We start from the raw sequence: 56,628 nt of genomic DNA, 5'->3' as shown, positions 1-56,628 counted from the left end.
CGCCTTGGCGCCGATGACCGGCACCTCTTCGGTCGGTGCGGCGATGTTGTCGTCAGGGTCGATGTAGCCGCTTAGCACATCCGACAGGCGGCCGCCTTCGGTGGTGACGCGGTCGTACTCGCCGAGAATGTGATCGACGGTGCCCGGGAAGTGGGCAATGGCGCCCATGACTTCACGGATGCCTTCCTCGATGCGCTTGGCGATTTCGATCTCGCCTTCGCGGGTCAGCAGCTCGACGGTGCCCATTTCACGCATGTACATGCGCACCGGGTCGGTCGTGCGGCCGATATCGGTTTCGACTGCTGCCAACGCAGCGGCGGCTTCCTCGGCCGCGGCTTCGTCGGTGTCGGCTTCCGCCAACAGCAGGGCATCCGCATCCGGAGCACTCTCGAATACGTTGATCCCCATGTCGTTGATCATGCGGATGATGTCTTCCACCTGTTCCGGATCTGAAATATCCTCAGGCAGGTGGTCGTTGACCTCCGCGTAAGTCAGGTAGCCCTGCTCACGACCGCGGGTGATCAACTCTTTGATACGAGATTGCTGTTGCGCTTTTCCGGACATAACACCCTATCCACTGAAGGTCTTGGCGGGCAAAAAACAAGCCGAGGATTATACCCGAGCATGGACCTCACGCGCCAGATGAGGTCGGGGTTTGTGCGGGAACATTCCTGCTCAAAAGGGCGAGAAGCTGCGATTTTTCCTCGCCGCTCAGCTCACTTTGACGTGCTTTCCTGAGCAGATGTTCCAGGCTTCGCTCGCGCTGGCGAGCAGACAAGCTAGTAATGGTGTCGAAAAACTGTTGTTCAAGGTTATCGGCATCGATGAGCCATTCCTTCTCCGCCAGTGCCCGTAAAAGGCGGCCTTGGTCGGTGCCGTGCCAGCGAGCGATCAACTGCATCGAGCTTAGACCAGGATTTTTCTGCACGGCTTCGATCAAGGCCACCAACAGCTGGCTGTAGAGGTGTTCCTCGGCAGCGAAATGGCTGGCATCTTCCACCTTGCCGGCCAGCAGCGGGTAGTGCAGTAAAGTGCGCAAGGCCGCGAGAGCCGGGGGTTCCACGGGGGCTGGGGTGCGTGGCGGAGCCTCATCGCGCTGCCAGCCTCTGCCGCCTTTGCGCTGCTTGTCCCAGGGCTTGCCTTTGCCCTCCCAGGGCTTTTTCGAGCCCCCCTTGGGGGGCGTCCAGGGCCGCTGTTCGGGCTGCGCCTGGCCATAGTCGTAGTGCTGTTCGGAAAAGTCCGGGGTATAGCTGGCCATGGCGTCGTAGTCATAGCCTGGATCGTAGTCCGGTACGTTGGGGGCTGCCGGCTGCTGGGCCAGTTGCTCCATTTGCTGCATGTCCAGGCCGGTAATTTCCTTCAGCCTGTTGCGCATCAACTGACGCAAATTGGCGCCCGGAATTTTTTCGATCAACGGTGCAGCCAAGGTCGCCATGTGCGCCTTGCCTTCCAGTGACCGCGGGTCGGCTTCGTTGCTCAGTTGCTCGAAGAAGTAGTCGGCGAGCGGTTGCGCATGCTGGTGGATTCGCGCCTGGAAGGCATCGGTGCCTTCGGCGCGTACCAGGGTGTCCGGGTCTTCGCCCTCGGGCAGGAACAGGAAGCGCGCGCGGCGGCCATCCTGAAGTGTTGGCAGTGCGGCTTCCAAGGCGCGCCAGGCAGCTTTTCGTCCGGCCTGGTCGCCGTCGAAGCAGAACAGTACGTTGGGCACCACGCGAAACAGGCGCTTGAGGTGCTCCTCGCTGGTGGCGGTGCCGAGGGTTGCTACGGCATTGCGCAAGCCTTGCTGGGCCAGGGCGATGACGTCCATATATCCCTCGACCACGATGATTTCGTCGAGATTGCGGTTGTGCTTGCGTGCCTCGTACAGCCCGTAGAGTTCCTGGCCCTTGTGGAACACCGGGGTTTCCGGTGAGTTCAGGTACTTGGGCTTGTCGTCGCCCAGCACCCGACCACCGAAGGCGATCACGCGGCCGCGGCTGTCGCGGATGGGGAACATCACCCGGTCACGGAAGCGGTCGTAGCGCTTGCCACTTTCGGCGTTCTCGATGAGCAAGCCGGCGTCGATCATGACTTTTTGCTGCAGGGTGTCCGCGCCCAGGTGCTTGAACAGGTTGTCCCAGCCCGGCGGCGCGAAGCCCAGGCCGAAATCACGGGCGATTTCCCCGGACAGGCCTCGGCCTTTGAGGTATTCGACTGCCGCCTTGCGCGTCGGATGATTGCGCAAGGCCTGGCGATAGAACTCGGCCGCGGCTTCGAGCAGCGGATACAGAGGCGAGTCGGTGGGCTGGCGCGGCTTTTGTCCGCGTCGGCCCTCCTCGCGGGGTACTTCCATGCCCGCGGCGCGGGCCAGTTCCTCGACCGCCTGGGGAAACTCCAGGTTGTCGTGGTCCATGATGAAGCCCAAGGCGTTGCCCCCGGCGCCGCAGCCGAAGCAGTAGTAGAACTGCTTGTCGGGGCTGACGGTGAAGGACGGGGTCTTTTCCTTGTGGAACGGACAGCAGGCCGAATGATTCTTGCCGGTCTTCTTCAGCTGGATGCGCGAACTCACCACCTCGACGATGTCGGTGCGGTTGAGAAGATCATCGATGAAGCTCTGGGGAATCAGCCCGGCCATGGCAGTCTCGTTATCTGGCTACGGCAAGTCTAATCGCAGAAGTGCAGCAAAGGAGATGCGAGTGCGCGGTTCACCTGCCGCATCGGGCGTTCGAGGGTGAAGCGCTGAATAGATGCCCGCTGACCGGAGTCTGGGCGCCCGAAGCACAGGGCTTGGGATTTGCAGCTACAACTGCCATTAGCCCGGCACGAGGCCGGGCTGGGCAGAAGCCTTGCGTAGAACGTCTGTATTAGTACAGACGAACGGCGCGGCGCTGTTCGCGCTGGACTTTCTTGGCGTGACGCTTCACGGCAGCAGCGGCTTTGCGCTTACGCTCGGCGGTCGGCTTTTCGTAAAACTCGCGGCTACGAACTTCAGCCAATACACCGGCTTTTTCGCAGGAGCGCTTGAAACGACGCAGAGCTACGTCGAAGGGTTCGTTCTCTTTAACTTTGACGGCTGGCATCCAGGGCTACCTTAATTCATTACCGGGGTGGACGTGCTCCTGGCAAAACAAAGGTGTGCTGGAGAACGTCAGTTTTCAAGGGTTGCGGATGTTAACCCTTAGTGTGGCGGAATGCAAAGCCTCTGATCGAAAACCGCTGGTCGGCACTGGGTACGGCGACTAGAATGCGCGGCTTCGCATTCAGCCTCCACAAGGCACGGACCCATGCTAGTACTGGGATTGGAAACATCCTGCGACGAAACTGGCGTCGCATTATACGACAGCGAACGCGGCCTGTTGGCCGATGCGCTGTTCAGCCAGATCGACCTGCACCGCGTCTACGGCGGCGTGGTGCCCGAGCTCGCCTCGCGCGACCACGTCAAGCGCATGCTGCCGCTGATTCGTGAAGTGCTCGATGAGGCCGGCAAGGTTGCCCAGGATATCGACGCCATCGCCTACACCGCCGGCCCCGGCCTGGTCGGTGCGCTGCTGGTGGGCGCGTCCTGTGCGCAGGCGCTGGCGTTCGCCTGGGACATTCCGGCCATCGGTGTCCATCACATGGAAGGTCACCTGCTGGCGCCCATGCTCGAAGAGCAGCCGCCGCAGTTTCCGTTCGTCGCCTTGTTGGTGTCCGGCGGTCACACGCAGTTGGTGCAGGTCGATGGCATTGGCCAATACGCGCTCTTGGGTGAAAGCCTGGATGACGCTGCCGGCGAAGCGTTCGACAAGACCGCCAAGCTGATCGGCCTGAATTATCCGGGTGGTCCCGAAATCGCCCGCCTGGCTGAGCAGGGCACCCCCGGACGTTTCGTGTTCCCTCGGCCCATGACCGATCGTCCGGGCCTGGAATTCAGTTTCAGCGGCCTCAAGACCTTCGCCCTCAATACCTGGCAGCAGTGCCGCAATGCCGGGGACGACAGCGAGCAAACCCGTTGCGACCTGTCGCTGGCGTTCCAGCAGGCGGTGGTGGAGACTCTGACCATCAAGTGCAAGCGTGCGCTCAAGCAGACTGGCCTCAAGCGCCTGGTCATCGCTGGCGGCGTGAGTGCGAACAAGGCGTTGCGCACCTCGCTCGAAGGCATGTTGGCCAGCATGGGCGGCAATGTGTACTACGCACGTGCGAAGTTCTGCACCGATAACGGCGCGATGATTGCCTACGCTGGGTGCCAGCGGCTATTGGCGGGCCAGCAGCAGGATCTGGCGATCAGCGTGCAGGCGCGCTGGCCGATGGAGCAACTGCCGCCGCTTTGACGGCGGGGCTCAGAAGTGGCGCTCGCGTCCGGCGAACAGGTCGCGCAGGTTGTTGCGGTGGCGCCAGACGATCAGCACGGTGAGCACGCTCATCGGCAGCAGCGCCGCAGGCTCGCGCCAGGCCAGCAGGGGCAGGGTCAAGGGTGTGGCGATCAGCGCGGCCAGCGAGCTGGTACGGGTCAGGTAGAAGGTCAGCAGCCAGGCTGCCACCGCCAGTAGCGCCGCGGGAAAATACAAGCCCATGAGCATGCCGGCGGCAGTGGCTACGCCCTTGCCGCCCTTGAAACGGAAGTACAGCGGAAACAGGTGGCCGAGCACCGCGCACAGGCCGATCCAGGCTTGGTCTTGCAGGCTCAGGCCGACGAAGTCGGCCAACAGCACGGGCAGCAAACCCTTGCACAGGTCGCCGAGCAGGGTGAGGATGGCCAGCTTGCGCCCTGCCAGGCGCAGCATGTTGGTCGCACCGGCGTTGCCTGATCCGCTGAAACGCGGGTCCGGGTGGCCGCCGAGGCGGCTCAGGACGATGGCGAAGGACAGCGAGCCGAGCAGGTAGGCGAGCAGCGCCAGTAACCAAAACATGCTAACTATTCCGGGCGGGGACGCCCTGATTCTAACGGCGCCCGTCGCCCTTGTCGTGCTGTGGAGAGAAGTGCTTGGACAGAGTGTTCATCGAAGGGCTGGAGGTCGATACGGTCATCGGCGCCTACGACTGGGAGCGCGACATTCGCCAGTGCCTGCGCCTGGACCTGAGTTTTGCCTGGGACAACCGTCCCGCCGCAGCCGGTGACGACCTCAGCCTGGCGCTCGACTACGCCAGTGTCTCGGCGCGTATCCAGGCGTTCGCCGAGCAGTCGCGCTTCGAGTTGGTGGAAACCTTTGCCGAGCGCCTGGTGGCAACGCTGATGGCCGAGTTCGACATCCCCTGGATGCGACTGAAGCTGACCAAGCCCGGAGCCGTACCGGCGGCGCGAGGTGGCGTAGGTGTGGAGATCGAGCGCGGATGTCTCTGAGCACCGTTTATCTAGGCCTGGGCAGCAACACCGAGCGCGAGCGCCATCTGTGCGCGGGGCTCGACGCGCTGGCCGGCATCCTGAGTGACATGCGCTGCTCGGCAGTGTTCGAAAGCCAAGCCGTGGGCATCAAGAGCGGGCCGTTTTTCAATCTGGTGGTCAGCGGTCAGACCGACATGCCATTGCTGGAACTGGACCGCCGACTCAAGTTCATCGAAGCCGACAACGGCCGCTATGCGCCGGACCGAAAAGGCTTGCCGCTGGATATCGATGTGCTGATGTTCGATGACCTGAACGGCACCTTCGATGGCCTGGTACTGCCACGCGCCGAGATCCTGAAGAATGCGTTCGTGCTCTGGCCGCTGTCGCTGCTGGCGCCTGATCTGGTGCATCCGGGGCAGGGCAAGGTCATGGCGCAACTTTGGCGTGAGGCTGACATTCAGCAGGTGCTGGCGCCGGTGCCGTTCGAGTGGCGCGGGTTGCAGTTGACGCCAAGCGGCGCCTAGCGGCTATGCGCAAGGCGCAGTGGCTTTGTGCTGGGCCAGCACGTGCAGCCGCTCCGCCTTGAGCGCCTCACCCAATGCCTGCCCGGTCAGCCCTCTGGCCACCAGCGGTTTCACATCCACGCCCCGTGCCTTCGATGCCGCGCCGCGCAGATAGTCGGCTTGTGCATAGGTGCGCGCGCCACGGGCGAAGGCTGCCATCTGGCACGCCGCGATGAACTCCTCGAAGCGCTGCGGCCGGCGGTATACATCGAATTTCTGCAGCAACGCCAGCAGCGCTGAAGGTTCGAGTTCGCGCGCGCGGTCGGCCAGCGGCAGGCAGTCACCCACCAACCCCGCCAATTCCTGGCAGTCGCGTGGTGCCTTGAAACGCTGGTTCACGGCATTGATCTGCGTGGTGTCGTGGATGGCCAGCATCAGGCAGGACCAGCGCACCGGCAGCGACTGGTCGTGCTCGGCCGCTTGACGCAACGGAGCGAGCGCCTGGCTGGAGCCATCGAGCTCTGGCATCAACTCATGCAGCGCGCCGCAATCGCGCAGCACCTCGATGAACACCTGAGGTTGGCTTTCCATCAGCGCCCGTTCGATTTCCTTCCACGCCCGCTCGGCTGTCAGTGCCTGTAGTTCCCCGCTGACGCTGAGCTGCCGCATCAGCGCCAGCGTGTCGTCAGCGACGTTGAAGCCCAGCGACGCATAGCGGGCAGCGAACCGGGCGACGCGCAGTACGCGCAGGGGATCTTCGGCGAACGCCGGTGAAACGTGACGAAGAATGCGGTTTTCCAGATCCGCCTTTCCGTTGTAGGGATCCAGCAGATTGCCCTGCGCGTCTTCGGCCATGGCATTGATGGTCAGGTCGCGACGGATGAGGTCTTCTTCGAGTGTCACCTCTGGGCTGGCGTGAAAGGTGAAGCCGCCGTAGCCACGACCGCTCTTGCGCTCGGTGCGCGCCAGGGCGTATTCCTCGCCGGTTTTCGGGTGGATGAACACGGGGAAATCGGCGCCGACCGGGCGGAAGCCCTGGGCGTGCATGTCCTCGACCGTGGCGCCGACCACCAGCCAGTCAACATCGCTGACCGGGCGCCCGAGCAGGCGGTCGCGTACGGCGCCGCCAACTTTGTAGATGTGCATATACAGCCTCCATGACAGCCGACAGCATACCCTGTCGGCAGTCGTCCGAGGCTAGAGGTGGTGAATCACCGACATGTCCGAACGACTGTAGTCGCCCGTCTCGCCATGCTCGCCGCGAGGCGGCATATGGTGGGTTTTGACCACTTTGTCGCCCTGCACGGTCTCCAGGTGGATGTCGAAACCCCACAGACGGTGCAGGTGCTTGAGCACCTCGTCGGTGGATTCACCCAGAGGTTTGCGATTGTGCTGTTGATGGCGCAGGGTCAGCGAGCGATCGCCGCGTCGATCGATGCTCCAGATTTGCACGTTGGGCTCACGGTTGCCGAGGTTGTACTGCGCGGCCAGTTGTTCGCGGATCAGGCGGTATCCGGCCTCGTCGTGGATGGCCGGCACCAGCAAGTCATCGCGTTGATCGTCATCGAGAATACTGAACAGCTTGAGATCGCGGATCACCTTGGGCGAGAGGTACTGCAGGATGAAGCTCTCGTCCTTGAAGCTGGTCATGGCGAATTTGAGGGTCGACAGCCAGTCGCTTCCCGCGATGTCCGGGAACCAGCGGCGGTCTTCTTCGGTGGGGTGCTCGCACATGCGCCGGATGTCGGTGTACATGGCAAAGCCCAGGGCGTAGGGATTGATGCCGTTGTAATAGGGGCTGTCGTAGCCGGGCTGGAACACCACACTGGTATGCGATTGCAGGAATTCCATCATGAAGCCGTCGGTGACCAGGCCTTCGTCGTACAGGTCGTTCATCAAGGTGTAGTGCCAGAAGGTCGCCCAGCCTTCGTTCATCACCTGGGTCTGGCGTTGTGGGTAGAAGTACTGGGCGATCTTGCGCACGATTCGCACCACTTCGCGTTGCCAAGGCTCGAGCAGGGGTGCGTGTTTTTCGATGAAATAGAGGATGTTCTCCTGGGGTTCGGCCGGGAAGCGGGCATCGTCACGATCCCCGGCTTTATCCGCACTTTTGGGAATCGTGCGCCACAGGTCGTTGATCTGCCGCTGCAGGTGCTCTTCACGCTCTTTCTGGCGACGGCGCTCTTCCTCCGCCGAGATGGGGTAGGGGCGCTTGTAGCGGTCCACGCCGTAGTTCATCAGTGCATGACAAGAGTCGATCAAGTCTTCCACGGCATCGATGCCGTGACGCTCCTCGCACTGGGCGATGTACTGCTTGGCGAAGACCAGGTAGTCGATGATCGAACTGGCGTCTGTCCAGGTGCGGAACAGGTAGTTGCCCTTGAAGAAGCTGTTGTGCCCATAGCAGGCGTGGGCGATCACCAGCGCCTGCATGCAGATGGTGTTCTCTTCCATCAGATAGGCGATGCAAGGGTCGGAGTTGATCACGATTTCGTAAGCCAGACCCATCTGACCACGGCTATAGGATTTTTCAGTGCTCAGGAACTGCTTGCCGTAGGACCAATGGTGATAGCCCAGTGGCATGCCGACCGAGGCATAGGCGTCCATCATCTGCTCGGCCGTGATCACTTCGATCTGGTTGGGATAGGTGTCCAGCGCATAGCGCTCGGCCAGCCGACCGATCTCCCGGTCGTAGGTCTGGATCAGCTCGAAGGTCCACTCCGAGCCGGTGGAAATGGGTTGGCGTCGCTGTGCTCTGGCGGTCATGTGGCTAACCTGCGCTGGAAGAGTTCACGGAAGACCGGATAGATGTCACCGGCCGAAACCAACTGTTGCTGGGCGAAGGTGTCCGGGAAGGCGTCGCCGATGCGCTCGTACTCGTACCACAACGCCTGGTGCTCGCGAGGGGTGATCTCGACGTAAGTGTAGTACTGCACATGCGGCATGATCTGGCGGGTGAGAATGTCGCGGCAGATGGGGGAGTCGTCGTTCCAGTTGTCGCCGTCGGACGCCTGGGCCGCGTAGATGTTCCAGTCGCTGGCCGGATAACGCTCGGCCATGATTTCCTGCATCAGTTTCAATGCACTGGACACGATGGTGCCGCCGGTTTCGCGGGAATAGAAGAACTCCTCTTCGTCCACCTCGCGGGCGCTGGTGTGATGGCGGATGAACACCACTTCGATGCGATCGTAGTTGCGCTTGAGGAACAGGTACAAAAGGATGAAGAAGCGCTTGGCGATGTCCTTGGTCGCCTGGGTCATGGAGCCGGAGACGTCCATCAGGCAGAACATCACCGCCTTGGAACTGGGGTTGGGCTGTTTGACCAGCAGGTTGTACTTCAAGTCGAAAGTGTCGAGGAAGGGCAGTCGGTTGATGCGTGCCTTGAGCCGGACGATCTCGGCTTCCACTTCCTGAATGTCGGTGAAGTTGGCGGGCTCTTCGACCCTCAACCGCTCCAGCTCTTTCTGCGCCACCCGCAACAGCGCGCGGCTGCTGCCGGTCAGGGCGATGCGGCGGGCATGGGCCGAACGCAGGGTACGTACGATGTTGATGCGTGACGGATTGCCTTCGCTGGCGATGCCTGCACGCACGGTCTTGAAGGTGTCGGCGCCGGTCAGGTGACGTTTCACCAGATTTGGCAATTCGAGGTCCTCGAACATGAACTCGAGAAACTCTTCCTGGGTGATCTGGAAGACGAACTCGTCCATGCCTTCGCCGGAGTTGCCGGCCTTGGCTTTGCCGCCTCCACCGCCGCCGCCCTGAGGGCGGGCGATGTGTTCACCGGCGGTGAATTCCTTGTTGCCTGGATGGACGACGGTCTGTTTGCCGCCGCGACCGTGATGCAGCACCGGTTCGTCGATGTCGCGACCGGGAATACTGATCTGCTCGCCATGCTCCATGTCCGTGATGGAGCGGCGGCTCACGGCCTCTTCGACCGCCTTCTTGATGTGCTCACGGTAGCGGCGCAGAAAGCGCTGCCGGTTCACCGTGCTCTTGTTCTTGCCGTTCAGGCGTCGGTCGATCACGTAGCTCATGGGGCCTCCGCTAAGCGCAGCTGCAAGCTTCGAGCGTCAAGCTGCTAGACAACGCAGCCACCATCACCGCAAGCCGACGCGCAGCCCCTGAGGGGCTACGCGACCGCTCGCAGCTTACGGCAGACGACTGGTCGCTTTATTGCGATTTCCTGACCCGCAGGTACCATTCCGACAACAGGCGAACCTGCTTGTCGGTGTAGCCACGTTCCACCATCCGGGTGACGAAGTCGTTGTGCTTCTTCTGGTCTTCCTTGCTGGCCTTGGCGTTGAAACTGATGACTGGCAGCAGATCCTCGGTGTTGGAGAACATTTTCTTCTCGATCACCACCCGCAGTTTTTCGTAGCTCAGCCAGCTCGGGTTCTTGCCGTTGTTGTTGGCACGCGCACGCAGCACGAAGTTGACGATCTCGTTGCGGAAATCTTTCGGGTTGCTGATGCCCGCCGGTTTCTCGATCTTCTCCAGTTCTTCGTTGAGCGCGATGCGGTTGAGGATCTCGCCGGTTTCCGGGTCGCGGTACTCTTGGTCCTGAATCCAGAAGTCGGCGTACAGCACATAGCGATCGAAGATGTTCTGGCCGTACTCGCTGTAAGACTCCAGGTAGGCCGTCTGGATTTCCTTGCCGATGAACTCGATGTAGCGCGGCGCCAGGTACTCTTTCAGGTAGCGCAGGTAGCGCTCGCGAACTTCTGCAGGGAACTGCTCCTGCTCGATCTGTTGTTCGAGGACATACAGCAGGTGCACGGGGTTGGCGGCCACTTCATGGGGATCGAAGTTGAACACTTTCGACAGGATCTTGAACGCGAAGCGCGTGGAGAGTCCATTCATGCCTTCGTCGACGCCCGCGCTGTCACGGTACTCCTGAATCGACTTGGCCTTGGGATCGGTGTCCTTGAGATTCTCACCGTCGTAGACACGCATCTTCGAATAGATGTTGGAGTTTTCCGGCTCTTTCAAGCGCGACAGCACGGTGAACTGGGCCAGCATCTTGAGCGTGTCCGGCGCGCAATGGGCCTTGGCCAGCGAGCTGTTGACCAGCAGCTTGTCGTAGATGCGGATCTCGTCGCTGACACGCAGGCAGTAGGGCACCTTGACGATGTAAATCCGGTCAATGAAGGCTTCGTTGTTCTTGTTGTTGCGGAAGGTGTGCCACTCCGATTCGTTGGAGTGGGCCAGCAAGATACCGGAGTAGGGGATCGCGCCCAGACCCTCGGTGCTGTTGTAGTTGCCTTCCTGGGTGGCGGTCAGCAAAGGGTGCAAGACCTTGATCGGCGCCTTGAACATCTCGACGAATTCCATCAGGCCCTGGTTGGCGCGGCACAACGCGCCCGAATAGCTGTAGGCATCGGCGTCGTTCTGCGGGAATTCTTCGAGTTTGCGGATATCCACTTTACCCACCAGGGCCGAGATGTCCTGGTTGTTCTCGTCACCCGGCTCGGTCTTGGCGACGGCGATCTGGTTGAGGATCGAGGGATACAGCTTGACCACCTTGAACTTGCTGATGTCGCCGCCGAACTCCTGCAGACGCTTGGTTGCCCACGGCGACATGATGGTGTTCAGGTAACGCTTTGGAATGCCGAATTCTTCCTGGAGGATGTCGCCATCTTCGTTGGCATTGAACAAGCCCAGCGGTGTTTCGAAGACCGGTGACCCCTTGATGGCATAGAAGGGGACTTTCTCGATCAACTGCTTGAGTTTTTCGGCCAGGGACGATTTACCGCCACCGACCGGGCCCAGCAAGTAGAGGATCTGCTTCTTCTCTTCCAGGCCTTGGGCCGCATGGCGGAAGTAGGAAACGATCTGGTCGATGCACTCTTCCATGCCATGGAAGTCGGCAAAGGCCGGGTAGCGACGGATCACTTTGTTGGAAAAGATCCGCGACAGCCTGGAGTTGGTGGAGGTGTCGATCAGCTCCGGTTCGCCGATGGCCAGCAACAGCCGTTCAGCCGCCGAGGCGTAGGCACTGCGATCCTCTTTGCACAGCTCGAGGTACTCCTGCAGCGAAAGTTCTTCCTGGCGGGTGGACTCGAAACGTTGTTGGAAGTGGCTAAAAATGCTCATGACGTCACCTCGCTCGATACGTGGAGACGACGCCGGATCAGTCAGCTGATGCTGGCATGCAAGCGGCTTTCGCCGAATGCCTTGTACCCCCCAGAACACCCTGAAACGCTACCGATGACCCGCACGCCGGTGTACCGGCTCTCCCCTGATTTGGATGGCCTGGGCTTAAGGATAGTTGGTAATCGGCAAGGTCAAGGTCGTGGTGGCAAGAAGTTGCCTGCGACCGTTCGTCAGGTGGGGCGCAAGCCCGCAGAGCGCGCGGGCTACAGAGCAGATGAAAAAATTATTCGGGTTGGCTTTGCTCGGTTTCACCTGGGAAGGTGGCACGCCACAACTCGAAGCCGCCGTCGACGCTGTAGACGTCGGAAAATCCTTGGCCCACCAGGTAGGCGGCCGCGCTCTGGCTGGAGTTGCCGTGATAGCAGACCACCAGCGTCGGCGCATCCAGGTCCGCTTGGCGGATGAAATCGGCCACCGAATGGTTGTCCAGGTGGCGGGCACCGGTGACATGGCCGGCGGCATAGGCGGCGGCGTCACGAATGTCGACCACCACGGCCCCTTGCTCGCGCAGGGCCAGGGCCTGCTCCGGGGGGATGCGCTTGAATTCGCTCATGGGTACGCTTTCCTTCAGGTTCGATCGTCGATTCTAGTCGGTTCGCAGGTGACGCGGACGTCCCCTTCGTCGGTGCAGGCGCAGCGGTGATACGCCCCGCTGTCGAGGTTGTACAGGGTCATGGCACCGCCCCAGACGCAGCCGGTGTCCAGCGCGATGATGTCGGGTGTGTCCACCCGCCCTTCGAGGGCTGCCCAGTGCCCGAAGATGATCTTCACATGCCGCGAGCGACGGTTCTTGTGTGCATACCAGGCTTTGTAGCCTTTCGGTGCGCTGTCCAGGCCTTCCTTGCTCTTGAGGTCGAGCTTGCCGGTGGCGGTGCAGAAACGCATGCGGGTGAAGTAGTTGGTGATCACCCGCAACCGTTCGATGCCGGTCAGGTCCTTGCTCCACTTGTTCGGCTCGTTGCCGTACATCCCGTCCAGGTAAGGCTGGAGCCGGTTGTCGTCGCGCAGCACCTGCTCGACCTCTGCTGCCAACTCCAGCGCCTTGCCCAAGGTCCATTGGGGCGGGATGCCGGCGTGGGCCATGGCGATACCGCGTGCTTCGTCGTAATGCAGCAGCTTCTGCCGGCGCAGCCAGCCGAGCAGCGCATCGGCATCGGGTGCCTCGACGATTTCGCGCAGCGTGTCGCTCTTCTTCAAGCGCTCGGGGTTGTGCCAGGCGGCGAGCAGGTGCAGGTCGTGATTGCCCAGCACACAGACCAGCGAATCCCGTATCGAATAGAGGTAGCGCAGGGTCTCGAGCGATTCCGGGCCACGGTTGACCAGGTCACCCACCAACCACAGGCGGTCGCTCGCTGGATTGAAACGCACCTGTTCGAGCAGGCACTTGAGCGGTTTCAGGCACCCTTGAAGATCGCCGACGGCATAAGTAGCCATCAGTGCAGCGCCCCGGGCACCGCCAGACGGAAGGGCGCGATGGGTGCGTCGAAGCGTGTGCCATCTTCGGCGAACATCTGGTAGCTGCCCTGCATGGTGCCGACACGCGTGCTGATGACCGCTCCGCTGCTATAAGTGTGGCTCTGCCCAGGCGCGATGACTGGCTGCTGGCCGACCACGCCGTCGCCGCGCACTTCTTCGACTTCGCCGTCACCGTTGGTGATCAACCAATGGCGTGCGGTGAGCTTGGCCTTGAGTGTGCCGTTGTTTGCCACCGTGATGGTATAGGCGAAGGCGAACCGGTTGTTTTCGGGGTCTGACTGGTCTTTGAGGAAGCGGGTGACGACGCTGACGTCGATCTGATAGCGGGGGTCGGACATGCAAGGGCCTTGGCGAACGGAGCATTAACGCGATTGTCGCAGTCTAGGCCATTGCGAGGTCAGAGGGCCAGCGGTGCGGGCTGGCCGTGCCTATCATGGGCGTGTTCGGGACGCGATCAGGCACGCGCCACGAGCAAGGCGATCAGCCTTGCTGCGCCGCCAATTGATCGGCCAGGCGCACGAAGGCCGCCAGGTCGAGCTGTTCAGGGCGCAGGCTGCCGTCGACGCCTGCCGCCTCGATGGCTTGGCTGTCGAGCAGACCTTTGAGGGTATTGCGCAGGGTTTTGCGGCGCTGGTTGAACGCTTCGCGGACTACGCGTTCGAGCAGTGCTGGATCCTTGGCCGGATGCGGCAGCACTTCGTGTGGGACCAGACGCACGATTGCCGAGTCCACTTTCGGCGGTGGGTTGAATGCGCCGGGGCCGACATTGAACAAGTGCTCAACGCGGCAGTGGTACTGGACCATGATCGACAGACGACCCCAATCACCGCCACCGGGACCGGCCGCCATGCGCTCGACCACTTCCTTCTGCAGCATGAAGTGCATGTCGCGGATCAGACCGGCGTGCGCCAGCAGGTGGAAAATCAGTGGGGTGGAGATGTTGTAGGGCAGGTTGCCGACTACCTTGAGGCTGCGCGGTGGAACGCCCAGGGTATTGAAGTCGAATTTCAGCGCGTCGCCCTGGTGCAGGCGGAAGTTGTCACGGCCAGCGAACTTGTGTTGCAGGATGGGCACCAGGTCTTTGTCCAGCTCGACGACGTCGAGTTGCGCGCCGCTGCCCAGCAATCCTTCGGTGAGTGCGCCTTGGCCTGGACCGATTTCCAGCAGGTGCTCGCCCGCCTTGGCGTGAATGGCGCGCAGGATGCGGTCGATGATGCCAGCGTCGTGCAGAAAGTTCTGACCGAAGCGCTTGCGCGCCCGGTGTTGGTAATGCTCGTTCATGGTCGGTTCTCGGCCATCTGGTAGGCGGTGTGCAGGGCGACGCGCAAGCTGCCGGTGTCGACCTTGCCGCTGCCGGCCAGGTCCAGGGCGGTGCCGTGGTCCACCGAGGTGCGGATGATCGGCAGCCCCAGGGTGACGTTGACGGCGGCGCCGAAGCCTTTGTACTTGAGTACGGGCAGGCCCTGGTCGTGGTACATCGCCAGCACTGCGTCGCAATGCTCCAGATATTTGGGGGTAAAGAGGGTGTCGGCCGGCAATGGACCGCGCAGGTCCATGCCCTCGGCGCGCAGGCGCTCGAGTGCGGGCTCGATGATGTCGATTTCTTCGCGGCCGAGGTGGCCGCCTTCGCCGGCATGCGGATTGAGGCCGCAGACCAGAATGCGGGGCGTGGCGATGCCGAACTTGTCCCGCAGATCGGCGTGCAGGATGCGTGTGACACGCTCCAGACGCTCGGCCGTGATGGCCTCGGCGACGTCACGCAGCGGCAAATGAGTGGTCACCAGGGCCACGCGCAGGCCGTGGGTAGCCAGCATCATCACGACCTGGGCGGTGTGGGTGAGTTCGGCAAGGAATTCGGTGTGTCCGGAGAATGCAATGCCGCTTTCATTGATCACGCCCTTATGCACTGGGGCGGTGATCATGCCGGCGAAATCGCCATCCAGGCAGCCTTGGCCCGCGCGGGTCAGGGTATGCAACACGAAGGCGGCGTTGCGCGCATCGAGCTGACCGGGTTGCACGGGCGCCGCCAACGGCGTGTCCCAGACGTACAGGCTACCCGCCGGAGCGGGTTCGTCAGGCCAGGCGTGTGGCGAGACCTCGAGCAAACTGATCGCCAGCCCCAGTTGCGCGGCCCGCGTCAGGAGCAGGTCACGGCTGGTGATGGCGATCATGGGATGGGGTTGCTGCTCTGCGGCGAGCAGCAGGCACAGGTCGGGACCTATGCCTGCGGGCTCGCCAGGCGTGACGGCGAAGCGCAGGGGTTTCACTGCGCGGCCTGTTCGGCGCCAGGCAGCTTGATCTCAACGTAGGCTTCGTCGCGGATCTGACGCAGCCAGCTTTGCAGCTCTTCGTCATACTTGCGGTTGCGCAGCACGCTCAGCGCTTGCTGCTCACGCGCCTGCTCGGTGCTGTCGGTGGCGCGGCGGCCCAGCACTTCCAGCACGTGCCAGCCGTATTGGGTCTTGAACGGCTTGGTGACCACACCTTGCTGGGCATTGGCCATCTGCTCGCGGAATTCCGGCACCAGGCTGTTCGGATCGACCCAGTTGAGGTCGCCGCCGTTGAGCGCGGAGCCCGGATCTTCCGAGAAGCTCTTCGCCAGCTCGGCGAAGTCTTCGCCATTCTGGATGCGATCGTAGATGCGCTGAGCCAGTTGCTCGGTCGCGGCGTCGCTACGGATTTCGCTCGGCTTGATCAGGATATGGCGCACATGGACTTCGTCACGCAGCACGCTTTCGCTGCCGCCACGCTTTTCCTCGAGCTTGAGGATGATGAAGCCATTGGGGATACGAATCGGCTGGGTGATGTCGCCAATCGACATGCTGCTGAGCATCTTGGCGAAGTCAGGTGGCAATTGACCGGCTTTACGCCAGCCCATCTCGCCGCCTTCCAGGGCATTCTCGCTGGCCGAACGGGCGATGGCCAATTGGCCGAAGTCCGCACCCTTGCGCAGTTGCTGGTAGACGTCACCGGCCTGGCGCGCAGCGGCCTGGATCGCGTCGGAGTTGGCGCTTTCCGGGGTTGGGATGAGGATGTTGGCCAGGCGGTACTCTTCCGACATCTGCATCTTGCCCAGGTCGGAGTTGAGGAAGTTCTTCACTTCCTGCTCGGAGACCTGGATGCGCTCGGCCACGCGACGCTGGCGAACGCGGCTGATGATCATCTCGCGTTTGACCTGCTCGCGGGCGTCATCGAACGACAGACCGTCGTGGGCCAGGGCTGCACGGAATTGATCCAGTGACATGCCATTGCGCTGGGCGATGGTGCCGATGGCCTGGTTGAGTTCCTCGTCGGTGATGCGAATGCCGGAGCGTTCGCCGATCTGCAGTTGCAGGTTCTCGACGATCAAGCGCTCGAGCACTTGCTGCTGCAGGGCGCTGGCCGGTGGCACACCACCGCCGCGTTTGGCGATGGTCTGCTGCACTTCGTGGACGCGTTGGTCCAGTTGGCTCTGCATGACCACGTCGTTGTCGACGATGGCCACCACACGGTCCAGGGGCTGTGGCGCGGCATACACCGCACCGCTCAGCATTACGGCGCCCAGCATCAGCGGGCGCAGACGATCAATAAGCTTGCTCTTCACGGGTACGGTAACCTTGAATGCCTTTGTCCAGGAACGATTCGACCTTGTTGCCGACGACGCCGCCGAGGCCTTTGAGGACGATCTGCAGGAATACGCCATGGTCGCCTTTTTCGTTGGTCGGCAGTGCCTGGCTGAAATCATCGATATCGAGCCAGTAGCGGTTGATCAGGCGGACTTTCCAGCAGCAACTGTCGTACTCGAAACCGCCCATGGCTTCCAGGGTACGGTTGCGGTTGTAGTCGTGCTGCCAGCGTGCAATGACGCTCCACTGCGGGACCAGCGGCCAGATGACCGAGAAGTCGTGCTGCTGGATCTTGTAGTAGTCCTTGATGTAGTTCGGCTGGCCTGGAGTGCCGTAGTCACCGCCGCCCACTTTCCATGTGCCGGTGAGCGAGTCGTAGGCAATGGTGTCGTTGCGATAGCGATAGCCGAGGTTGACCACCTTGTTCGGGTTGTCTTCGGGCTGGTAGTGGAACATCGCGCTGCCCGAGCGGGTGCTGCGGCTGTCCGGATCCCAGTTGAAGTCCGAGTTGAAGCGCCAGTCGCGGTTGAATGCGTACTGATAGACCAAGGCGTACGGTGACACATTGGCCTTGGCGTCATCGCGCTCGCGATAGTTGATGCCTGGCAACTGAACCTTGCGGTCTTCGAAGTAGTAGGCCTGGCCGATGCTGAAGCGTTGACGCTCGAAGCCGTTGTCTTCGATCCAGCGGGTGGTCACGCCCAGCGACAGCTTGTTCTCGTCGCCGATGCGGTCTACGCCACTGAAGCGGTTGTCGCGGAACAGCGAATCGTAGCTGAACAGCGTTTCGCTGGTGTCGAACAGCGGGATGTCCTTCTGGTCCTTGTTCGGGACGTAGAGGTAGAACAGTCGCGGCTCGAGGGTCTGGCGGAAGTTGGTACCGAACATCGAGGTGTTGCGGTCGAAGTACAGGCCGCTGTCCACACTGAAGATCGGGATGTCACGGTTGATCGAACTGCTGTAGCTGCCATAGGCAGGGTTTGCCGACTGAGCAAGTGCTTCGGCTTTGCCTTTGCCATCAAGGTCAAGATCGTAGCTGGTATAGGCGTACTTGAGTTTGGGCGTGATGTAGCCGTAGCTGGCTTCCATCGGCAAACTCATGGCTGGCGCGAGATTCAAGCGAGTGCCGTTGGCACGGGCGATACCTGTGACGTTTTCGTCCAGGCGACGGCCTGGGAAGCCGGTGCTGATATCGGCAAAGCCATCTTTATCTCGCACGAAATCGTTCTTCAGATCACGATCGAACCGAACAGCCTCGGTGTCGTAAGTGAAGTCCAGACCTGCCGGATGATACGGCAGCATGCCGTTCACGGTGATCTGTGGCAGACGGTCATACGGCGTGATCTGCGAGATGGTCGCCATCTCGTAGGCCTGCACGTTCAATCGTGCGGTGAAGGTATCGCCGCGATAGTTGACAGCGCCTTGCTGGTTGACGAAATCACGTCGCTCGATGCCGATCTGATCCGATTCCAGATCCTGGAAGTAGAACGGATCGCTGATGTTGGTGTAGTCCACCTCGGTCATGATGCGGTCGTCGAGACCGCCCTTGTGCTGCCAGTTGACCATCCAGCGTTCTTTCTTGTAGTCCGTCTGCTTCTTGCGGTCGTCGCTCTCGTCGTTGAGGTAGGCGCCGCCGAACTGACCTTCGCTGGACTTGGTGAGGTAGCGGAATTCGCCTTCCATCATCATGCCGCGTTTGGCCATGTAGCGCGGATACAAGGTGGCGTCGTAGTTAGGCGCCAGGTTGAAGTAGTACGGCGTGACCAGCATGAAGCCGGTATCGCTGCTGGTGCTGAACGACGGCGGCAGGAAGCCGGACTGGCGACGGTCGTCGATCGGGAAATAGATGTACGGCGTGTAGAAGACCGGAATGTCCTTGATCCGCAGCGTCGCGTTGGTCGCGGTACCAAAGCCGGTGGCCGGGTTGAGCGTGATGTTGTTGCCCTTGAGTTGCCATGCGTTGCTGCCCGGCTCACAGGTGGTATAGGTACCGTCCTTGAGGCGGATGATGGCGTTCTCGGCACGTTTGGCATAGAGCGCATTGCCGCGGATGTGCGACTTGTGCATCACGTATTCGGCGTTGTCGATCTTGGCCGCGCCGGTGTCGAGCTGGACCTCGGCCTGATCGCCGACGACCAGGGTGCCGTTGTCGCGAATGCGCACGTTGCCCTTGAGCTCGCCTCGGTTCTCGGCCTGGTACAGATTGGCCTCGTCGGCCTGGGCCTGCATGCTGCCCTGGCGCATGACCACGTCACCAGCGAGGGTAGCGATCTGCTGCTCCTGCTGGTACTTGGAGACCTTGGCATTGATGTAGGTGGGCGATTCGTCCTTGGGCGTGGAGTCGTTCATGCCAGGACGGGTCGGCTCGACATAGGCGCCGCCGCAATAGGGGCCAGTCTCGGCCAACTGGGCGGCCGTGAGCTTGTCACGCGGCACCCAGTCCAAGTGACTGTAGTCCTCGCTGCGCGACTTCAGGCCACGGCCTTTGCTCTCGGTGACCAGCACCGGCTTGGCTTCGGCACTGCTGCCAGCCGCCTCGGCGGTCTGGGCCTCGGTGCCGCCACTGAGCGCGGCACCGTCGTGCACAGGGCGCGGCGGCAGCGTGTTGGCTGCAGTCTTGGGCTTGCAGTCCCAACCACCGGCGGCGGACACTTGGCAGTCGAACTGCTCGGCAGCCACCACGTACGAGGTGGCCAGAGGTTGCAGGGCCAGCAGACCGCCAGTGACCAGCAACGGAAACTTTCTACGAAACGCGGGGGATTTCAATGCCATCTTATTAGTCCGGGCTTCCTGCGTGCCATCTGCCCGCGTGTGGGGGCCGCACGCCTCTCGATGGTCTGAAAAAGATGCTGGATAATAAAGCATGACCCGCTTGACGGCTAGGGGCCGTCGGAGACCCTTGTAATGCCCGATCATGATGTACGCCTGCAACAGCTGACTGTGTGGCTCGAACGACAGTTACAGAATCTTTTTCGCGACAACGCCTGGGGCGAGGTGCCGACCGGTAGCCTGACCGCCGCCAGCAGCGACGCGAGCTTCCGCCGCTACTTCCGCTGGGAAGGCGGCGGCCGCAGTCTGGTGGTCATGGATGCGCCGCCGCCCCAGGAAAATTGCGCACCGTTCGTCGCTATCGATCACTTGCTGTCCAGCGCCCAGGTCAACGTGCCGGTCATCCATGCCCAGGACCTGGAACGGGGCTTCCTGCTGCTGAGTGACCTGGGACGTCAGACTTATCTGGAGGTGATCGACGGCGACAACGCCGACGCGCTGTTCGACGCGGCCATCGAGGCGCTGCTGGCCTTGCAGCGCCTGCCGATGCAGGCACCGCTGCCCAGCTATGACACGGCGCTGCTGCGTCGCGAGCTGGCATTGTTCCCCGAGTGGTACGTCGGCCACGCGCTGAACACCGCCTTCGATGACGCTCAGCAGGCCCGCTGGCAACGTATCAGCCAACTGCTGATCGACAGTGCCCTGGCGCAGCCCAAGGTGCTGGTGCACCGCGACTACATGCCGCGCAACCTGATGCTCAGCACCCCCAACCCCGGCGTACTGGACTTCCAGGATGCGGTCTACGGTCCGGTGACCTACGACATCACCTGCCTGTTCAAGGACGCTTTCCTCAGTTGGCCCCAGGCCCGCGTCGACGCCTGGTTGCGCCGCTACTGGGACCAGGCGCGTGCGGCCGGCATCCCGGTACAGGCAGACTTCGCCGACTTCCAGCGCGCCAGCGATCTGATGGGCGTTCAGCGTCACCTGAAAGTGATCGGCATCTTCGCCCGCATCTGCCACCGCGATGGCAAGCCGCGCTACCTCGCCGACGTGCCACGGTTCTTCGCCTACCTGCACGAGGTGATCGCTCGCCGTCCGGAGTTGGCGGAGTTGGGTGAACTGCTGGCCGAACTCGACAGCGGAGCGCGCCCATGAAGGCGATGATCCTGGCGGCCGGCAAAGGCGAGCGCATGCGCCCGCTGACCCTACATACCCCCAAGCCCCTGGTGCCGGCAGCCGGCAAACCGCTGATCGAGTATCACCTGCAGGCTCTGGCCAGCGCGGGCATCACCGAGGTGGTGATCAATCACGCCTGGCTGGGCCAGCAGATCGAAGATCACTTGGGTGATGGCAGCCGCTTCGGCCTGCACATCCAGTACTCCCCCGAAGGCGAGCCGCTGGAGACCGGTGGCGGTATCTTCAAGGCGTTGCCGCTGCTGGGCGAGGCGCCGTTCCTGCTGGTCAACGGCGATATCTGGACCGACTACGACTTCGCCCGCCTGCGCCAACCGCTGCAGGGCCTGGCGCACCTGGTGCTGGTGGATAACCCCGGGCATCACGGCCGTGGCGATTTCCACCTCGACGGCGCGCATGTGCTCGACGGTGACGACAGCCCAGGCACCCTGACCTTCAGCGGGCTGTCGCTGCTGCACCCGCACCTGTTCGACGGCTGCCAGCCCGGCGCCTTCAAGCTGGCACCGCTACTGCGTCGGGCGATGGCGGACGGGCAGGTGACCGGTGAGCACTATCGGGGGCAGTGGGTGGATGTCGGTACGCTCGAGCGCCTGGCCGAGGTCGAGCGCTTGATCGGCGAGCGTGCCTGAGATGTGGTGGCCGAGCACAGTGATCGGTGCCGGGGCCGGTTTTGCCGTGGCCAGTATTCCGGGCGCGCTGTTGGGCGCCTTGCTGGGCCAGGCCATGGATCGGCGTCTGCGCATACAGGGGTGGGAGGATGCGCGCGAGCGTCTGGGCGGACGTCCGGCGCTGCGCGACGAGGAATTGCTGTTCCTGCTGCTGGGACGGTTGGCCAAGAGCGATGGGCGCGTCGCCGAGGGGCACATTCATCAGGCGCGGCAGGAAATGACCCGTCTGGACCTTGGCGAACCCGCCCGCCTGCGGGCCATTTCGGCCTTCAATCGTGGCAAGGCGGGCAAGGGGCGTCTGGACCGTTACCTGCGCCGCATCGGTCATCAGCCGCACGGTGCGGAAGGCGCATTGCGCGCCTGTTGGCGCATGGTCTGGGCCGATGGCAAGGCAGGGCATCATGAGCGCGAACTGCTGCTCAACTGGGGCCGGCAGTTGGGCATGACCCGCACCCAGGTGCAGGCGCTGTCGCAGGAGTACGAGCCGAGCCGTGCGGCGGTGGCGAGCGGGGCGATGACCTATGCCGCCGCCCTGCGCGTACTGGGGGTCGAGCCCGACACCGACGCGGACCAGGTCAAGCAGGCCTATCGACGTTTGGTCAGTCGTCATCACCCGGACAAGCTGGTGGGCAGCGGCGCGAGCGAGGCGCGGGTGCGCGAAGCCACCGAGCGGACCCGCGAACTGCACCAGGCCTATGCGCTGATTCGCACGCGGCGGGGGATCTGAGCGATCGGTCCGCCGCGGCCGTGGTGTCTCAAGGTGCCTCTAGTGGATCTTGCGGCATCATCCAGCCCCGCACCCGACGGAACAATTGCTCCTGCTCTGCCGAGCGGTCGCCCGGCATGGCGATCAGCGAGAGTTGCCGGTACTGGCTGTCCTTCTCGCGCTTGCTGGCCTGCAAGCGCAATTGGGCGGCGTTCTGGTCGCGGGTACGGGTGACGAAATAGATATCGGCAGTCGGCACCTTGAGCGTTGGCACCAGGCTTTCCAGGTCGTGCTCGACCCGCGCCGGTGTCTGCGCGGAAATCAGCGCCAGCTTCTGCACCTGCGGTGGCTGCTTTTCGCTGACATAGCGCGCCGCCCAGTACGCGCCGCTGCCATGACCGATCATCACGATGCTGTGGGCGTTCTGCTGCTGGGCGAAGGCCACGGCAGCGTCCAGGCGGGCGAAGATGCGCGCGGCATCGGCCTGGTCGCTGTGTTCACTGGCCTGCGCCGCGTCGGTGCCCTGGGCGGTATCCGGATCGGGCGCGGTCGCCTGGGCCACATTGGCGTTGGCGTCGTCCGGGGTGTCCTTGGCGGGGGCGCTGGTGCCTTCGCCCTTGTCCTTGGCCGCGGGTGCGGGGGTATCAGCCGCGCGCGGCTGCGGGCTGTCGGCCAGCAGGTCGGGCAGGCTGACGCTCAGGCTGTGCCAGCCGACATCGGGAAAGCGATTGCGCAGCGGTGCGACGGTGACAGGCCAGTCGGCGCTTTCGCCGGCACCCGGCACGATGATCACCGCGCCTTTGGGGTTGCTGTCATTGGCGGGTTTCCACAGGGCCAGGAAGCTCTCGCCATCGGCCTGCAAGGTCTGCTGCTGCGCCTTGGGCACCAAGCGCTCCAGCGCCAGGGCATCTTCCTGGCTGCGCTCGAGCAGCGGTGCACGCACCGCCGCGGCCTCGGCGGGGGCGGCCGGCGTCTCGGCCTCAGCGGCGTGAGCGCTCAGGGGAAGGGTTGCAGCCAGGCAGAACAGGGCCAGCGACGTGCGATAAAGTGTGAACATGGATCAACCCAAGGCCAGAATATACCGGCAGCCTAATAGTAAATGCCCGCGACGGCCACGCAGTTGGCCATCATTGCCAGGACGAGCCCCCGATGAAGCGATTGCGTTGCCTGTTGGTTATCGGCTGGTTGTGCCTGCCCTTGATCGCGCTGGCCAAGGAGGCGACGCCGCTGGCGCAACTGGAGCCTGCACAGCAGCAGTGGCTCGATGGCCATCGCCACCTGCGCGTAGGCCTGGTGTTGCAGGCGCCCTACGCGCAGTTCGACCGTCGATTGCAGCAACTGTACGGGGCCAACGTCGAGTTGGTCAGCGAGCTGGCACGTGCCCTGGACCTGGACCTCACCTGGCGCAACTACCCGGACCAGGCCGGCCTGGAGCATGCGCTGCAAATCGGCGAGATCGACTTCGCGCCTGGTCTCACCCAGACCCCGGCGAGCCTGCGCCTGTGGTTGTTCAGTGACCCCTACATGCGGGTGCCGCAGCTTGTGGTGGGCCTGCGCGGCAGCACGCGGGCGGTGGATCTGGAGAAGCTCGGGGCCGCTGACGGCGTTGCGGTGCGCTTGCCCGGTGTGCTGGCCGATTACCTGCGCAGTAATTACCCTCGGCTCGACCTGCAAGGTGTGGCCAACGACCGCGAGGCGCTGCAACGGGTGCTCAGCGGCCAGGCGCGTTTTGCCGTACTGGACGAAGCGCAACTGAGCCGGTTGTCGCGCGAAAGCGAGTTCAGCGACCTGGCCGTGGTGGCCGATATCGGCCTGCCGCAGTTGCTGCGCATCGGCTCGCGGCGTGACTGGCCACTGCTGGCCGAGGTGTTGCAACGCGGCCTGCAGGCGCTGCCGGCCAAGACCCTGGAGCAACTGCATCAGCGCTGGCTGCAGCCGCAGTATCCACGCGGTAGCGAGTCGGCAGGTTTCTGGCAGAACCTGGCGCTGCTGTTGGGCTTGCTGTTGCTGGGGGCCTTGGCGACGTTGGCCCTGCAACGGCGTCAGCAACGACGTCTGGAGCGCGGACTGCTGGCCGCGCGCGAGGCGCTGGTGGAGCGCCAAGGCCGTGAGGAGGCGCTACGCCTGAGCCAGTTCTCCATCGATCAGAGCACCGTGGGCATTCTCTGGGTGCATTGGGACAGCCACGTGCGCTACGCCAACCATGCCGCCGAACGCATGCTTGGGCAGGGTGAAGGGCAGTTGCTGGAGCGGCCATTGGGCGACATCGAACCGAGCCTCGACATGGACCGCTGGCGTGCATTGTGGAACCGCGTGCGCACCGGCGACAGCGGCGCCCAGGCGTTCGAGAGCCTGTGCCGGTGCGCCGATGGCCGCCTGCTCCCGGTCGAGTTGTCCTTGAGCTTTCTGCGCTTTCGCGACGCCGAGTACCTGGTGGTGTACCTCACCGACATCACCGATCGCCGTCGCGCCCTGGCCGAACTGCGCGAGCGCGAGGCGCGGCTCAAGGGCATCGCCGGCAACGTGCCGGGACTGGTGTTTCGTCTGGAGCGCGATCCCGCCGAGGGTGAGCCGGAGTTTCCCTATATCAGCGAAGGCAGCCAGGCGCTGGTCGGCTACGCGCCGGTCGAGATCCAGCAGCCGGACATGGGGCTGCGCTCGTTGGTGCATCCCGATGACCGCGCCGACTATCACCGCGTGCAAAACCTGGCATTGGCCAGCGACCGTGACTGGTCCTGGCAGGGTCGCATGGTCACCCGCCAGGGCGCCGAGCGCTGGGCCGACATCAAGGCCCGCGCCCGGCGCCAGGCCGACGGGCGGGTGGTGTGGGACGGTATCGTCTGGGACATCACCCAGAGCAAGCGCGCCGAGCTGGCGCTGGCCAGTTCCCAGGAGCAACTGCGTGAATTGGCGGCGCACCTGGAGAGCGTGCGCGAGGAAGAGAAAGCGCGCATCGCCCGTGAGGTCCACGACGAGCTGGGGCAGATGCTCACCGTGCTCAAGCTCGAAGTGTCGATGTGCGAGTTGGCCTTCGCCGATCTCGACCCGGCCCTGCACGAGCGTCTGGCCAGCATGAAGCGCTCGATCGCCCAACTGTTCCAACTGGTGCGCGATGTGGCCACGGCGTTGCGCCCGCCCATTCTCGATGCCGGTATCGCCTCGGCCGTCGAGTGGCAGGCCCGACGCTTCGAGGCACGTACGCAGATTCCCTGTCTGGTGCAGGTACCGGATAATCTGCCACCCTTGAGCGATGCCAAGGCCACCGGCCTGTTCCGTATCCTTCAGGAAGCCCTGACCAACGTCATGCGCCATGCCCAGGCGCACACCGTGCAGATCGAGCTCAGGCGCGACGGCGACCTGCTGCGCATGACGGTGATCGACGATGGCGTCGGTTTCGAGCCCGAACAGTCGCGTCCTACCTCGTTCGGTCTGGTCGGTCTGCGCGAGCGGGTGTTGATACTCGGCGGCAGCGTGACCGTGGACAGTGAGCCGGGCGAGGGCACCAGCCTGAGCGTGGCCGTCCCCCTTTCATGACAGGAGAAGCAGCGTGATCCGAGTGCTGGTAGCCGAAGACCACACCATCGTGCGCGAAGGCATCAAGCAGTTGATCGGCCTGGCCAAGGACCTGCAGGTGGTGGGCGAGGCGGGCAATGGCGAGCAGTTGCTCGATGCCTTGCGCCACACGCCCTGCGACGTGGTGCTGGTGGACATCTCGATGCCGGGTATCAGCGGTCTGGAAGCGATCCCGCGTATCCGTGCATTGGCCAACGCACCGGCGATCCTGGTGCTGTCGATGCACGACGAAGCGCAGATGGCCGCACGCGCGCTCAAGGCCGGGGCGGCGGGTTATGCCACCAAGGACAGCGACCCGGCGCTGCTGCTCACCGCCATTCGCCGGGTGGCCGGTGGCGGTCGCTACATCGACCCGGCGCTGGCCGACCGCATGGTCTTCGAAGTGGGGCTGACCGAAACCCGGCCGTTGCACACGCTGTTGTCCGAGCGGGAGTTTTCCGTGTTCGAGCGCCTGGCCCAGGGCGCCAACGTCAACGACATCGCCCAGCAACTGGCGCTGTCGAGCAAGACCATCAGCACGCACAAGGCGCGGCTGATGCAGAAGCTCCAAGTCCACTCGCTGGCTGAGCTGGTGAAGTACGCCATGGCGCACAAGCTGATCTGATTGCGACAGCCCTCGGCCTGACAACGGTTTCTCGTCCTGCACCGGGGCCATCGCGGCACCAGGCTCGCCCTGCACGCGTGCGGGTGGCGGCCGATGCCCCGAGTGAATGAGCATTCCATTTGCGTCATTCATGTAGGGCGATCCCTACAACGAATCTTCCATCTGGATGATGGCATTCTCTCAGCACCGCCGATTTCGGCGAGGTAACCGTTCTTCTAGTCTTTCGCCCACGCAGTCATTCCAACAAGAAGGTGCAGGGCATGAGCGAGGCGAAATCGAACGAGACGCTGGTCAGCTTTCGGGGCGTGCAGAAGAGCTACGACGGCGAATCGCTGATCGTCAAAGACCTCAACCTGGACATCCGCAAAGGCGAGTTTCTGACCCTGCTCGGCCCCTCGGGCTCCGGCAAGACCACCAGCCTGATGATGCTGGCCGGCTTCGAGACCCCCACCGCTGGCGAGATCCAACTGGCAGGCCGCTCGATCAACAATGTGCCGCCGCACAAGCGCGACATCGGCATGGTGTTCCAGAACTACGCCCTGTTCCCGCACATGACCGTGGCCGAGAACCTGGCCTTCCCCCTGACCGTACGCAACCTGAGCAAGACCGACATCAGCGAACGGGTCAAGCGCGTGCTCAACATGGTCCAGCTCGACAGCTTCGCCAAGCGTTACCCCGGCCAACTCTCCGGGGGCCAGCAGCAGCGCGTGGCGCTGGCCCGCGCCCTGGTGTTCGAGCCGCAACTGGTGCTGATGGACGAGCCGCTCGGTGCACTCGACAAGCAGTTGCGCGAGCACATGCAGATGGAGATCAAGCACATTCACCAGCGCCTGGGCGTGACCGTGGTGTACGTGACCCACGACCAGGGCGAAGCGCTGACCATGTCCGATCGCGTGGCCGTGTTCCACCAGGGGCAGATCCAGCAGATCGCCGATCCGCGCACGCTCTACGAAGCCCCGGCCAACACCTTCGTGGCCAACTTCATCGGCGAGAACAACCGCCTCAATGGCACCCTGCTGTCGCGTCAGGGGGAGCGCTGCCAGGTGCAACTGGCGCGTGGCGAGCAGGTCGAGGCGCTGGCGGTGAACGTCGGTGCGCCCGGCGAGCCGGTGACCTTGTCGGTGCGCCCCGAGCGGGTGCGCCTCAACGGCCACAGCGAACATTGCGCCAATCGGTTTTCCGGCCGGGTGGCCGAGTTCATCTACCTGGGCGACCACGTACGGGTTCGTCTGGAGGTGTGCGGCAAGAGCGATTTCTTCGTCAAGCAGCCGATTGCCGAGCTCGACCCGGCGCTGGCCGTGGGCGACGTGGTGCCGCTGGGCTGGGCGGTGGAGCACGCGCGCGCGCTCGACCCGGTCGTCGAAGCCCACTGATGGTTCGTTTCACCAACCCTGTACTGTGGAGAGAATAATAATGCGCAAGCAGTTGAAACTGACCGCCCTGGCCCTGGGGCTGTTCACCGCCGGCCAGGTGCTGGCCGCGGACCTCACCGTGGTGTCCTTCGGTGGTGCCAACAAGGCCGCCCAGGTCAAGGCGTTCTATGAGCCGTGGGAACAGGCAGGCAAGGGCAAGATCGTCGCCGGGGAATACAACGGTGAAATGGCCAAGGTGAAGGCCATGGTCGACACCAAGAGCGTGTCCTGGGACCTGGTGGAGGTCGAGTCCCCAGAGTTGGCCCGTGGCTGTGACGAGGATATGTTCGAGCCGCTCGATCCCGCGTTGTTCGGCAACGAGTCCGACTACGTCAAAGGCGCCATCCAGCCGTGCGGCGTGGGCTTCTTCGTGTGGTCCACGGTGCTGGCCTACAACGCCGACAAGCTCAAGTCCGCCCCCACCAGTTGGGCCGATTTCTGGGACACGAAGAAATTCCCCGGCAAACGCGGCTTGCGCAAGGGCGCCAAGTACACGCTGGAATTCGCCCTGATGGCCGACGGCGTGGCGCCCAAGGATGTCTACTCGGTGCTGTCCACCAAGGCCGGTGTAGACCGCGCCTTCAAGAAACTCGACGAGCTCAAGCCGAGCATCCAGTGGTGGGAAGCCGGCGCCCAGCCGCCGCAGTACCTGGCTTCCGGCGACGTGGTCATGAGCTCGGCGTACAACGGGCGTATCGCGGCAGTGCAGAAGGAGAGCAACCTGAAGGTGGTGTGGAACGGCGGCATCTACGACTTCGATGCCTGGGCCATTCCGCGTGGCGCGAAGAACGTCGAGGAGGCCAAGAAGTTCATCGCCTACAGCGTTCAGCCTGAGCAGCAGAAGATCTACTCCGAGAACATCGCCTACGGCCCGGCCAACGCCAAGGCCGTCGCCCTGCTCACCGACGAGGTCAAGCAGAACATGCCGACCACGCCGGAGAACATCGCCAACCAGGTGCAGATCGACGTGGCCTTCTGGGCTGACAACAGCGAGCAACTGGAGCAACGCTTCAACGCCTGGGCTGCGAAGAAGTAATGCGTGTCGCTGGAGCGCCGGGCCGTTGGCCGGCGCTCCCCCGTTTTCCTGTTTGCGGAGTTCGTCATGGCCACTGCAGTGCCCCTCAATGAAGGCGCAGGTCCAAGTCTCAAGCAGCGCCTCAAGCGTGCCGAGCGGGTCAACCGCTGGAAGGCGCAGGCGTTGATCGCACCGCTGGTGGCGTTTCTGCTGCTGGTATTTCTGGTGCCGATCGCCGCGTTGCTGTTCAAGAGCGTCGGTAACCCCGAAGTGGTGGCCGGCCTGCCGCGCACCGTCGAGGCGGTGGCGCAGTGGGATGGCAAGAGCCTGCCCGGCGAAGCGGTGTACCGCGCCCTGAGCGACGACCTGGCGCAGTCGCGCAAGAACCAGACCTTGGGCGAGCTCTCTAAGCGCCTGAACATGGAACTGGCCGGCTACCGCAGCCTGCTGTCGAAGACGGCCCGCGCCTTGCCGTTCAAGACCGAGCCGGCGTCCTATAAAGAGGCGCTGCAGAGCCTCGACGAGCGCTGGGGTGACCCGGCCTACTGGCAAGCGATCCGCCGCAATACCAGCTCGGTGACGCCGTTCTACCTGCTGGCCGCGCTGGACCACCGCATCGACGACCTAGGCGAGTTGGCCAAGACCACGCCCGACCAGGCCATCTACCTGGACATCTTCGCCCGCACCCTGTGGATGGGCGTGGTGATCACCGCGATCTGCCTGCTGCTGGCCTATCCGTTGGCCTACCTGCTGGCCAACTTGCCGACCCGTCAAAGCAACCTGCTGATGATCCTGGTGCTGCTGCCGTTCTGGACATCGATTCTGGTGCGGGTGGCCGCGTGGATCGTGTTGCTGCAATCGGGCGGCCTGATCAACAGCGCACTCATGGCCATGGGCGTCATCGATCAGCCGCTGGAGTTGGTGTTCAACCGCACCGGCGTGTACATCTCCATGGTCCACATTTTGCTGCCCTTCATGATCTTGCCGCTGTACAGCGTGATGAAAGGCATTTCGCCAAGCTACATGCGTGCGGCGATCTCCCTGGGCTGTCATCCGTTCGCCAGCTTCTGGCGCGTGTACTTCCCGCAGACCTACGCCGGTGTCGGCGCCGGTTGCCTGCTGGTGTTCATTCTCGCCATCGGCTACTACATCACGCCGGCGCTGCTGGGTAGCCCGAACGACCAGATGGTCAGCTACTTCGTCGCGTTCTATACCAACACCAGCATCAACTGGGGCATGGCCACCGCCTTGGGCGGGTTGTTGCTGCTGGCCACGGTGCTGCTGTACCTGATCTATAGCTGGCTGGTCGGCGCCAGCCGCCTGCGCTTGAGCTGAGGAGCCTTGTCATGTTGAGCCCTTACATGTCGCCGGTGGAGCGGGTCTGGTTCTACGGCCTGCGCATTCTCTGCGGCCTGATCCTGCTGTTCCTGGTGCTGCCGGTGCTGGTCATCATTCCGCTGTCGTTCAACAGCGGCAGTTTCCTGGTCTACCCGCTGCAAGGCTTTTCGCTGCAGTGGTACCAGGACTTCTTTGCCTCGGCCGAGTGGATGCGCGCGCTCAGGAACAGCATCATCGTCGCCCCGGCGGCCACGGTGCTGGCGATGGTGTTCGGCACTCTGGCCGCAATCGGCCTGACCCGTGGCGATTTTCCCGGCAAGTCGCTGGTGATGGCGCTGGTGATTTCGCCAATGGTGGTGCCTGTGGTGATCATCGGGGTGGCCAGCTACCTGTTCTTCGCGCCGCTGGGGCTGGGCAACAGTTTCCTCTCGCTGATCCTGGTGCACGCGGTGCTGGGTGTGCCGTTCGTGATCATCACCGTGTCGGCGACGCTTCAGGGGTTCAACTACAACTTGGTTCGCGCGGCGGCCAGCCTGGGCGCCTCGCCGCTGCTGGCGTTCCGTCGGGTGACCTTGCCGCTGATCGCGCCCGGGGTGATTTCCGGGGCGCTGTTCGCCTTCGCCACGTCGTTCGATGAAGTGGTGGTGACGCTGTTCCTCGCCGGTCCCGAGCAGGCCACCCTGCCGCGCCAGATGTTCAGCGGCATTCGCGAAAACCTCAGCCCGACCATCGCCGCCGCTGCGACGCTGCTGATCGGTTTTTCGGTGGTGTTGCTGCTGACCCTGGAGTGGCTGCGCGGGCGCAGCGAGAAGCTGCGGACCCAGCAACCTGGCTGACTCTGCGACGGCTGTGTCGGCCTTGTCGCGGGGCAAGCCCGCTCCACAGGTAGAGCACTGCACTCATGAACAGTGGGATCCCTGTGGGAGCGGGCTCGTCCCGCGATGAGGCCGGTACAGGCAACTGCGGTTTTGATACCAATCAGCCCCGATCCATTCGCCTGAGTTACAATGCGCGCCACCGTGATTCTGCCAACAGGTGCGCCATGCAGCCCTACGCTATTGCCCCCTCCATTCTTTCCGCCGACTTCGCCCGCCTGGGCGAGGACGTGGACAAGGTTCTGGCCGCAGGGGCCGACATCGTCCACTTCGATGTCATGGACAACCACTACGTGCCCAACCTGACCATCGGCCCGATGGTCTGCAGCGCGCTGCGCAAGTACGGCGTGACCGCCCCCATCGACGTGCACCTGATGGTCAGCCCGGTCGATCGCATCATCGGCGATTTCATCGAGGCCGGTGCCACCTTCATCACCTTCCATCCCGAAGCGACCCAGCACATCGACCGTTCGCTGCAACTGATCCGTGACGGCGGTTGCAAGGCCGGCCTGGTGTTCAACCCGGCCACTGGCCTGGACGTGCTCAAGTACGTGATGGACAAGGTCGACATGGTCCTGCTGATGAGCGTCAACCCAGGGTTTGGCGGACAGAAGTTCATTCCCGGCACCCTCGACAAACTGCGCGAAGCACGCGCACTGATCGACGCCAGCGGCCGTGATATCCGCCTGGAGATCGATGGCGGGGTCAATGTCGGCAATATCCGTGAGATCGCCGCCGCAGGCGCCGACACCTTCGTCGCCGGATCGGCGATCTTCAACGCGCCGGATTACGCCGAAGTCATCGCCAAGATGCATGCCGAGCTCGCCCAGGCGCGCCCATGAGCGGCTTCGAGCAGTTGTTCCCGGGGACGCTGCCCAAGCTGGTCATGTTCGATCTGGACGGCACCCTGATCGACTCGGTGCCGGACCTGGCTGCCGCCGTCGACCACATGCTGGTGGCCCTGGGGCGCCCGCCTGCGGGCCTCGAGGCCGTGCGTCAGTGGGTCGGCAATGGCGCCGAGGTGCTGGTACGCCGCGCCTTGGCCGGCAGTCTCGAGCATGCCGACGTGGACCCCGAACTGGCTGAGCGAGGCTTGGCGTTGTTCATGCAAGCCTATGGCGAAAGCCATGAGCTGACGGTGGTCTATCCCGGCGTGCGCGACACCCTGCGCTGGCTGCACAAGCAGGGTGTGGAGATGGCGCTGATCACCAACAAGCCCGAACGCTTCGTCGCGCCCTTGCTCGACCAGATGAAGATCGGCCGCTACTTCCGCTGGATCATCGGCGGCGACACCCTGCCTCAGAAGAAACCCGACCCGGCCGCACTGCTGTTCGTCATGCAGATGGCGGGCATCGCTCCGGAGCACGCGTTGTTCGTCGGCGACTCGCGCAACGATGTGCTGGCGGCCACGGCAGCGGGGGTCAAGAGCGTCGGCTTGACCTACGGCTACAACCACGGGCGGCCGATCGAAGAGGAATCGCCAAGCCTGGTGCTGGATGATTTGCGTCTGCTGTTGCCCGGTTGCGTCGTCACCGACACTGGGATAACGTGGGCAAACCTTCACGCCTCCAAAGACAGAGATCGCACTGTGGGTGTCACCGGCAAATTCTGGATGAAAGTCATCAAGGCCCTGGCCCGCTGGCGCTGGCGCGCCTGACTCCTGCCCGCCGGCGCCTGCCGGCTCGTCTGCTCGTCCGACCCCATTGCTGCTTGCCCCGAGGCTACCCATGACCCGCGAAGAATTCCTGCGCCTGGCCGCTGCCGGCTACAACCGCATTCCCCTGGCCTGTGAAACCCTGGCCGACTTCGACACACCGCTGTCGATCTACCTCAAGCTGGCCGACCAGCCCAACACCTACTTGCTCGAGTCCGTGCAGGGCGGTGAGAAGTGGGGCCGTTATTCGATGATCGGCCTGCCGTCGCGCACGGTGCTGCGGGTTCACGGCTACCGGGTGAGCATCCTGGAAGACGGGGTCGAAGTGGAAAGCCATGAGGTCGAGGATCCGCTGGCTTTCGTCGAGTCGTTCAAGCAGCGCTACAAGGTCGCCGACATCGCCGGTCTGCCGCGCTTCAACGGCGGCCTGGTCGGCTACTTCGGCTATGACTGCGTGCGCTATGTCGAGAAACGCCTGGGAGCCAGCCCGAATCCTGATCCACTGGGCGTGCCGGACATTCTGCTGATGGTGTCCGACGCGGTGGTGGTGTTCGACAACCTGGCCGGCAAGATGCACGCCATCGTGCTGGTCGATCCCGAGGACACGCAGGCCTTCGAGCAGGGCCAGGCGCGGCTGGCCGGGTTGCTCGACACGTTGCGCCAGCCGATCACCCCACGCCGCGGCCTGGATCTCGGCGGCCCGATGCCCGCAGAACCGGCGTTCCGCTCCAGTTACACCCGCGACGATTACGAGAAGGCCGTGGGCCGGATCAAGGAGTACATCCTGGCCGGCGATTGCATGCAGGTGGTGCCGTCGCAGCGCATGTCCATCGATTTCAAGGCTGCGCCCATCGACTTGTACCGTGCGCTGCGCTGCTTCAACCCGACGCCCTACATGTACTTCTTCAATTTCGGCGACTTCCACGTGGTCGGCAGTTCGCCGGAAGTGCTGGTGCGGGTCGAGGACAATCTGGTCACGGTCCGTCCCATCGCCGGCACCCGCCCGCGCGGTGCCACCGAGGAAGCGGACCGGGCGCTGGAAGACGACTTGCTGTCGGACGACAAGGAAATCGCCGAGCACCTGATGCTGATCGACCTGGGGCGCAACGATGTGGGGCGGGTGTCGTCCACCGGCAGCGTGCGGCTGACCGAGAAGATGGTGATCGAACGCTACTCCAACGTGATGCACATCGTCTCCAACGTCACCGGTGAACTCGCCGAGGGGCTCACGGCGATGGATGCCTTGCGTGCGATCCTGCCGGCCGGCACCTTGTCGGGTGCGCCGAAAATCCGCGCAATGGAAATCATCGACGAACTGGAGCCGGTCAAGCGCGGCGTCTACGGTGGCGCGGTGGGTTATTTCGCCTGGAACGGCAATATGGATACCGCCATCGCCATTCGCACGGCGGTGATCAAGGACGGCGAACTGCACGTACAGGCCGGTGGCGGCATCGTCGCCGACTCGGTGCCGGCGCTGGAGTGGGAAGAAACCATCAACAAGCGCCGCGCCATGTTCCGCGCGGTGGCGCTGGCCGAGCAGACCACGCTCAAGTAAACCCTTCGCATCGGGGCTGTTGCGCAGTCCCGCTCAGGCCGCGCCTGCAAGACGACCCGTCTGTCTGCAGGAGCGGCCTTGCGCCGACTTGAAGCGTTAGAAGTCCACGCTTACGCCCACGCTCACCCCTTGCTGGCGCAGTTCGTCGCTCTTGCGCCAGTTGTAATTCCCCGCCAGCTTCACCCCCGGCACCAGCTCATGACTGATGCCCAGGCTCGCCCGCGTCAGGTTGCTGTGGGGCGTGTACCCGGCGAGGGTGAAGTCGTTGGCTGGAAGGCTGGTCAGGTGCAGGGTCAGGTCCTGGCGGTCGTCTTCGAACTCGTGCTCGCGTGCCACCTCGGCGAACAACCGCGTATTGGCCATCACTTGCACACTGCCCAGCACGCCTGCCCCCAGTCGCCGTGACGTGCGGTCCTGGTCGTCGAAGCCCAGCGCCGTCGAACGTCCGCTCTTCTCGTCATAGCCGTCCACCTTCACCCGCGCGTAATCCGCGCTGATGAATGGCGCCAACTGCCAGGCGCTGTCGTCGGTCGCCAGGTTGTAGCCCAGTCGGCCGCTGAGCGCCCAGGCCTCGCCGTCGGTACTGCCTTTCTCGCTACGCTCGCCTGCGCCGAGGGCGAAGTTGCGCTTGAGGTTGTCGTAGTTCAGGTGCCCGGCGGTCAGCGCTGCATCGGCCCACCAGCGGTTCTGACGGAACTGGGCGAAGGCGCTGGCCAGGTAACTGTCGAGCGCGTAGTCCGAATCCCGTGGCCCTGCTTCGAGCTTCTGCCGATAGGCGCCCGCTGCAATGCCTACGCGCCAAGCGTCGTCGAGCCGGTAGCTGCCGCCCAGGGTCAGGTTGTAGCCGCGCCCGTCGCCGCTGGCGGCGCTACGCTGGCTGCCGAAATCCAGGTCCTGGGCACCGGTGGCGACGAACGCCTGCCACTGGCCGACCGGCTGCCAGGGCGAGCGCCATTGATTGCGCAGTTCGTCCTGATGCGCGCGCAGGCTGGCGTGAGCCATTTCCGGTAACAGTGTCAGCTCCCAGGGCGCGGCGAGAATGGAATAGGCGTAGTCAGCGATCAATTGCTGACCGGCGATGGTTGGGTGCACCGAATCGTTGAACAGCAGCCGTGAGGGATCGGGATTGCTGCCGTTCACGCCGTACACCGGATTGTCGGTGCAGCCGTCACCGCTGTAGCAGGTGCCGACCAGGTTCTGGTCGGCGGCCAGGCCGAATTGCGCCGGGCTGCGCAGCGCTTCGCCGAGCAGCTTGGGAATGTTCAGCGGGATGACTTCGGCGTCCACCTGGCGCAGTTGGCCGAGCAACGACTGATTGAACACGCCTGAAAGCTGCGACAGCGGCGCTTGCTGCGGCGTGCCGCTGAAGTTCGGTGTCTGGCCCAGGTCCGGCAGCAGCCAGACCATGATGTAGCGCGCTCCACCCTGCTGCAGGGCCTGGGCGCTGGCCGCCAGGCGGGCACCGGCTGCGGCGGCGCTGGCGGGGCTGTTCACCAGGCCTTGGAGAAAATCGTTGCCGCCGCCGGTGAGGTAGTACAGCGCATTGGGGTCGGCTCGCAGTCCGCCGGCCAGATAGCCGGGACGCTCGCGCAGCACCAGGCCGGCGCCCAGGCGCCCGGGCGGAATCACTGCCTGGGAGGTTTCGGTGATCGAGTCGAGGACTTGCTGCGTGGTGTAGCCGCCGACCGCCCAGTTATTGCCGTCGGGCCGACCTTGCAGCAGGTTGCTCAGCGACGTCGAAGGCCCCAATGACGTGGCGGAAAAGCCTAGTTTGGTGCCGAGGATCATCGGTGACACGGGCGCGTAGTCGCCATTGCCCTGGCGATTGGTGAAGCGCAGGCCCTGCGCGCTGCCGGTCAGGTCCGGGAACTGTCCCGCATCGCTGAGGCTGTCGCCGAAAACCAATAGGGAAGAATAAGGGGAGGGCGCTGCCATGGCCTGGCTGCAGACCAGGCTGAGCAGGCACAGGGTAGTACGCAGGAACGGCGGCTGGCGCATGGATGAAATTCCGTTTCGTTGTTGTTTTGAGGAGCAGCTCGCAGACCTTAGCAAAAAAACCGCCGGTAGGTTCCAGGCCTCTGCGTTTGCCGGGGTTTGCCGCGTATTGCGCCCGTTGTCGCGGTAGGCTACTGTGCCGGGACGTATGAGCGAGAACTACCCCGTGTTGATCGTCAGCAAACTCCTGATGCGCGTTATCAAGGCTCACGCCCGTTGGCGTTGGCGCGCCTGACACTTTCCCCTGCCGGCCTTGCCCGGCCCGTCCCGTTTGCCTCCTGCCGTTCCACATCGCCGTCGCGGTATCGCCGCGCCCATGAACGACGCAGGCAGGTCCGAAAGTACAGTCAGTAAGTTCAAGAGGTTGCCCCGATGTTACTGATGATCGACAACTACGATTCCTTTACCTACAACGTGGTGCAGTACCTTGGCGAGTTGGGTGCCGAGGTCAAGGTCATTCGCAACGATGAAATGACCATCGCCCAGATCGAAGCCTTGAATCCGGAACGCATCGTCGTGTCTCCCGGCCCCTGCACCCCGAGCGAGGCTGGGGTGTCCATCGAAGCCATCCTGCATTTTGCCGGCAAACTGCCGATCCTCGGCGTGTGCCTGGGGCACCAGTCCATCGGCCAGGCCTATGGGGGCGAGGTGGTGCGCGCGCGCCAGGTGATGCATGGCAAGACCAGTCCGGTGTTGCACCGTGACCTGGGTGTGTTCGCCGGATTGAACAACCCCCTGACCGTGACCCGCTATCACTCGCTGGTGGTCAAGCGCGATACCCTGCCGGACTGCCTGGAAGTCACCGCCTGGACGGCGCACGAAGATGGCTCGGTCGACGAAATCATGGGCCTGCGTCACAAGACCCTGAACATCGAAGGCGTACAGTTCCATCCGGAGTCAATCCTCACCGAACAGGGCCACGAGCTGTTCGCCAATTTCCTCAAGCAGACCGGCGGCCGCCGTTAAGGAACGACATGGATATCAAGAACGCGCTGAGTCGCATCGTTGGCCACCTCGACCTCACCACCGACGAGATGCGCGATGTCATGCGCCAGATCATGACTGGCCAATGCAGCGAGGCGCAGATCGGCGCCTTCCTCATGGGCATGCGCATGAAGAGCGAGAGCATCGATGAGATCGTCGGTGCCGTGTCGGTCATGCGCGAGCTGGCCGAGAAGGTCGAACTGCAGAGCCTCGACGGCGTGGTCGACATCGTCGGCACCGGTGGCGATGGCGCCAATATCTTCAACGTATCCACGGCCTCGGCTTTCGTGCTCGCGGCCGCTGGCTGCCCGGTGGCCAAGCACGGCAACCGCGCGGTGTCCGGCAAGAGCGGCAGCGCCGACTTGCTGGAAGCGGCCGGCATCTACCTGAACCTGACGCCGGTCCAGGTCGCGCGCTGCATCGACAGCCTGGGCATCGGCTTCATGTTCGCCCAGACTCACCACAGCGCCATGAAGCACGCCGCCGGCCCGCGCCGCGACCTCAGCCTGCGCACCCTGTTCAACATGCTCGGCCCGCTTACGAATCCGGCCGGGGTGAAGCATCAGGTGGTGGGGGTGTTCACCCAGGCGCTGTGCCGCCCGCTGGCCGAGGTGCTGCAGCGACTGGGCAGCAAGCACGTGCTGGTGGTGCACTCCAAGGATGGCCTGGACGAGTTCAGTCTGGCCGCGCCGACCTTCGTGGCCGAACTCAAGAACGGCGAGATCAGCGAATACTGGGTCGAGCCTGAAGACCTCGGCATGAAAAGCCAGAGCCTGCATGGGCTGGCGGTCGAAGATCCACAGGCGTCGCTGGCGCTGATCCGCGACGCGCTGGGCCGGCGCAAGACCGAAAATGGCCAGAAGGCCGCTGAAATGATCGTGCTCAACGCGGGCGCCGCGCTGTATGCCGCCGACCATGCCATGAGCCTGAAGTCGGGCGTCGAACTGGCCCACGATGTGCTGCACACTGGCCTTGCCTGGGAAAAACTCCAGGAACTGGGCGCCTTTACCGCGGTATTCAAGCAGGAGAACGGAGCATGAGCGTACCGACGGTGCTGGAGCGGATCATCGTCCGCAAATTCCAGGAAGTGGCCGAGCGCAGTGCTCGCGTCAGCCTGGCCGAACTGGAGCGACTGGCAAAGGCGGCCGATGCCCCGCGTGGCTTTGCCGATGCCTTGATCAAGCAGGCCCGGGCCAAGCAGCCGGCGGTCATCGCCGAGATCAAGAAGGCGTCGCCGAGCAAGGGTGTGATTCGCGAGCTCTTCGAGCCCGCGGACATTGCCGTGAGCTATGAGAAGGGGGGGGCTACCTGCCTGTCGGTGCTCACCGATGTGGACTACTTCCAAGGCGCCGACCAGTACTTGCAACAGGCCCGGGCGGCGGTGTCGCTGCCGGTGATTCGCAAGGACTTCATGGTCGACCCTTACCAGATCGTCGAAGCCCGAGCCTTGGGCGCCGACTGCGTACTGCTGATCGTCTCGGCGCTGGACGACGTGAAGATGGCCGAGCTTGCCGCCACGGCCAAAGACGTCGGCCTCGACGTGCTGGTGGAAGTCCATGATGGCGACGAGCTGGAGCGGGCGCTGAAAACCCTGGATACGCCGCTGGTGGGGGTCAACAACCGTAACCTGCACACCTTCGAGGTCAGCTTGGACACCACGCTGGACCTGCTGCCCCGCATTCCCCGCGACCGTTTGGCCATCACCGAGAGCGGCATCCTCAACCGCGCCGACGTGGAACTGATGGAAATCAACGAGGTGTATTCCTTCCTGGTCGGCGAAGCGTTCATGCGCGCCGAGCAACCGGGCCTGGAGCTGCAGCGGCTGTTTTTCCCCGACCAGGTGAAGAAAACCGTTCAGTCGCTGGACTGAACGCAACGAAGCCGGCGCGATGCCGGCTTTTTTGTGTTTGCTTGCGGCCTTTGGATGCGGATTCACCTGCGCCAAGGCCCCACATTCTCGAAGGTGCACCATGACCGAGCAACCCCTGGCCCTTACTGTCGAACAAGGTCTGCATGCCGAGCAGGATCTGCTTGCTGCCGTCTGCCGTGGCGAACGCGAGTCCGGTGTGCTGTTCTGGCGACCTACCGACCACGCACTGGTCATGCCGCGCCGCATGAGCCGTCTCGAGCACTTCGAAGCGGCATGCGCGGAATTGGCGATCGCCGGCTGGCCGGTGCTGCTGCGCGAAACAGGGGGCGAGCCGGTGCCGCAATCCCACGCCACGGTCAACGTAGCGCTGGTTTACGTGGCGCCGCGAAGCGAGGGCGATCATGGGCGTATCGAGAAGGCCTACGAGCGGCTGTGCCTGCCCCTGTGCGAGGTACTGCGTGAGTGGGGTGGGGTGGCGTCGGTCGGCGAGATCGACGGCGCCTTCTGCGACGGGCGTTACAACGTCAATCTCGAGGGCCGCAAGCTGGTCGGGACCGCTCAACGCTGGCGCCAGGGACTGGGCGGCAAGCGGCCGGTAGTGCTGGTTCACGGTGCACTGCTGTTGGACAACGAGCGCGAATCGATGGTGGCTGCGGTCAATCGCTTCAATGAGTGCTGCGCACTTGAGCAGCGCTGCCGCGCCGACAGCCATATCGCGCTGCACGAAGTGGCGCCGGCGGCGCCTTGGTTCGAGCGCCTGTCCAAGGTATACGCCGAGGTACTCGGCGCACTGCCCAAGGATTAACGGGTGCCGAAGACCACCATGGTCTTGCCTTTGACGTGCACCAGGCTGCGTTCTTCCAGGTCCTTGAGGACGCGGCCGACCATCTCTCGCGAGCAGCCGACGATCCGCCCGATTTCCTGACGGGTGATCTTGATCTGCATGCCATCAGGATGGGTCATGGCGTCCGGCTGCTTGCACAGATCGAGCAGGCAGCGAGCCACCCGGCCGGTAACGTCGAAGAACGCCAGGTCGCCGACTTTACGTGTGGTGTTACGAAGGCGCTGGGCCATCTGGCTGCCAAGGGCGTAGAGGATGTCCGGATCGTGACGGGCCAGTTCGCGGAATTTCTCGTAGCTGATTTCGGCGACCTCGCATTCGGTCTTGGCGCGAACCCAAGCGCTGCGCTGCTGCTGCGGCCCGTCCGGCTCGAACAGCCCCAGTTCGCCGAAAAAGTCGCCACTGTTGAGGTAGGCGATGATCATTTCGTGGCCTTCGTCATCCTCGATCAGGATGGTCACCGAGCCCTTTACGATATACGACAGGGTCTGTGCCCGGTCGCCCGCGCAGATGATGTTGCTCTTGGCGGCATAGCGGCGGCGTTGGCAGTGCACCAGCAGCTTGTCGATATTCTTGATCTTGCCCGGAAGGGTCGAAGCTACCATCACGAAATCCTGTTCAAGGTACGCAGAGGCTCTTGCTAGGAGGGAGCTGGCATGTGCGCCAGTGATTTGGCGCCAGCTTATCAGACGCTTCTGACTTATCGGCATCAACCGCCAACTTCTTGAGCTTTTCCGAATACGTCACAAGGTCTAAGCTGACGGCCTTTTCCACAGTCAGGAGTCCGTATAGATGAAGGCACGCATCCAGTGGGCCGGTGAGGCCATGTTCCTCGGTGAGTCGGGGAGTGGGCATGTCGTGGTCATGGACGGTCCTCCCGAAGCGGGCGGTCGCAACCTGGGCGTTCGGCCGATGGAAATGCTGCTGCTGGGGCTCGGCGGCTGCAGCAGTTTCGATGTGGTCAGCATCCTGAAGAAGTCCCGGCAGGCCGTTGAAAGTTGCGAGGCTTTCCTGGAGGCCGAGCGCGCTGGCGAGGACCCGAAGGTCTTCACCAAGATCCATCTGCAATTCGTGGTCAAAGGTCGAGGCCTGAAGGAAGCACAGGTCAAGCGGGCCGTTGAGTTGTCGGCCGAGAAATACTGCTCGGCCTCGATCATGCTCGACCGCGCTGGCGTTGAAATCACCCACGGTTACGAGATCGTCGAACTGGGTTGAGCCAGGTGGCCCGTTTTTCAGTCGCGCAGCGCAGGCATTGCTTGTAGCAGCCAATGTGGCAAGCGGGCCCGTACTGCTGCGCTCAATTGTTCCTGGCGTTTCTGGTAGGCCAGGCCCAAGCCGATGGCTGCCAGTCCGATCAGCGTCAACACCACTGGGAACAGCAGTGAGTCGGCGAACACTTCGTAAGACAGGTAGCCCAGGTACGCGGCCACACCCAGTGCGCCGAAGACCATGAAGACCGGACGGCGCAGCAGCACCGCGAAGCCCATCAACGCCAGGTTGATCAGGCAATACAAGGCCTTGTTCACCTCGCTGTCGCTGTTCATCGACGTCAGGCCACACCAGAAGGCCAGAAGTCCTGCCAGGTAACCCCACTCGGCGTAATCGCGTCGAGTTCGCCCGTCGATCACCACGAACGCCACCAGCACAGCGAGCCCGAACCACACCGATACCTGTTCTCGTTGCGCCCAGGTCAAAGCATCGCCGTAGAGCCATTCGCTCAGATCCATCGACATGAACCACAGCGCCAAGGCGATCGGCATGACGATGAACGGGAAGGGCACCAAACGCAACATCAGGAGCCCGGCCAGCACCGTGGCCGCTTCCATCCACAGCCAACTGGCCTGCACATAGGTGTAGTAGGTGTGGTACTCGCCCTGCGCCTCACCCATGGGCCACCAGCCGATCAGCAATTCCACCGCGAAGACGGCCAGGGGCACGATGCTCACGGCGACCGCTGCCAGCACCCCAGCGGGGACGATCTGCTCGCGACGTTGCAAGGCGAGCGCCAATCCAGTGAGGACGGCAATGTAGAGTCCGGCCACTGCCAGCAACGCCCAGTCGCCAATTCGCATCCAGGCTTCGGTCAGCAGCCAGCCCATGGCGCCCATGATCAGCAGGCCACCGAAGTAGAAAGCGACATTGGCCAACTGGAACTGGCCCTGCTGCTGCGGTCGACGGCGCAGGAACTCGAGCAGGGCTCGATCCTGGCCAGGTTGCAGGATGCCAGCGCTTACGGCATTGGCCAGGTCCTTGGCATCGAAGCGCTCGGTCATCGTGTTTCCTAGATTCGGTAAGTGCTCTTGGTCATCACCTTGGCCAGCACGCTCATGCCGAACCTCACTGGAGCAGGGAAGCGATAGCCGCCGGCCTGCAGAGCCGATTCGGCGTGGTGTTCTTCATCGACGCGCATCTGTTCGAGAATGGCGCGCGACTTTTCGTCCTGCTCCGGAAGCTGCTCCAGGTGCTCGTCCAGGTGCTTGCATACCTGCTGCTCGGTGGCCGCGACGAAACCCAGGCTGACTTTGTCGCTCACCAGCCCGGCCAGCGCGCCGATGCCGAACGACATGCCGTAGAACAGTGGGTTGAGGACGCTGGGATGACTGCCCAGTTGGCGAATACGCTGCTCGCACCAGGCCAGGTGGTCGATTTCTTCCTCGGCTGCATGCTCCATGGCCTTGCGAACCTGTGGCAGTTTGGCGGTCAGGGCCTGACCCTGGTACAGCGCCTGGGCGCATACCTCACCGGTATGGTTGATGCGCATGAGGCCGGCGATGTGACGCGTTTGCGAGTCGTCCAGCTCGGCATCCGGCTGGATGATGGCAGGCGAGGGGCGGGAAGGTTGGCCGCTGAAGGGCAGCAAGGTGCGCATGGCGGTATCGGCCTGCAGCAACAAGCGGTCGAGCGGCGAATAGTGACGTTCGGTAGCCATCGGGCACCTCCGCTGAAGTGGTGCCCGACAGTCTACCGCAATCCCCAGGGCGGGGCTTGCCTTGAGTCAGCCCGGCGGCCAATTCATCTGGCGCTGCCCGAGCACATGCATATGGATGTGATAGACCGTCTGCCCGCCTTGCGGGTTGCAGTTCATCACCAGCCGAAAACCCTCTTCGCAACCTTGCTCGACCGCCAGACGCTGTGCGGTGAACAGGATGTGCCCGGCCAGGGCCTTGTCCTCTTCGGTGAGGTGATTCAGCGTGGGGATGTGTTTTTTCGGAATGACCAGAAAGTGCACCGGGGCCGCAGGTGCGATGTCCTTGAACGCCAGGATCTGGTCGTCTTCATAAATGATATCCGCCGGGATTTCCCGGTTGATGATCTTGAGGAATAGATCGTCCACTTCACTTGCTCCTTGGTGAGGGTCGAAGCGCAGTGTACTGAGCGCGGCGTCGCTCGGACAGGGCCTACTCGGCTTCGATCGGGCAGTAGCGACGATGGATCATTCCCGCCAGCTTGCGGCTGAGCCAGCGTGGCAGCAGCCGAGGGGCGAAGGCGAGCCAGCGATTGCGCCGGCCCGGCATGATCAGCGCGCGATTGCGGTCCAGCGCGCGCACGGTGTGCAGCGCCACTTCCTCTGGGCTCAGGCAGCGGGTGCTGCCCTCGAGCCGTGGGATGCGTCGGCGCGCCGAGCGGATCGGTCCGGGACACAGGACCGAGACTTTTATTCCGGTGCGCCGCAGTTCTTCGCGCAGGGCCTGCGAAAAGCTCAGCACGTAGGCCTTGCTGGCGCTGTAGCACGCCATCCAGGGCCCAGGCGCGACACCGGCCAGCGAGGCGACATTGAGGATCTGGCCGCCGCCCTGAACCGCCATCAGGTTGCCGATCGCATGACACAGGCGGGTGAGGGCCAGGACGTTGACTTCCAGTAGATCCTGCTCGTCGGCCCATTCATGAGCCAGGAAGGGGCCGTAGGTGCGCTGTCCGGCGCAATTGACCAGCAGGTCGATGCGCCGCTCGCCCTCCTCGAGTTCCAGTACGAAGCCCGACAGGCGCAATGGCTGGCTGAGATCGCACGCACGCAGCAACACCTCGACGCCGAAGCGCTGGTTCAACTCCATGGCGATGGGCTCCAGCGTCTCGCGATGCCGTGCCACCAGGATCAGATTGCGCCCGCGGCGCGCCAGGGCCTCCGCCAGGGCCAGTCCCAGGCCGCTGGAAGCTCCGGTGATCATGGCGTAACGGGTCATGCAAGGCTCCTGGCGGCTGAAGAGGGGCGCTAGTGTACAGCGTGGTTGGCCGACTTGTTGGCTTTTGCGCAGGTCTCAGAGCGCCAGGTCGGGGCCTTTGGAAAGAGCGCTCACGTACTCTTGGCGCAGGCGTTCGATCAGCGTCGCAGCGGATGGCAGGTCGTCGATTGCGCCGACGCCTTGTCCCGCGGACCACACGGTTTTCCAAGCCTTGGCTTCTTCATCCATCGGTTTGAGCCGGGTCGCCTCGGCTGTGGACTTGAGCGCGGTCATGTCGTAGCCGGCCTGCTCCAGGCTTTGGCGCAGAAAGCTGGCGGGTACGCCCGAAACGGCAGGGGTGTGCACGATGTCTGCTGCGTGGGCATCCAGCAGCATCTGTTTGTATGCCGCTTGGGCATGGCTTTCAGCGGTGGCGATGAAGCGAGTGCCGATGTACGCGAGGTCGGCGCCCAGCAGGCGCGCGGCGAGGATCTCGTGGCCATGATTGATACAACCCGCCAGCAGCAGGGTCTTGTCGAAGAACTGGCGAATCTCGGCGACCAGGGCGAAGGGACTCCAGGTTCCCGCATGCCCTCCAGCGCCGGCTGCCACAGCGATCAAACCATCTACACCGGCCTCGGCGGCCTTTTCCGCATGCCGGCGGGTGGTGACATCGTGGAAGACCACCCCGCCATAGCTGTGCACGGCATCCACCACCTCCTTGGCTGCGCCGAGACTGGTGATCACAATCGGCACCCGGTGCTCCACGCAGAGCGCCAGATCTGCCTGCAGGCGAGGATTGCTCGGGTGCACGATCAGGTTGACCGCGTAGGGTGCAGGGGCGTGCAGTTGCGCCAGCCCCGTCTCGATCTCTTCCAGCCATGCCTTGAACCCGGCACTGTCGCGCTGATTCAGCGCCGGAAAGCTGCCCACCACGCCCTCGGCACAACATGCCAGCACCAACTGTGGATTGGAGATGAGAAACATTGGCGCTGCGACCGCTGGCAAACGCAGGCGCTGCTGGAGAACCGTGGGCAGGGACATGGCGAGACTCCTTCGCTCAGGTGAGGCTTAGAACGGTTTCACGACCACCAGGATGACGATGGCCAGCAGGAAAAGCACAGGCACTTCGTTGAACCAGCGGTAGTACACATGGCTACGGGTGTTCTGCCCGGCAGCGAAGCGTTTGCGCTGCGCGCCGCAGATGTGATGGTAGCCGGTGAGCAGCAGCACCAGTGTCAGCTTGGCATGCAGCCAGCCCTGGCTCAGCCACCCCGGCGTCAGATAGAGCATCCACAGGCCAAACACGTAGGTGGCGATCATGGCCGGGTTCATGATGCCGCGGTACAGCTTGCGCTCCATGGTGACGAAGCGTTCCTGGCTGATGCTGTCCTGGCTTTGTGCGTGGTAGACGAACAGGCGCGGCAGGTAGAAAAGGCCAGCGAACCAGCAGACCACGCTGACGATGTGCAGGGCCTTGATCCAGAGATAGAGCATGGGGTGTTCCTTCAGGTTTTCACGGTGGTCAGAGAGTAGTGGTCCGGTACTGCCATGGGCTAGCCAAGAGTTGTTACAGGCGCCACGTCACCCTATCATCGTGCGCTTTCCAGTGGTCTCGTTGATGAGGGGCAAGCATTATGATCAAGGTCGGTATCGTCGGCGGCACGGGCTACACCGGTGTCGAACTGTTGCGCCTGCTGGCACAGCACCCCCAGGCCGAGGTGGCGGTCATCACCTCGCGTTCCGAGGCCGGTGTGGCGGTGGCCGACATGTACCCGAACCTGCGCGGCCACTATGACGGCCTGCAGTTCAGCGTGCCGGACAGCAAGACCTTGGGCGCCTGCGATGTGGTGTTCTTCGCTACCCCTCACGGTGTTGCCCACGCGCTGGCCGGTGAGTTGCTGGCGGCCGGCACTCGGGTCATCGACCTGTCTGCGGACTTCCGTCTGCAGGATGCCGAGCAATGGGGCAAGTGGTATGGCCAGCCCCATGGCGCGCCGCAGTTGTTGGGGGAAGCGGTCTACGGGCTGCCCGAAGTCAACCGCGACAAGATCCGCCAGGCGCGCCTGATCGCCGTTCCGGGCTGCTACCCGACCGCGACCCAGCTCGGTTTCCTGCCGCTGCTCGAAGCCGGACTGGCAGACCCGTCGCGCCTGATCGCCGACTGCAAGTCGGGCGTCAGTGGCGCCGGTCGCGGTGCTGCGGTGGGTTCGCTGTTCTGCGAAGCGGGTGAAAGCATGAAAGCCTATGCGGTCAAGGGGCATCGCCACCTGCCGGAAATCAGTCAGGGGCTGCGTCTGGCGGCGGGCAAGGACATCGGGCTGACCTTCGTGCCTCATCTCACGCCCATGATTCGCGGCATTCACGCGACGCTCTATGCCAACGTGGTCGACACTTCGGTCGATCTGCAAGCGCTGTTCGAGAAGCGTTATGCCGATGAACCGTTCGTCGATGTCATGCCAGCGGGCAGCCACCCGGAAACCCGCAGCGTGCGCGGCGCCAACGTGTGCCGAATCGCCGTGCATCGTCCGCAGGGCGGTGATCTGGTGGTGGTCCTGTCGGTCATCGACAACCTGGTCAAAGGCGCCTCCGGCCAGGCCGTGCAAAACCTGAACATCCTGTTCGGCCTGGATGAACGCATGGGCTTGAGCCACGCCGGCTTGCTGCCATAAGTGGCACAGGCAAGCGTGCTGCTGCCCTTGAGCTAGCCGCTTGCCGTTCGCCTCATGCCTAATTGTTGACCAATTTTCTCGGAGAAGCGGATAATGCGCGTCATCGAGTGTTATGGCGGCTTACGCCGGGAGAACCAACATGAGCGTCGAAACCTTCACCCCCACCGCCCTGGAATTTACCCAGGGTGCTGCGCACAAGGTGAAGACCCTGGTGTCCGAAGAGGGCAATGACCGCCTCAAGCTGCGTGTGTTCGTGACCGGCGGTGGCTGCTCGGGATTCCAGTACGGCTTCACTTTCGATGAAGACGTGGCCGAGGACGACACCATCGTCGAGCGCGAAGGCGTGTCGCTGGTGGTCGATCCGATGAGCTTCCAGTACCTGGCAGGTGCCGAAGTCGATTACCAGGAAGGTCTGGAGGGCTCGCGCTTCGTGATCAAGAATCCGAATGCCGCCACCACGTGCGGCTGCGGATCGTCGTTCTCGATCTGAGTCCGCTGCCACTCACGAAAACGCCGCGCTTGTGCGCGGCGTTTTCGTTTCTTTCGATCAGGCGGGGTAGATCGCGCCGAGCACACGCGAGCCTCTGGCTGCCGTGACACTTGGGCGATTGGCCGGAATTCCTTCGAGGCAGCAATGGGCCAGCCATGCAAACGCCATGGCCTCGACCCAATCCGGATCGATTCCTTGTGCCTGCGTGCTGGTCACCGTGGTGCCGTTCAGCAATGCGGTCAGGCGTTGCATCAGCGCACCATTGCGCGCACCGCCTCCGCAGACCATCAGGGCATCGGTGCGCGGCTGGGCTTCAACCAGCGCATCTACGATGCTGCGTGCGGTCAGTTCCAGAAGGGTGGCTTGCACGTCTTCGTCGCGGTAGTGCGGCAATCGCGCCAGGTGGCCGTCCAACCAAGGCAGGTTGAAGACTTCCCGTCCTGTGCTTTTCGGGCCACTGCCGGCGAAGAAGGTATCGCCCAGCAGCGCGGTAAGCAGGTCGCTCTGTACCTTGCCACTGGCTGCCCAAGCGCCATCAGCGTCGAAGACTTCACCGCGTTTGCGCTCGATCCACGCATCGAGCAGGACATTGCCTGGCCCGCAATCGAAACCGCGAACTGGCGTGTTCTGCGCAATCAGGCTGAGGTTGCTGAAGCCACCCACGTTGAGCACGGCCAGGCGCTGGCCCAGATGGCCGAACAAGGCTTCATGGAAGGCCGGTACCAAGGGAGCGCCCTGGCCCCCAGCGGCGACATCGCGACGGCGGAAGTCGCCGACCACGCAAATGTTCGTCAGCTCGGCGAGCAGGGCCGGGTTGCCGATTTGCACGGTGAAGCCTTGGGTCGGCTCATGGCGAATGGTCTGGCCATGGCTGCCGATGGCGCGGATCGCCTCGGGGGCGAGATCTTGCTCTTTCAGTAACTGCTGTATGCCTTGTGCAGCCAGCTTGGCCCAGCGATTCTCTGCCAGTGCAGCACGGGCGATCTCGTCAGGGCCCCTGGCGCACAGGCTCAGCAAGTCCTGGCGAAGATCGGCAGGCATGGGCAGATAGCAGGTGGCGAGCAGCCGTGGCTGATCCGACTGTTCGATCAAGGCAATGTCCAGTCCGTCGAGACTGGTGCCGGACATCACCCCCAGGTAAAGCGTCATCTCAGCGCTTGTTCGCGGCGAGCAAGGTGGCTTTTTCCTGATCCATGCGGGCCATCAACGGCTGGCTCTGCTGCAGGAATCGCTGACGCTCGGCCTTGGCGATCGGATCGGCCATCGGCACTTTCTGGCTCAGCGGATCGACGTGTACACCGTTGACCTGGAACTCATAGTGCAGGTGCGGCCCAGTGGACAGACCGGTGGTGCCGATGTAGCCGATGATCTGACCCTGCTTGACGCTGCTGCCGGTCTTGATGCCTTTGGCGAAGCCCTGCATGTGACCGTACAAGGTCTTGTAGCTGTTGCCGTGGGCAATGATCACGGTGTTGCCGTAACCACCACGCCGGCCCGCCAGTTCGATGCGTCCGTCACCTGCAGCCTTGATGGGCGTACCGCGTGGCGCCGCATAGTCCACGCCTTTGTGCGCGCGGATCTTGTTCAGGATTGGATGCTTGCGTCCGGCAGAAAAGCGCGAGCTGATGCGGGCGAAGTCGACTGGTGTGCGAATGAATGCCTTGCGCAGGCTATTGCCGTCGGCGGTGTAGTAACTGGTATTGCCCTGCTTGTTGGTATAGCGCACGGCGGTGTAGGTCTTGCCGCGGTTGGTGAAGCGTGCAGAGAGAATATTGCCGGTGCCGACCACCTTGCCGTCCATCACCTTCTGTTCGTAGACCACATCGAATTCGTCACCTGGGCGGATGTCCTGGGCGAAGTCGATGTCGTAGCCGAGCACGCGCGCCATATCCATGGTCATGCTGTGGGACAGCCCGGCGCGTTGGGCCGAAGCGGACAGCGAGCTCTTGATCACGCCATGGGCGTAGGCGGTACGCACCACCGGTTTGCTGATCTCGCGGGCGAAGGCGTAACCCTTGTCGGTCTTGCTCAGACGGATGCTCTCGAGCTTGCTGACCTGGCTGTGCAGGCTGGTCAGTTGGCCCTCTTTGTCCAGTTCAAACTGCAGCACCTGGCCGTGTTTGAGCTGACTGAACTGTTTGGCCTGCTTGTCGCTGGCCAGAACGTCGTGGACCGCGTTGGCGGGCAGGCCCACCTTGGCGAAGAGTGTGGAGAGGGTGTCGCCACGGGCTACGGTCACTTCCCGATGGCCTGGGGCTTTGTCTTCAGGTTTTTCTTGTGCGACCGGCTGAGCGTGCTCGGCGGCCTGTCCGGTGTTGCTGTCGTCACCTTCGATTTGCGCGAAGGGCGATCCGCTGTTTTCGGTGGATTGCACCAGGGGGGCAGCCCGGGATTCGTCGTTGAGTTGCTCGGCCGGGGTATCGAGCTCGAGGCTGAGGGTGGTTTTCTTCGCTTCTACGTCGCTGGAGGGAAATACCAGCAAGGCCAGGCTGAGCAGGGCGGCGATGCCGCTGGCGGCCAACAGATGGCTCTTCGGATAAAGCGGCGGCGCTTTAGGCGTGTCGTTGGTCATAGGTGAGGTGACTTTGAAAAAGTGAATGAAAAAGGTGACTGAAATCGCTGCAACACACGGTGGAAAAGATGAATGACATGATGAAGATGAAATAACTGTATAAAATATAACCAAAACCGTTTTCGCGCAAGGGCGCGTAGACGCCTCAATCCTTGCTTCAGGTCACATCCGGCCGTCAAACTTGTATTTGATGGGCGATCTTGTATCGTTGTTCCCCTTTGAATCTGAGCCTTGCGGGTCTGTCTATGAAGTCGGTTGAAGAGCAGCTGGCGCTAATCAAGCGCGGTGCGGAAGAGGTGTTGGTCGAGTCGGAGCTGGTCGAGAAACTCAAGCGCGGCCAGCCATTGCGCATCAAGGCGGGTTTCGATCCGACTGCGCCCGACCTGCACCTGGGGCATACCGTGCTGATCAACAAGCTGCGCCAGTTCCAAGAGCTGGGGCATCAGGTGATCTTCCTGATCGGCGACTTCACCGGCATGATCGGCGATCCGAGCGGCAAGAGCGCCACCCGCCCGCCGCTCACCCGCGAGCAGGTATTGGATAACGCCGAGACCTATAAGCAGCAGGTGTTCAAGATCCTCGACCCGGCCAAGACCGAGGTTGCTTTCAACTCCACCTGGATGGACTCCCTGACCCCGGCTGATTTCATTCGCCTTGCCTCGCAGTACACGGTGGCGCGCATGCTCGAGCGTGACGACTTCGACAAGCGTTACAGCAGCCAGCAGCCGATCGCGATTCATGAGTTCCTCTACCCTCTGGTGCAGGGTTATGACTCCGTGGCGCTCAAGGCCGATGTGGAACTGGGCGGCACCGATCAGCGCTTCAACCTGCTGATGGGGCGCGAGTTGCAGCGCGCGTACGGGCAGGAGGCTCAGAACATCGTCACCATGCCGCTGCTCGAAGGCTTGGATGGCGTCAAGAAGATGTCCAAGTCGCTGGGCAATTATGTGGGCATCCAGGAAGCGCCGGGCGTGATGTACAGCAAGCTTGTGTCGATTCCTGACACCCTGATGTGGCGCTACTTCGAGCTGCTGAGCTTCCGTTCGATGGCGGAAATCGACGCGTTCCGTGCTGATGTGGAGAAGGGGGCGAATCCGCGCGACATCAAGATCAAGCTCGCCGAAGAAATTGTGGCGCGTTTCCATGGTGAGGAGGCTGCAGCCAATGCTCACCGTGCTGCCGGTAATCGAATGAAGGAGGGTGAGCTGCCTGAGGATCTGCCGGAGATCGAGGTGGTTGCAGATGCCGACTTGCCGATTGCCGCCGTGCTCAACCGGGCGGGTCTTGTTAAGAATTCGGCGCAGGCGCGCGACTTGCTTAGTGGTGGCGCGGTGAAAGTAGATGGCGCGGTGGTTGAGAAGGGCTTCATGTTTGCCCTGGGATCCACGCATGTTTGCCAGGCTGGCAAGAAGGCCTTTGCTCGGGTGACACTGAAGGCTGAGTGATAGCACGTCGTTGTGTAGCTATATAGAAGCGGGGGGGGCCGCAGGCCCCCCCCCGCGTGTTTAAAAAAATTTTTTTTTTTGTTCCTTCGCCGGGGGGGCCCCCCCCCCCCCCCCCCCCGCTTTGTTTCAACTATTTGAAGTTATTTGAAATTAAGCCTTGACCGCTGTTCAGATCCCCTTATAATGCGCCCCACTTCCGCAGCAAACGGAACGCAAAACTTCTTGTTAATCAACGGGTTGCGCGAGTTCGGTGCGGTGCGAAGGGCTTCGATCCTCGGGTTGAAAGCGGTGAAAAAGGCAGTTGACAGCATCGGTTGGTGCTGTATGATTCGCCTCCCGCTACGAGAGATCGCAGCGAGTCAAGTGTTTGAAGCTAAACGAGTTTCTCGGTAAAAACTTCAAAATAAACGCTTGACACGAAGTAAGGCTGCTGTAGAATGCGCGGCCTCGGTTGAGGCGAAACGCTCTTAGCCAAACGCTCTTTAACAAATCGAATCAAGCAATTCGTGTGGGTGCTTGTGAGTACGGACTGATCGTCGCCTAGATTATCAGCATCACAAGTGGCCATGCGAGAAATCACATAGTCATTTGAGATTGCTGAGCCAAGTTTAGGGTTTCTTAAAAACCCAAGCAGTATTGAACTGAAGAGTTTGATCATGGCTCAGATTGAACGCTGGCGGCAGGCCTAACACATGCAAGTCGAGCGGATGAGAGGAGCTTGCTTCTCGATTCAGCGGCGGACGGGTGAGTAATGCCTAGGAATCTGCCTGGTAGTGGGGGACAACGTTTCGAAAGGAACGCTAATACCGCATACGTCCTACGGGAGAAAGCAGGGGACCTTCGGGCCTTGCGCTATCAGATGAGCCTAGGTCGGATTAGCTAGTTGGTGAGGTAATGGCTCACCAAGGCGACGATCCGTAACTGGTCTGAGAGGATGATCAGTCACACTGGAACTGAGACACGGTCCAGACTCCTACGGGAGGCAGCAGTGGGGAATATTGGACAATGGGCGAAAGCCTGATCCAGCCATGCCGCGTGTGTGAAGAAGGTCTTCGGATTGTAAAGCACTTTAAGTTGGGAGGAAGGGTTGTAGATTAATACTCTGCAATTTTGACGTTACCGACAGAATAAGCACCGGCTAACTCTGTGCCAGCAGCCGCGGTAATACAGAGGGTGCAAGCGTTAATCGGAATTACTGGGCGTAAAGCGCGCGTAGGTGGTTTGTTAAGTTGAATGTGAAAGCCCCGGGCTCAACCTGGGAACTGCATCCAAAACTGGCAAGCTAGAGTACGGTAGAGGGTGGTGGAATTTCCTGTGTAGCGGTGAAATGCGTAGATATAGGAAGGAACACCAGTGGCGAAGGCGACCACCTGGACTGATACTGACACTGAGGTGCGAAAGCGTGGGGAGCAAACAGGATTAGATACCCTGGTAGTCCACGCCGTAAACGATGTCAACTAGCCGTTGGAATCCTTGAGATTTTAGTGGCGCAGCTAACGCATTAAGTTGACCGCCTGGGGAGTACGGCCGCAAGGTTAAAACTCAAATGAATTGACGGGGGCCCGCACAAGCGGTGGAGCATGTGGTTTAATTCGAAGCAACGCGAAGAACCTTACCAGGCCTTGACATGCAGAGAACTTTCCAGAGATGGATTGGTGCCTTCGGGAACTCTGACACAGGTGCTGCATGGCTGTCGTCAGCTCGTGTCGTGAGATGTTGGGTTAAGTCCCGTAACGAGCGCAACCCTTGTCCTTAGTTACCAGCACGTCATGGTGGGCACTCTAAGGAGACTGCCGGTGACAAACCGGAGGAAGGTGGGGATGACGTCAAGTCATCATGGCCCTTACGGCCTGGGCTACACACGTGCTACAATGGTCGGTACAGAGGGTTGCCAAGCCGCGAGGTGGAGCTAATCTCACAAAACCGATCGTAGTCCGGATCGCAGTCTGCAACTCGACTGCGTGAAGTCGGAATCGCTAGTAATCGCGAATCAGAATGTCGCGGTGAATACGTTCCCGGGCCTTGTACACACCGCCCGTCACACCATGGGAGTGGGTTGCACCAGAAGTAGCTAGTCTAACCTTCGGGGGGACGGTTACCACGGTGTGATTCATGACTGGGGTGAAGTCGTAACAAGGTAGCCGTAGGGGAACCTGCGGCTGGATCACCTCCTTAATCGAAGACATCAGCCTGCTGATGAGCTCCCACACGAATTGCTTGATTCATTGTGAAAAGACGATGCTGTAACGCGACCCTGTTATAGGTCTGTAGCTCAGTTGGTTAGAGCGCACCCCTGATAAGGGTGAGGTCGGCAGTTCAAATCTGCCCAGACCTACCAATTACTTGGTGCGGCCTACGAGATGTAGCAGATACACGGGGCCATAGCTCAGCTGGGAGAGCGCCTGCCTTGCACGCAGGAGGTCAGCGGTTCGATCCCGCTTGGCTCCACCACCTTTGTACAGCACTGTTAGAACTCAGAAATGAGCATTCGCGCGTCGCGTTGACGTCGCGTTGGAATGTTGATTTCTGGCTTTTGTCAGATCGTTCTTTAAAAATTCGGATATGTGATAGATACAGACTGATGACCAGTTTCACTGCTGGACATCAGGCTGAGGTAAAATTTGTGAGTTCTGCTCGAAAGAGCGACGTGCGAATTTTCGGCGAATGTCGTCTTCACAGTATAACCAGATTGCTTGGGGTTATATGGTCAAGTGAAGAAGCGCATACGGTGGATGCCTTGGCAGTCAGAGGCGATGAAAGACGTGGTAGCCTGCGATAAGCTTTGGGGAGTCGGCAAACAGACTGTGATCCAGAGATCTCTGAATGGGGGAACCCACCTAGGATAACCTAGGTATCTTGTACTGAATCCATAGGTGCAAGAGGCGAACCAGGGGAACTGAAACATCTAAGTACCCTGAGGAATAGAAATCAACCGAGATTCCCTTAGTAGTGGCGAGCGAACGGGGACCAGCCCTTAAGTTGATTTGAGATTAGTGGAACGCTCTGGAAAGTGCGGCCATAGTGGGTGATAGCCCCGTACACGAAAGTCTCTTTTCAATGAAATCGAGTAGGACGGAGCACGAGAAACTTTGTCTGAACATGGGGGGACCATCCTCCAAGGCTAAATACTACTGACTGACCGATAGTGAACCAGTACCGTGAGGGAAAGGCGAAAAGAACCCCGGAGAGGGGAGTGAAATAGAACCTGAAACCGTATGCGTACAAGCAGTGGGAGCCTACTTTGTTAGGTGACTGCGTACCTTTTGTATAATGGGTCAGCGACTTATATTCAGTGGCGAGCTTAACCGAATAGGGGAGGCGTAGCGAAAGCGAGTCTTAATAGGGCGCTTAGTCGCTGGGTATAGACCCGAAACCGGGCGATCTATCCATGGGCAGGTTGAAGGTTAGGTAACACTGACTGGAGGACCGAACCGACTACCGTTGAAAAGTTAGCGGATGACCTGTGGATCGGAGTGAAAGGCTAATCAAGCTCGGAGATAGCTGGTTCTCCTCGAAAGCTATTTAGGTAGCGCCTCATGTATCACTGCTGGGGGTAGAGCACTGTTTCGGCTAGGGGGTCATCCCGACTTACCAAACCGATGCAAACTCCGAATACCAGCAAGTGCCGAGCATGGGAGACACACGGCGGGTGCTAACGTCCGTCGTGAAAAGGGAAACAACCCAGACCGTCAGCTAAGGTCCCAAAGTCATGGTTAAGTGGGAAACGATGTGGGAAGGCTTAGACAGCTAGGAGGTTGGCTTAGAAGCAGCCATCCTTTAAAGAAAGCGTAATAGCTCACTAGTCGAGTCGGCCTGCGCGGAAGATGTAACGGGGCTCAAACCATGCACCGAAGCTACGGGTATCACCTTTGGTGATGCGGTAGAGGAGCGTTCTGTAAGCCTGTGAAGGTGAGTTGAGAAGCTTGCTGGAGGTATCAGAAGTGCGAATGCTGACATGAGTAACGACAATGCGAGTGAAAAACTCGCACGCCGAAAGACCAAGGTTTCCTGCGCAACGTTAATCGACGCAGGGTTAGTCGGTCCCTAAGGCGAGGCTGAAAAGCGTAGTCGATGGAAAACAGGTTAATATTCCTGTACTTGCAGTTATTGCGATGGAGGGACGGAGAAGGCTAGGCCAGCCTGGCGTTGGTTGTCCAGGTTTAAGGTGGTAGGCTGAAATCTTAGGCAAATCCGGGATTTCAAGGCCGAGAGCTGATGACGAGTTGCCTTTAGGCGACGAAGTGGTTGATGCCATGCTTCCAAGAAAAGCTCCTAAGCTTCAGATAACTGGGAACCGTACCCCAAACCGACACAGGTGGTTAGGTAGAGAATACCAAGGCGCTTGAGAGAACTCGGGTGAAGGAACTAGGCAAAATGGCACCGTAACTTCGGGAGAAGGTGCGCCGGCGAGGGTGAAGGACTTGCTCCGTAAGCCCATGCCGGTCGAAGATACCAGGCCGCTGCGACTGTTTATTAAAAACACAGCACTCTGCAAACACGAAAGTGGACGTATAGGGTGTGACGCCTGCCCGGTGCCGGAAGGTTAATTGATGGGGTTAGCGCAAGCGAAGCTCTTGATCGAAGCCCCGGTAAACGGCGGCCGTAACTATAACGGTCCTAAGGTAGCGAAATTCCTTGTCGGGTAAGTTCCGACCTGCACGAATGGCGTAACGATGGCGGCGCTGTCTCCACCCGAGACTCAGTGAAATTGAAATCGCTGTGAAGATGCAGTGTATCCGCGGCTAGACGGAAAGACCCCGTGAACCTTTACTATAGCTTTGCACTGGACTTTGAGCTTGCTTGTGTAGGATAGGTGGGAGGCTTTGAAGTGGGGACGCCAGTTCTCATGGAGCCATCCTTGAAATACCACCCTGGCAACCTTGAGGTTCTAACTCAGGTCCGTGATCCGGATCGAGGACAGTGTATGGTGGGTAGTTTGACTGGGGCGGTCTCCTCCCAAAGAGTAACGGAGGAGTACGAAGGTGCGCTCAGACCGGTCGGAAATCGGTCGTAGAGTATAAAGGCAAAAGCGCGCTTGACTGCGAGACAGACACGTCGAGCAGGTACGAAAGTAGGTCTTAGTGATCCGGTGGTTCTGTATGGAAGGGCCATCGCTCAACGGATAAAAGGTACTCCGGGGATAACAGGCTGATACCGCCCAAGAGTTCATATCGACGGCGGTGTTTGGCACCTCGATGTCGGCTCATCACATCCTGGG

General features: G+C 62.1%; 49 protein-coding genes, 2 tRNA genes and 2 rRNA genes (1 of these 53 only partly in view). 27 read left to right on the top strand and 26 right to left on the bottom strand.

The window, feature by feature from the left end:
* From rpoD to rpsU, 3 genes are all read right to left on the bottom strand, one after another.
* A protein-coding gene (gene rpoD, locus Q7C30_RS06300; RefSeq protein ID WP_116889516.1) for an RNA polymerase sigma factor RpoD crosses the window boundary here: on the bottom strand, positions 1 to 564 show its start. 1,287 nt of this gene lie to the left of the window's left edge; only the first 564 of its 1,851 coding nucleotides appear in the window; the start codon lies at positions 562 to 564; its stop codon lies off the left edge, out of view.
* A 67-nt stretch (positions 565 to 631) separates the two neighbouring features.
* Entirely contained in the window at positions 632 to 2,614 is a 1,983-nt protein-coding gene (gene dnaG / locus Q7C30_RS06295; RefSeq protein ID WP_317871015.1) for a DNA primase, read from the bottom strand.
* 229 nt (positions 2,615 to 2,843) lie between these two features.
* A complete protein-coding gene (gene rpsU, locus Q7C30_RS06290) occupies positions 2,844 to 3,059 on the bottom strand; it encodes a 30S ribosomal protein S21 (RefSeq protein WP_003255575.1) in 216 nt (71 codons plus the stop codon).
* Between the two features lie 204 nt (positions 3,060 to 3,263).
* On the opposite strand from rpsU, the gene tsaD reads away from it, so the two are divergent.
* A complete protein-coding gene (gene tsaD, locus Q7C30_RS06285; protein ID WP_039581164.1) occupies positions 3,264 to 4,289 on the top strand; it encodes a tRNA (adenosine(37)-N6)-threonylcarbamoyltransferase complex transferase subunit TsaD in 1,026 nt (341 codons plus the stop codon).
* A gap of 9 nt (positions 4,290 to 4,298) precedes the next feature.
* On the opposite strand, the gene plsY is transcribed toward tsaD, so the two are convergent.
* Positions 4,299 to 4,868, bottom strand: coding sequence for a glycerol-3-phosphate 1-O-acyltransferase PlsY (plsY, locus tag Q7C30_RS06280; RefSeq protein WP_039581162.1), 570 nt, complete (start codon positions 4,866 to 4,868; stop codon positions 4,299 to 4,301).
* Positions 4,869 to 4,942: 74 nt separating this feature from the next.
* On the opposite strand from plsY, the gene folB reads away from it, so the two are divergent.
* Both folB and folK read left to right on the top strand, forming a co-directional pair.
* The gene (gene folB / locus Q7C30_RS06275) at positions 4,943 to 5,299 is read left to right on the top strand and encodes a dihydroneopterin aldolase (protein WP_317871014.1); all 357 of its coding nucleotides are present in this window, start codon (positions 4,943 to 4,945) and stop codon (positions 5,297 to 5,299) included.
* Entirely contained in the window at positions 5,290 to 5,805 is a 516-nt protein-coding gene (folK, locus tag Q7C30_RS06270) for a 2-amino-4-hydroxy-6-hydroxymethyldihydropteridine diphosphokinase (RefSeq protein ID WP_029614038.1), read from the top strand. Before folB ends, folK begins: the two co-directional genes overlap by 10 nt.
* A 3-nt stretch (positions 5,806 to 5,808) precedes the next feature.
* On the opposite strand, the gene Q7C30_RS06265 is transcribed toward folK, so the two are convergent.
* From Q7C30_RS06265 to Q7C30_RS06215, 11 genes are all read right to left on the bottom strand, one after another.
* Positions 5,809 to 6,930, bottom strand: a complete 1,122-nt coding sequence (locus Q7C30_RS06265) for a multifunctional CCA addition/repair protein (RefSeq protein WP_317871013.1) — start codon at positions 6,928 to 6,930, stop codon at positions 5,809 to 5,811.
* Positions 6,931 to 6,981: 51 nt separating this feature from the next.
* Positions 6,982 to 8,550: a SpoVR family protein gene (locus tag Q7C30_RS06260; protein WP_039581156.1), complete on the bottom strand. Its 1,569-nt coding sequence runs from the start codon at positions 8,548 to 8,550 to the stop codon at positions 6,982 to 6,984.
* The gene (locus Q7C30_RS06255) at positions 8,547 to 9,818 is read right to left on the bottom strand and encodes a YeaH/YhbH family protein (RefSeq protein WP_317871012.1); all 1,272 of its coding nucleotides are present in this window, start codon (positions 9,816 to 9,818) and stop codon (positions 8,547 to 8,549) included. The genes Q7C30_RS06260 and Q7C30_RS06255 overlap by 4 nt, the downstream gene beginning before the upstream one ends.
* Positions 9,819 to 9,954: 136 nt before the next feature.
* Positions 9,955 to 11,877 (bottom strand): PrkA family serine protein kinase, encoded by a 1,923-nt coding sequence (locus tag Q7C30_RS06250; RefSeq protein ID WP_039581151.1) that lies wholly within the window; start codon positions 11,875 to 11,877, stop codon positions 9,955 to 9,957.
* Positions 11,878 to 12,160: 283 nt separating this feature from the next.
* On the bottom strand, positions 12,161 to 12,490 hold the full coding sequence (gene glpE, locus Q7C30_RS06245; protein WP_029614042.1) for a thiosulfate sulfurtransferase GlpE: 330 nt from the start codon (positions 12,488 to 12,490) through the stop codon (positions 12,161 to 12,163).
* A 14-nt stretch (positions 12,491 to 12,504) separates the two neighbouring features.
* Positions 12,505 to 13,371: a symmetrical bis(5'-nucleosyl)-tetraphosphatase gene (locus tag Q7C30_RS06240; protein WP_317871011.1), complete on the bottom strand. Its 867-nt coding sequence runs from the start codon at positions 13,369 to 13,371 to the stop codon at positions 12,505 to 12,507.
* Positions 13,371 to 13,751, bottom strand: coding sequence for a Co2+/Mg2+ efflux protein ApaG (gene apaG, locus Q7C30_RS06235; RefSeq protein WP_317871010.1), 381 nt, complete (start codon positions 13,749 to 13,751; stop codon positions 13,371 to 13,373). Before apaG ends, Q7C30_RS06240 begins: the two co-directional genes overlap by 1 nt.
* Positions 13,752 to 13,893: 142 nt before the next feature.
* The gene (rsmA, locus tag Q7C30_RS06230) at positions 13,894 to 14,694 is read right to left on the bottom strand and encodes a 16S rRNA (adenine(1518)-N(6)/adenine(1519)-N(6))-dimethyltransferase RsmA (RefSeq protein ID WP_029614045.1); all 801 of its coding nucleotides are present in this window, start codon (positions 14,692 to 14,694) and stop codon (positions 13,894 to 13,896) included.
* Entirely contained in the window at positions 14,691 to 15,680 is a 990-nt protein-coding gene (gene pdxA, locus Q7C30_RS06225; protein WP_317871009.1) for a 4-hydroxythreonine-4-phosphate dehydrogenase PdxA, read from the bottom strand. The genes rsmA and pdxA overlap by 4 nt, the downstream gene beginning before the upstream one ends.
* Positions 15,677 to 16,996: a peptidylprolyl isomerase SurA gene (gene surA / locus Q7C30_RS06220; protein WP_039581146.1), complete on the bottom strand. Its 1,320-nt coding sequence runs from the start codon at positions 16,994 to 16,996 to the stop codon at positions 15,677 to 15,679. Before surA ends, pdxA begins: the two co-directional genes overlap by 4 nt.
* Positions 16,977 to 19,790, bottom strand: a complete 2,814-nt coding sequence (locus Q7C30_RS06215) for an LPS-assembly protein LptD (protein ID WP_317871008.1) — start codon at positions 19,788 to 19,790, stop codon at positions 16,977 to 16,979. Before Q7C30_RS06215 ends, surA begins: the two co-directional genes overlap by 20 nt.
* A 132-nt stretch (positions 19,791 to 19,922) precedes the next feature.
* On the opposite strand from Q7C30_RS06215, the gene Q7C30_RS06210 reads away from it, so the two are divergent.
* Genes Q7C30_RS06210 through Q7C30_RS06200 form a run of 3 tightly spaced genes read left to right on the top strand, consistent with a single transcriptional unit; the run spans position 19,923 to position 22,376 of the window.
* Positions 19,923 to 20,942 carry a phosphotransferase gene (locus tag Q7C30_RS06210; protein WP_317871007.1) on the top strand — a complete coding sequence of 340 codons (1,020 nt, stop codon included), beginning with the start codon at positions 19,923 to 19,925 and terminating at the stop codon, positions 20,940 to 20,942.
* Positions 20,939 to 21,610: an N-acetylmuramate alpha-1-phosphate uridylyltransferase MurU gene (murU, locus tag Q7C30_RS06205; RefSeq protein WP_317871006.1), complete on the top strand. Its 672-nt coding sequence runs from the start codon at positions 20,939 to 20,941 to the stop codon at positions 21,608 to 21,610. The genes Q7C30_RS06210 and murU overlap by 4 nt, the downstream gene beginning before the upstream one ends.
* Position 21,611: 1 nt before the next feature.
* The gene (locus tag Q7C30_RS06200; protein ID WP_039581138.1) at positions 21,612 to 22,376 is read left to right on the top strand and encodes a TerB family tellurite resistance protein; all 765 of its coding nucleotides are present in this window, start codon (positions 21,612 to 21,614) and stop codon (positions 22,374 to 22,376) included.
* Positions 22,377 to 22,404: 28 nt separating this feature from the next.
* Here the strand turns inward: Q7C30_RS06200 and Q7C30_RS06195 are convergent, their stop codons facing one another.
* The gene (locus Q7C30_RS06195) at positions 22,405 to 23,412 is read right to left on the bottom strand and encodes an alpha/beta hydrolase family protein (protein WP_317871005.1); all 1,008 of its coding nucleotides are present in this window, start codon (positions 23,410 to 23,412) and stop codon (positions 22,405 to 22,407) included.
* 92 nt (positions 23,413 to 23,504) lie between these two features.
* Here Q7C30_RS06195 and Q7C30_RS06190 point away from each other — a divergent pair, with 92 nt between their 5' ends.
* The 9 genes from Q7C30_RS06190 to trpE all read left to right on the top strand — a co-directional run bounded on the left by Q7C30_RS06190 (position 23,505) and on the right by trpE (position 34,381).
* On the top strand, positions 23,505 to 25,889 hold the full coding sequence (locus Q7C30_RS06190; protein WP_317871004.1) for a transporter substrate-binding domain-containing protein: 2,385 nt from the start codon (positions 23,505 to 23,507) through the stop codon (positions 25,887 to 25,889).
* Between the two features lie 13 nt (positions 25,890 to 25,902).
* Positions 25,903 to 26,532, top strand: a complete 630-nt coding sequence (locus Q7C30_RS06185) for a response regulator transcription factor (protein WP_039581131.1) — start codon at positions 25,903 to 25,905, stop codon at positions 26,530 to 26,532.
* A gap of 260 nt (positions 26,533 to 26,792) precedes the next feature.
* A complete protein-coding gene (locus tag Q7C30_RS06180) occupies positions 26,793 to 27,905 on the top strand; it encodes an ABC transporter ATP-binding protein (RefSeq protein ID WP_039581128.1) in 1,113 nt (370 codons plus the stop codon).
* A 40-nt stretch (positions 27,906 to 27,945) separates the two neighbouring features.
* Positions 27,946 to 28,980, top strand: coding sequence for an ABC transporter substrate-binding protein (locus tag Q7C30_RS06175; protein WP_317871003.1), 1,035 nt, complete (start codon positions 27,946 to 27,948; stop codon positions 28,978 to 28,980).
* Between the two features lie 66 nt (positions 28,981 to 29,046).
* Positions 29,047 to 30,294 carry an ABC transporter permease gene (locus tag Q7C30_RS06170; RefSeq protein ID WP_039581125.1) on the top strand — a complete coding sequence of 416 codons (1,248 nt, stop codon included), beginning with the start codon at positions 29,047 to 29,049 and terminating at the stop codon, positions 30,292 to 30,294.
* 11 nt (positions 30,295 to 30,305) lie between these two features.
* On the top strand, positions 30,306 to 31,133 hold the full coding sequence (locus Q7C30_RS06165; protein WP_029615070.1) for an ABC transporter permease: 828 nt from the start codon (positions 30,306 to 30,308) through the stop codon (positions 31,131 to 31,133).
* 206 nt (positions 31,134 to 31,339) lie between these two features.
* A complete protein-coding gene (rpe, locus tag Q7C30_RS06160) occupies positions 31,340 to 32,014 on the top strand; it encodes a ribulose-phosphate 3-epimerase (protein ID WP_295485157.1) in 675 nt (224 codons plus the stop codon).
* The gene (locus Q7C30_RS06155; RefSeq protein WP_039581120.1) at positions 32,011 to 32,829 is read left to right on the top strand and encodes a phosphoglycolate phosphatase; all 819 of its coding nucleotides are present in this window, start codon (positions 32,011 to 32,013) and stop codon (positions 32,827 to 32,829) included. Before rpe ends, Q7C30_RS06155 begins: the two co-directional genes overlap by 4 nt.
* A 70-nt stretch (positions 32,830 to 32,899) precedes the next feature.
* On the top strand, positions 32,900 to 34,381 hold the full coding sequence (gene trpE, locus Q7C30_RS06150; RefSeq protein ID WP_317871002.1) for an anthranilate synthase component I: 1,482 nt from the start codon (positions 32,900 to 32,902) through the stop codon (positions 34,379 to 34,381).
* A gap of 96 nt (positions 34,382 to 34,477) precedes the next feature.
* Here trpE and estP read toward each other — a convergent pair whose 3' ends face one another.
* Positions 34,478 to 36,379 carry an esterase EstP gene (gene estP, locus Q7C30_RS06145; RefSeq protein WP_317871001.1) on the bottom strand — a complete coding sequence of 634 codons (1,902 nt, stop codon included), beginning with the start codon at positions 36,377 to 36,379 and terminating at the stop codon, positions 34,478 to 34,480.
* A 369-nt stretch (positions 36,380 to 36,748) separates the two neighbouring features.
* Between estP and Q7C30_RS06140 the strand changes: the two genes are divergently transcribed.
* The 4 genes from Q7C30_RS06140 to Q7C30_RS06125 all read left to right on the top strand — a co-directional run bounded on the left by Q7C30_RS06140 (position 36,749) and on the right by Q7C30_RS06125 (position 40,035).
* Positions 36,749 to 37,342 (top strand): aminodeoxychorismate/anthranilate synthase component II, encoded by a 594-nt coding sequence (locus Q7C30_RS06140; RefSeq protein ID WP_029615069.1) that lies wholly within the window; start codon positions 36,749 to 36,751, stop codon positions 37,340 to 37,342.
* Positions 37,343 to 37,350: 8 nt separating this feature from the next.
* Positions 37,351 to 38,400, top strand: a complete 1,050-nt coding sequence (gene trpD / locus Q7C30_RS06135; RefSeq protein ID WP_039581110.1) for an anthranilate phosphoribosyltransferase — start codon at positions 37,351 to 37,353, stop codon at positions 38,398 to 38,400.
* Complete coding sequence (trpC, locus tag Q7C30_RS06130; RefSeq protein ID WP_039581107.1) at positions 38,397 to 39,230, top strand: indole-3-glycerol phosphate synthase TrpC; 834 nt, start codon at positions 38,397 to 38,399, stop codon at positions 39,228 to 39,230. The genes trpD and trpC overlap by 4 nt, the downstream gene beginning before the upstream one ends.
* Before the next feature lie 100 nt (positions 39,231 to 39,330).
* Positions 39,331 to 40,035 carry a lipoate--protein ligase family protein gene (locus Q7C30_RS06125; protein ID WP_317871000.1) on the top strand — a complete coding sequence of 235 codons (705 nt, stop codon included), beginning with the start codon at positions 39,331 to 39,333 and terminating at the stop codon, positions 40,033 to 40,035.
* Here Q7C30_RS06125 and crp read toward each other — a convergent pair.
* On the bottom strand, positions 40,032 to 40,676 hold the full coding sequence (crp, locus tag Q7C30_RS06120) for a cAMP-activated global transcriptional regulator CRP (protein ID WP_039581101.1): 645 nt from the start codon (positions 40,674 to 40,676) through the stop codon (positions 40,032 to 40,034). The two genes, Q7C30_RS06125 and crp, sit on opposite strands and share 4 nt — an antisense overlap.
* A gap of 187 nt (positions 40,677 to 40,863) precedes the next feature.
* Between crp and Q7C30_RS06115 the strand changes: the two genes are divergently transcribed.
* Entirely contained in the window at positions 40,864 to 41,286 is a 423-nt protein-coding gene (locus Q7C30_RS06115; RefSeq protein WP_029615067.1) for an OsmC family protein, read from the top strand.
* Positions 41,287 to 41,303: 17 nt separating this feature from the next.
* Here the strand turns inward: Q7C30_RS06115 and Q7C30_RS06110 are convergent, their stop codons facing one another.
* From Q7C30_RS06110 to hemJ, 6 genes are all read right to left on the bottom strand, one after another.
* The gene (locus Q7C30_RS06110) at positions 41,304 to 42,344 is read right to left on the bottom strand and encodes a DUF2157 domain-containing protein (RefSeq protein ID WP_317870999.1); all 1,041 of its coding nucleotides are present in this window, start codon (positions 42,342 to 42,344) and stop codon (positions 41,304 to 41,306) included.
* Positions 42,345 to 42,352: 8 nt separating this feature from the next.
* A complete protein-coding gene (coq7, locus tag Q7C30_RS06105; RefSeq protein ID WP_029615066.1) occupies positions 42,353 to 43,000 on the bottom strand; it encodes a 2-polyprenyl-3-methyl-6-methoxy-1,4-benzoquinone monooxygenase in 648 nt (215 codons plus the stop codon).
* 66 nt (positions 43,001 to 43,066) lie between these two features.
* On the bottom strand, positions 43,067 to 43,405 hold the full coding sequence (locus Q7C30_RS06100; protein ID WP_317870998.1) for a histidine triad nucleotide-binding protein: 339 nt from the start codon (positions 43,403 to 43,405) through the stop codon (positions 43,067 to 43,069).
* 64 nt (positions 43,406 to 43,469) lie between these two features.
* On the bottom strand, positions 43,470 to 44,252 hold the full coding sequence (locus tag Q7C30_RS06095; protein WP_317870997.1) for an SDR family oxidoreductase: 783 nt from the start codon (positions 44,250 to 44,252) through the stop codon (positions 43,470 to 43,472).
* Positions 44,253 to 44,327: 75 nt separating this feature from the next.
* Positions 44,328 to 45,275: a nitronate monooxygenase family protein gene (locus tag Q7C30_RS06090; RefSeq protein ID WP_317870996.1), complete on the bottom strand. Its 948-nt coding sequence runs from the start codon at positions 45,273 to 45,275 to the stop codon at positions 44,328 to 44,330.
* A 27-nt stretch (positions 45,276 to 45,302) separates the two neighbouring features.
* The gene (hemJ, locus tag Q7C30_RS06085; RefSeq protein WP_029615064.1) at positions 45,303 to 45,728 is read right to left on the bottom strand and encodes a protoporphyrinogen oxidase HemJ; all 426 of its coding nucleotides are present in this window, start codon (positions 45,726 to 45,728) and stop codon (positions 45,303 to 45,305) included.
* Positions 45,729 to 45,868: 140 nt separating this feature from the next.
* Here hemJ and argC point away from each other — a divergent pair, with 140 nt between their 5' ends.
* Positions 45,869 to 46,903, top strand: a complete 1,035-nt coding sequence (gene argC / locus Q7C30_RS06080; RefSeq protein ID WP_039581090.1) for an N-acetyl-gamma-glutamyl-phosphate reductase — start codon at positions 45,869 to 45,871, stop codon at positions 46,901 to 46,903.
* Positions 46,904 to 47,042: 139 nt separating this feature from the next.
* Positions 47,043 to 47,393, top strand: a complete 351-nt coding sequence (erpA, locus tag Q7C30_RS06075) for an iron-sulfur cluster insertion protein ErpA (protein WP_029615063.1) — start codon at positions 47,043 to 47,045, stop codon at positions 47,391 to 47,393.
* Between the two features lie 57 nt (positions 47,394 to 47,450).
* Here the strand turns inward: erpA and Q7C30_RS06070 are convergent, their stop codons facing one another.
* A complete protein-coding gene (locus Q7C30_RS06070; protein WP_317870995.1) occupies positions 47,451 to 48,542 on the bottom strand; it encodes an anhydro-N-acetylmuramic acid kinase in 1,092 nt (363 codons plus the stop codon).
* A gap of 1 nt (position 48,543) precedes the next feature.
* The gene (locus Q7C30_RS06065; protein ID WP_317870994.1) at positions 48,544 to 49,965 is read right to left on the bottom strand and encodes a peptidoglycan DD-metalloendopeptidase family protein; all 1,422 of its coding nucleotides are present in this window, start codon (positions 49,963 to 49,965) and stop codon (positions 48,544 to 48,546) included.
* Between the two features lie 245 nt (positions 49,966 to 50,210).
* Here Q7C30_RS06065 and tyrS point away from each other — a divergent pair, with 245 nt between their 5' ends.
* The 5 genes from tyrS to Q7C30_RS06040 form a co-directional block, all read left to right on the top strand.
* A complete protein-coding gene (tyrS, locus tag Q7C30_RS06060) occupies positions 50,211 to 51,410 on the top strand; it encodes a tyrosine--tRNA ligase (RefSeq protein ID WP_317870993.1) in 1,200 nt (399 codons plus the stop codon).
* Between the two features lie 638 nt (positions 51,411 to 52,048).
* Positions 52,049 to 53,585, top strand: a 16S ribosomal RNA gene (locus Q7C30_RS06055).
* An 86-nt stretch (positions 53,586 to 53,671) separates the two neighbouring features.
* Positions 53,672 to 53,748 (top strand) — tRNA-Ile (locus Q7C30_RS06050).
* A 37-nt stretch (positions 53,749 to 53,785) separates the two neighbouring features.
* Positions 53,786 to 53,861 (top strand) — tRNA-Ala (locus tag Q7C30_RS06045).
* Positions 53,862 to 54,115: 254 nt separating this feature from the next.
* Positions 54,116 to 56,628 (top strand): 23S ribosomal RNA (locus Q7C30_RS06040); the annotation flags it as partial.

This window comes from Pseudomonas sp. RAC1, assembly GCF_030658255.1.
Taxonomy (GTDB): Bacteria; Pseudomonadota; Gammaproteobacteria; order Pseudomonadales; family Pseudomonadaceae; genus Aquipseudomonas; species Aquipseudomonas boreofloridensis.
The sequence above is the reverse complement of the archived record's forward strand: the minus strand, read 5'-3'. Positions and strand labels throughout refer to the sequence as shown.

Bases quoted from the DNA above. Each gene is read 5' to 3' on its own strand.
- Q7C30_RS06095 (WP_317870997.1), bottom strand. From the start codon at position 44,252: ATGACCCGTTACGCCATGATCACCGGAGCTTCCAGCGGCCTGGGACTG.
- Q7C30_RS06115 (WP_029615067.1), top strand. From the start codon at position 40,864: ATGAAGGCACGCATCCAGTGGGCCGGTGAGGCCATGTTCCTCGGTGAG.
- Q7C30_RS06175 (WP_317871003.1), top strand. From the start codon at position 27,946: ATGCGCAAGCAGTTGAAACTGACCGCCCTGGCCCTGGGGCTGTTCACC.
- Q7C30_RS06155 (WP_039581120.1), top strand. From the start codon at position 32,011: ATGAGCGGCTTCGAGCAGTTGTTCCCGGGGACGCTGCCCAAGCTGGTC.
- Q7C30_RS06180 (WP_039581128.1), top strand. From the start codon at position 26,793: ATGAGCGAGGCGAAATCGAACGAGACGCTGGTCAGCTTTCGGGGCGTG.
- trpE (WP_317871002.1), top strand. From the start codon at position 32,900: ATGACCCGCGAAGAATTCCTGCGCCTGGCCGCTGCCGGCTACAACCGC.
- rsmA (WP_029614045.1), bottom strand. From the start codon at position 14,694: ATGAACGAGCATTACCAACACCGGGCGCGCAAGCGCTTCGGTCAGAAC.
- rpe (WP_295485157.1), top strand. From the start codon at position 31,340: ATGCAGCCCTACGCTATTGCCCCCTCCATTCTTTCCGCCGACTTCGCC.
- Q7C30_RS06170 (WP_039581125.1), top strand. From the start codon at position 29,047: ATGGCCACTGCAGTGCCCCTCAATGAAGGCGCAGGTCCAAGTCTCAAG.
- Q7C30_RS06200 (WP_039581138.1), top strand. From the start codon at position 21,612: ATGTGGTGGCCGAGCACAGTGATCGGTGCCGGGGCCGGTTTTGCCGTG.
- hemJ (WP_029615064.1), bottom strand. From the start codon at position 45,728: ATGCTCTATCTCTGGATCAAGGCCCTGCACATCGTCAGCGTGGTCTGC.
- dnaG (WP_317871015.1), bottom strand. From the start codon at position 2,614: ATGGCCGGGCTGATTCCCCAGAGCTTCATCGATGATCTTCTCAACCGC.
- Q7C30_RS06195 (WP_317871005.1), bottom strand. From the start codon at position 23,412: ATGTTCACACTTTATCGCACGTCGCTGGCCCTGTTCTGCCTGGCTGCA.
- Q7C30_RS06215 (WP_317871008.1), bottom strand. From the start codon at position 19,790: ATGGCATTGAAATCCCCCGCGTTTCGTAGAAAGTTTCCGTTGCTGGTC.
- Q7C30_RS06255 (WP_317871012.1), bottom strand. From the start codon at position 9,818: ATGAGCTACGTGATCGACCGACGCCTGAACGGCAAGAACAAGAGCACG.
- Q7C30_RS06260 (WP_039581156.1), bottom strand. From the start codon at position 8,550: ATGACCGCCAGAGCACAGCGACGCCAACCCATTTCCACCGGCTCGGAG.
- apaG (WP_317871010.1), bottom strand. From the start codon at position 13,751: ATGTCCGACCCCCGCTATCAGATCGACGTCAGCGTCGTCACCCGCTTC.
- glpE (WP_029614042.1), bottom strand. From the start codon at position 12,490: ATGAGCGAATTCAAGCGCATCCCCCCGGAGCAGGCCCTGGCCCTGCGC.
- Q7C30_RS06065 (WP_317870994.1), bottom strand. From the start codon at position 49,965: ATGACCAACGACACGCCTAAAGCGCCGCCGCTTTATCCGAAGAGCCAT.
- estP (WP_317871001.1), bottom strand. From the start codon at position 36,379: ATGCGCCAGCCGCCGTTCCTGCGTACTACCCTGTGCCTGCTCAGCCTG.
- folK (WP_029614038.1), top strand. From the start codon at position 5,290: ATGTCTCTGAGCACCGTTTATCTAGGCCTGGGCAGCAACACCGAGCGC.
- Q7C30_RS06140 (WP_029615069.1), top strand. From the start codon at position 36,749: ATGTTACTGATGATCGACAACTACGATTCCTTTACCTACAACGTGGTG.
- crp (WP_039581101.1), bottom strand. From the start codon at position 40,676: ATGGTAGCTTCGACCCTTCCGGGCAAGATCAAGAATATCGACAAGCTG.
- Q7C30_RS06125 (WP_317871000.1), top strand. From the start codon at position 39,331: ATGACCGAGCAACCCCTGGCCCTTACTGTCGAACAAGGTCTGCATGCC.
- Q7C30_RS06110 (WP_317870999.1), bottom strand. From the start codon at position 42,344: ATGACCGAGCGCTTCGATGCCAAGGACCTGGCCAATGCCGTAAGCGCT.
- Q7C30_RS06210 (WP_317871007.1), top strand. From the start codon at position 19,923: ATGCCCGATCATGATGTACGCCTGCAACAGCTGACTGTGTGGCTCGAA.
- Q7C30_RS06250 (WP_039581151.1), bottom strand. From the start codon at position 11,877: ATGAGCATTTTTAGCCACTTCCAACAACGTTTCGAGTCCACCCGCCAG.
- tsaD (WP_039581164.1), top strand. From the start codon at position 3,264: ATGCTAGTACTGGGATTGGAAACATCCTGCGACGAAACTGGCGTCGCA.
- argC (WP_039581090.1), top strand. From the start codon at position 45,869: ATGATCAAGGTCGGTATCGTCGGCGGCACGGGCTACACCGGTGTCGAA.
- trpD (WP_039581110.1), top strand. From the start codon at position 37,351: ATGGATATCAAGAACGCGCTGAGTCGCATCGTTGGCCACCTCGACCTC.
- Q7C30_RS06190 (WP_317871004.1), top strand. From the start codon at position 23,505: ATGAAGCGATTGCGTTGCCTGTTGGTTATCGGCTGGTTGTGCCTGCCC.
- erpA (WP_029615063.1), top strand. From the start codon at position 47,043: ATGAGCGTCGAAACCTTCACCCCCACCGCCCTGGAATTTACCCAGGGT.
- Q7C30_RS06070 (WP_317870995.1), bottom strand. From the start codon at position 48,542: ATGACGCTTTACCTGGGGGTGATGTCCGGCACCAGTCTCGACGGACTG.
- Q7C30_RS06265 (WP_317871013.1), bottom strand. From the start codon at position 6,930: ATGCACATCTACAAAGTTGGCGGCGCCGTACGCGACCGCCTGCTCGGG.
- Q7C30_RS06240 (WP_317871011.1), bottom strand. From the start codon at position 13,371: ATGGCTACTTATGCCGTCGGCGATCTTCAAGGGTGCCTGAAACCGCTC.
- tyrS (WP_317870993.1), top strand. From the start codon at position 50,211: ATGAAGTCGGTTGAAGAGCAGCTGGCGCTAATCAAGCGCGGTGCGGAA.
- rpsU (WP_003255575.1), bottom strand. From the start codon at position 3,059: ATGCCAGCCGTCAAAGTTAAAGAGAACGAACCCTTCGACGTAGCTCTG.
- plsY (WP_039581162.1), bottom strand. From the start codon at position 4,868: ATGTTTTGGTTACTGGCGCTGCTCGCCTACCTGCTCGGCTCGCTGTCC.
- Q7C30_RS06090 (WP_317870996.1), bottom strand. From the start codon at position 45,275: ATGTCCCTGCCCACGGTTCTCCAGCAGCGCCTGCGTTTGCCAGCGGTC.
- Q7C30_RS06165 (WP_029615070.1), top strand. From the start codon at position 30,306: ATGTTGAGCCCTTACATGTCGCCGGTGGAGCGGGTCTGGTTCTACGGC.
- trpC (WP_039581107.1), top strand. From the start codon at position 38,397: ATGAGCGTACCGACGGTGCTGGAGCGGATCATCGTCCGCAAATTCCAG.
- murU (WP_317871006.1), top strand. From the start codon at position 20,939: ATGAAGGCGATGATCCTGGCGGCCGGCAAAGGCGAGCGCATGCGCCCG.
- coq7 (WP_029615066.1), bottom strand. From the start codon at position 43,000: ATGGCTACCGAACGTCACTATTCGCCGCTCGACCGCTTGTTGCTGCAG.